Genomic DNA, 53,395 nt, shown 5'->3' on the forward strand with positions numbered 1-53,395 from the left:
ATCGGCAAACGGATGGAACTTGAAGCAGCCTAATGGGCACCGCTCGAACAGCCATGAGACGAACTGCGCCCGTCATCACAGTTTGCAACAGAGCCGGCTGGCCAGCATCATCGAGCGCGCAAAGCTCGCCATCCAGCACGCAGTCCTCGAGCATCGCGGCCGCGGCCGAGTGCAAGGGCAGCTTCTGGGTCCAGTCGTGGCCGTTGCGGGTGAACCAGGTAGCCCGTCCGGACTGGACGTTCAGCTGAAACCGGTAGCCGTCGAATTTGATCTCGTGGATCCAGCCCACGCCGCTAGGCGGCCGGGCGACAAGGGTCGGATGCGCCAGGGGGAGGAAAGTCCCGGGCATCGAGGGCGTCAGCGCTAGATCCTGATTTCTGCGAGCCATGATCCGGACTCCAACGGAGGTCGGCCGGAATCGCTCCGCACCCATATTCACCGGACTACTGGCCATCGGTGTCGGCCGACGCGGACAATCCCCACCATCCAGTCAGAGCAGGCCATCGCTCTTTGAGCGAGGGCGGCGAAAAACCAATCCGGGAGGGCAAGGTCAAGGCTGATGGAAGGGCAGGGGACCCCTGCTGCAGCCGAAGGCGAAGCTGGGGACGCCCGAGATCACCGCGCCAGCGGTCGCCTTGAGCAAGCCCGGGCGAAGCCCATCTCAGGGGATGTCTGGGCGATCAGCAAAGAACCGGGGTAGATGCGCTACAGCGTCAGCGACCATGTCGTGCACGAGGCCGCCTTCGCCGCTGAGAATCCGCGACGCGACGTCCAACTTGCCGACGACATCGGCGAACGATCTGGCTGAGGTCCTGGCCAGCGCCTGAGTGCAGCTGGCCTTGTCGGCGTCCAGGAAGACGAGGCGATCATCGATAAGCGTCATTTCATCGGCCGCGCCGGGGCTGATGTCGCCCGATTGAGGCGGCGGCCTCAACACCAAAACCTCCAGAGCCGACCATCGACCGGTGAGGTGCTCAATCTCGCGGTCGACGGAAAGCCATCGAGCGCAAAGGTCCGCGATCGAAGCGCCGGCGACGGCGACGTCTTGTGCTGGACCGTTTTGACCTGACATCTGGTGCGTCCTGACACCGCCTTGGGGAAAGGACTATCGGAACGAGATAGCGGCCGGTCCAACTATATTTGGAATATATTTGAGGCTGCCGGCCTAGAGAGGCCATCACCCTGCCCAAACGCCCACCTTTGCGCGAAGTTGGCCTCTGTGTCAGACAGAGACACTAGGGGGAATTCTAAATGCGCGACTTAGGCGGGGTTATCGCTCTTATCGGCATGGTGCTGTTCATCGTTAGCATCATAGCCCTCGTCCGGCCGATCAAAAGGATCAAGCTTGGCACCCGAAAGCGCGCCGGGCTCGCGCTGGGCGCCTCAGTGGTGCTGTTCATCGTCGGCGCCTCGATCATGCCGCCGCCAACGCCTGAAGAGAAAGCGGCCCGTGCAGTCGCCGATGCCAAACGGGCTGAGGACGAGAAAGCGCGCGAAGCCGCTGCGCCGGCCGCGACAACCCCTGGCCGCACAGAACCTACGCCCGAGGTCACGGCAGCGGTTCAATCCATGTGGACGGAGGTGACTAACCGTCTGGCATCATGCGACCAAGCCAGTGGCTATGTCGCTGAGGTCGCGGGGCGTCCGAATCCCAGCCCCTATGATCTGTGGCCGATGGTGCAACAGGCCGAACAGCTTTGCCGGGCCGCTGCATCCGAGGTCAGCCGCATCCGTGTGCCAGATGCCATCCCGCGCGCTTCCCGGCGCTCATTCGATGAGGCGTTCGACACCTGTCGCGACGCCTATTACGTCAAGAGTTCGGCCTACGGCGCTATGGGCGAGGTCCTGAATGGCGACGTGAGCCCACGGGCGGTCACAGAGGCCCGGTCCGCGTCTGAAGCAGCTCAGTCGTCGGGGCTCCGTTGCGCAGTGGGCTTCATGAAAGCCGCGACTGATCTTGGCGTTCCCGTCGAGTCCTTCATGCCCGACAACACCTCAGAGTGAGAGCACAGATGAAACGATTGGCCGTAGCGTTCACCGCCCTGACCCTCTTCGCCGGAGGGGGCGGATGCGTCTCCATGGGGACCAATTATGATCCGGTAGCTGTGTCGCAGATCGCGCCAGGCACCCCCATGGCGGAGGTCATCGCCCTGCTGGGCGAACCGAACAGCCGGACCACCTTACCGGATGGCGCCACCCATCTGATGTGGTTGCACTCAACTGGCACCGCATGGGGGACGGCGGAATCCCGCGCGGCCGTCCTGTCCTTCGATCGCCAAGGGAAATTCATTCAGGTGGTTACAACGAACCAGACGCGGATCAACTGATCCTCGCCGAACAGGCAACCGTGAGAAAACCCATGCGTCGATTTGCAGTACTCAGCGCCGTAGCCCTGCTGGGCGCCTGTGGGGACTCGGGACCGTCAAACGACGTGCCGGCCGACGTGGAGATCGTCGAACCGGACGCGGCACCCAAGTTCGGCGAGTCGGGCCCGGAGATGGCACGGCGCGAAGCAGCAGACCGCGCCGCCGGTGTGGGCTCTTATTGGGTGTCTGGCGATGTGGCTACGGAGCATTCCTCTCCCGGAGGAGCGGTAGTGAACAGGGTCTACTATCGCCAGAAACTGACTGCATATGAGCGTCGCGACGGGTGGGTCAGGACCACCCAGGACGGTTTCACGCCCCGATGGACCCGCCTGTCGCAGCTAACCGATACCCAACCACCTGAGAAGCCGGCCTACGCCGGTCCCGCCGACTATGCCGATGACCGGATCATGCCCGACGCGATCCCTAACCCCGGCGAGGACGGCCTGACCCGCGCCGACATCGACATCATCCGCAAGGGCGCAAAGATGGTACTGCAGACCCGGCCCGACTGCGCCCAAATCGAACTTGGTGACAAGAGCGTCAGCCGGGCGAACACCTATTATGTTATGTGTTCGGTCAATGGCTCGGTCGAGAACGTGTTCTTCACGCGGGCTGAGGTCGAGGCCGCAACGGTGAGACGGTAGGTTCAGATGCGCACCTCGACGCTCGCCCTAGTGGCCTCCGCCCTCGTAGTCGCCTCGTGTGGTCAGCAGTCCATGTCGGGCGTTGACGCCTTCCGAACTGTGGCCGAAGCCCTTCAAGCAGGGCGATCCGCCGAGGCTGCGGTGATCCCCGCGAAGGCCCCACTGATCGAGATCAAGTATGTGGACTACAACGGTCCGGATTACTGTTCGGAAAATGGCATTAAGGCCAGGTTGAACCAGCTGGGATGGGAGGCCTCCCGACGTCTCATCGACATCTACGGCAGTGAGGCCACTGCCGTTGGACGCTACGCCGCTGCGCAATCTGATTTTGACGCCCGCCTGGACGATAGCGACGGCTTCGTGAGCACCATTTGTGAATTCGATACGAACGCGGCCCTTGCCCAGGAGCGGGAGCGCGCTCCGATCGCCTTGGCCCTGAAAACGGCGCTCACACCCATGGAAGCAGCGGCGCGCGCGGAGGTCGGAACCGGTGACTTCGACGCTGCTTTGGAGAGCGCCCGAAAAGCCTCTACCGAACGCGGTCAGGAGGAATCGGCGGCGCGGTGCGCCCAGATCAAGGCCGAGGCGGCGAAACCGTCGTATGACACCTCACCTTTGGTCAAGCGGGCGCAAGACCTGTTGCTCCAGAACTGTCGGAACGCAGGCTACTAACCCGTCCGCAGCCCTAGCCGCCGATCGCCGCGGGCCGCCGTATGGAAGTCCGGGAGCAAACCCACCTCGATCACGCCGGGGCGGTCACCGAGTAGGCCAGCAAGGCGAGCCTGGCGCTGGTCGTTGAAGTCCCAACCGGCGCTGCAGGGCGCGATCGGCGAGACCCATCTGGCCCCAGCCTCGATCCAGGCCGCGCTGGCCAGCACTGCGCAGAGCATTGCCCGCATGTCCGCATCGAGGACCTCTTCGACGGCCTCATCGTCCTGACCATTGGTGCGGATCTTGATTGGCGTCATGTCGCGATCCAGACAGATCATAGGACTGCCCCACGGGGCCTCGGCGGGCTCGGGCCATGTGAAAGCCGGGAGGAGGGGGTTTCGCTGCAAATTCCGCAGATCATGGCGGCCCCGGCTGTCTGGCTGCAGGCCACCCTGCAGAGCATCGAGATCGAGAGCGGCGACGGCCCGGACAGGAATACCGATCTCACACGCGGCGGAGAGCGTGGTCTCGATTCCTTCGCCGCAGACGAGGGGCCCCTTGGACGTGGGCGGCGTGAGCCAGACGCCACCGGGATGAACAACGCCGTGGTCGTCCATCCGCCCGGGCGGCCCCCATTTGCGACGCTGGGGGTCCAGGTGAGTTTTGGTTTTGCCGTCTGCAGACAGGTAGGTCGCGTGGACGCCGCCCGTGGGGCCGAACGGCGTCATAAGCAGTCCGATCATCGCTGGGGCGGTCACCGGGTTGGCGATCGGGCCGGAATGATAGGCGGCTGGATGATATCGGACTTGCTTCAGCGCCTCGGCAAGAGGCCGGCCGGATATGCCGCGACCCCGGAGGTAGGTCTCGACAGGTGTGCCGGCGGCGGGGAGGGCGTCTCGCCACAACGAAAGGGCCATCGCGGCCTTCCAGAGGCGGGTCCGTTCGTTATCCGCATCGGCCTGGCGCGCCAGCGCCTCGCGTTCGGCCCGCGCCTTCTTGACGTCGATGCTGGCTGGATCTTCACCGACGATCCGGATCGCGGCGTCCCTGAGAGTTTGGTCAAGCCGGGAATGCAGACGGTGTTCAAGGTCGACGGCGTCGCCGCCACGAACATCGCAGCCCCAGCATTTCCATGTCTTCTTGACGGGGTCGACGGAGAACGCGCCGCCATCCTTACGCTTAGGCGACGCCTTGCAGAGCGGACAGGACCCCCGCAGCCGATGGCCGGAGCGGTATAGCTTCACGCCAGCGATCGCCTCCATGTCTGCGACAAGGAGGGCGAGCTCGAATAGGTCCTGTCCGCCGTTGCTGGCCACGGGCGGCCGCTAGGCCAGCACGTCTTTGCGCGCGAGATCCCATCCCGCCGGCAGGTCGAAGATGATCTTGCCGCCGCCGGGTTCGGAGTGAGCGAGGGACTGCTTCTTGTCGATCTTGGCTTTGGGGGTCAGCTCAGGCGCCTGCAGGAGGGAAACGGCCTTGCGGGGGCTGAGGCGGAACTTTCCTTCTGGGTCCGATACAAGCTGGATGCAGCGGCGCCGGCCTTCCTCGCCGTAGAGGATGCGAACGGGCGTGGCGTCGGCGAAACCAGCCTCCTTCAGGAGGGCAAGGGGGATGCTGAGGGCGGCGCCCTGTTTGTTGACGGCGATCGTGGCGCCGTTTGCGCCCGGCCGGGCCTTCTGAACTTCACGAAACTGCATGGTTGGCTCCTTGATTAGGGGGTGGTGGTGGATGAGGGAGTGGGAGCGCCGCCAGCGATGACGCTGGCCAGCTCTGCATCGGCCCAGGCGTCCATGACCTGGGACAGGCGTTCGGCCGCCAACAGATAGACGGCCGCCGGGAAGCGGCGGGTCCAATCCTGCTGAAGACGGATGACGGCGTGCCGCACAGGCGGCGCCATTGAGACGTTGGCCCCGTCGCGCCGAAGGCGCTGCCAAAGCAGACGGGCGTCCAGCGCAGCATCCACCGGGTCGCGTTGCCACCAGGTGCGAACGACGCCGGCGGCAGGATCGTCCGATTTCGACCTCGCCAAGAACCGGGAGAGGACCGCGTGCATCTCGTCGTTGGCCGCGCGAGGAAGGTCAGAATTGCTAAAGATCGAAAAACCTGCTAACATATTGATTTCCCTCGCATAATAAGCATTATGTGAAGCGACACAGTAGCGGTTACTAATAGATATTGGTTTTCCGCAATCGCTGGATTCGCCCGCTGTCATGGCGTCGGTTCCCAAATGTCTGGACTCCGGTGCCTGAATCCCTGGACTCGAACGCCGGGGCGCTGTCGTTTTCGGAGTGGTCCGGTTCCACATCACCGGCCGGGGCCTCCGGCGATCAGCGCAAGGACGATCATCGCCACGAGAAGAGCGGGCGTTCCGACCAGGAGCCAGCGGGCGGTTTCGTTGCGGTGGAAGAAGGGAATGGCCTTGGACAGCCACATCACGACGGGTGCGATCAACCACGGGACTGCAGTGGTCGCCGCGTCGGTAACGCGGGCCGCCAAGGTCGCACCCGCCGAGAACCAAAGCAGCACCGTCAGGAAGATCCCGGCGGCGAAGAGCAAGGCGTATGCGACGTCGAAACGCGATACGTCGAGGCGGTCTCGGAGATCCGGCACGGCCCGGAGGTTGCTGCGGGGTAGCCTGGTCCTACTGGCTTGCCATTCGATCATTTGAACTTCTTCCTTGTGAATGAAGGGGTTTCGCAGTGGAGCGGCTACGGGAAGGCGGTAGCCGGTGAGCCGCCGAGGCGGCTAGGAGGCGTGGGCAGAACGGGGCCGCCATCACAGCCCCATCGCCGGGCTGTTGATCTCGACGGCCTTATCGAAGGACTTGTCCTTCTCGGCCTCCTTGGCGGGCTCGGACTCCTTGGGCTTGTCGGCCTCCAACGTGCCCGGCAGGGGCTTGTCGGCCCCATCGTCCTTTTCAGGACCGTCAGCGCCGGCAGACCGGGCGAGGTCGGTCTGATCCTTGGAAGAGCCGTCAAGTCCGTCGGCGGCCAGCGTAGCCAAGGGCTCGTTCGAGCGATCGGCATGATCCGGGAGACTGGATGCGAGCGCAGCCAGCTCGGCGCCCGCAAGCTTGGCCTCGTGCATGGCGATGAGGTTCTGGCCGTCCTGTTTGTTGAGGCGCATGGCCAGCAAAGCGGTGTCGTTCGTCACCAAGGTCAGGGTTTCCGCTGTGCGGGAAACCTGAACATAGGCGCGAGCCTGGTTGGCGCCTTCGCCGTGGGTGCTCGCTAACACGGCGACCACGTTCTGATAGGTCGAGCCCTGCGAGCGGTCGGCCGTTTCAGCGTAGGCGTAGCCTGTGAACCGCAGCGCCGGGTCGCTGGTCTTCAAGGTGTGTTGTTTGCCGTCAGCGCCGCGAATGTCCCAGCTATCCCGGCCAAGCCGCTCAACGGTGAACCCCTCCCCGGTCTTGAAGCCCCGATCAGCGTCCCGTCGCTCCCACACCAGACGGTCACCCTGCTGAACGTCGAGATCTTTGGAACGGTACGCCTCAAACTTGGACTTCCGCTGATCGCGGAGCGTCGTGAGGTCGATTGTGGTGCGGCGATCGCGGTCTGAAGCGACAATGAGCCGATCATTGCGCTCATCTCGGCCGACAACCGTCACCGTGGCGCCCTTGGTCAGGCCGGCTTCCTTGATGCCGCTGTGGAGCACGAGGATCTGGCCCTCGCGGTAGCTGGCCGCCTGATATGATTCCGCGCGGGTCATGCGGACGTGCGACAGGGTAGGTACGGACGTTGTGGGGCCGGTTAGAACGCCTCGGGCGGCCAAGTCGCCGCGGATGAGCTGAGAGACCTTTTCTCGAAGCGAGTGGGTAGGCACGATGACGGGAGCATCACCGCCACGTTCTTTCACCTGGGCCCACGCGGTATGAGCCGCCTCTGCCAGTTTGTCGTCGTTGGCGTCACGGCCGACTTGGACGACGCGAGAGCCTAGGGCCCGGAGCGCCTGGGCAGGCGCTCCCTGAGCCAGTTGTTCGACGGCGGCGCGAACCTCCGGATCTTTCTGGCGACGGATCTCGGTCATGCGGGCATGATCAAGCCCTTCCTCGAGAACGAGACGCCATGGCGCCCCAGCCTCGGGAGAGCCGAGCTGCTTTTCGTCCCCGACGAAGATGATCCGGGGAATCTGCAGGGTTTCGCTGACACGCATCAGACGGTCAGCTTGCGAGTTCGACAGCATCGACGACTCGTCGACCAGGAGCGTCTTCTTGGCCCAGCTTTCGCGGGCTTGGTCGAGCCCGGCTCCCGCGCCTCCAGTCTCGGCCCGAGTCATCAGGCCCTCATATCGCTGGAGGAAGCTTTCGACTGTGCCAGACTCGATCCCGGCGCCTTTTGACAGGGCTTCAGCGGCTTGGTGGGTCGGTGCCAGTCCCGCGATTTCGACGCCCCGTTCCGCAGCTACCTCGCGGACGACTTCGAACATCTTCGTCTTGCCCACGCCGGCAAGACCCTGAACCCCAACATACCGGTCGTGACTGGTGAGGAGCTTCTCCGCCCCTGCCCGCTGGCCGTCGCTGAGGACGATTCCGCCCTCCCGGCCAGCCGCGTGGGTCAAGGCGGCCCCAGCCTCCGCCAACGTCATAAGCGCGGGTGCAGTGTTCTTGCCCTGCTCAATACGGGAGACGATGCCGCGCTCCAGGTCGAGCGCCGGTTTGGTAGTGACGCCACCATTTAGGCGCGCATCGGCGTTGATCACTCGCCCGTCCTTCTCGAGGGCGGACAGTTGCCCCTCGATGCGAGAGGCGGTCATCCCTGCGCCCGCAAACTCCAGCGCCCGGCCCATTACCTCGTGGCGGGTGAAGACAGCCCTCCCCTGCTCAGCAACGCGCAACCCGAAGGAGACAGCGGCGCGGGCCGCATCGTCACGCACCAGGTCAGGTCTGCGATATCCGTAAGGATCATTCGCCGTCGCCGGATCGGACCGCCCGGTGATGCGCCGCAGGGCGGCCACGAAACGAGACGCCGCATCGGAAGCGGCGCCAGACACCAATGAGGACACGTCGCGGCCGTTCGCGCTGCGCTCCATTGCAGCGCCGGCCAGCGCGCGAGCGTCCAGGCCTGCGGCCTTCGACTCCACCGCCCAACGCGCGATGAGTTCAGCGCGAGGGGTGTCTAGCTTCTTCGGCCGGTCCCGTAGTGCCAGCGCATCCTTCTGGGCGCCGGTAAGGGGGGAACCCTTGCGCTTCTCCTCGATGGCAATGGCCGCCTCGATCTGCTCTCGGCGCTTGCTGAACTGACGCAGCTGCTGCTCGCCGAACGAGGCCAATTCGAAGGTGCCGGCCTTGGCATCACGACGGACGTCGTAGCCGAGCGCCAAGGCCTCCTTGGCCAACTCGGCGCGGTAGATCCGGCCGACCAGCTGGATGTGTTTGAAGAGCTGATAGCTCTCCAGGGCGCGGACCTTGCCCGTGGAGGGTTCTACAGTCGCGTTGGCGACGACGACATGGGTGTGACGCTGGGGGTCGCCCTGACGGGAAGTGCCGTGAACGGTCTTGGCGTAGACGAGGTTGCCGGTGTTCACCTCACGGATCTTGCCCTGATCGCGCACACGGGTGATCGCGAAGTGCTTCTCCGCATAGACCATCGCCCGATCGACGGCCTTGTTGTGAGCGACGTCGAGGCGGCGATCACCGCCAACCAGGATGGCCAGACTGACGCTCTTGGGCGCGGAGAAGGTGAGATCCCATCCCGCCCGGTGCTTTGTGTCCGCGCCAGCGGGTGTTTTGTCGCCGTCCTTAAAGGCTGGGTGGGTGCCCTGGAGGACCTTCTTGAAGTCCGTTCCTTCAGCCTTGCCCTCCAAGCCGATCTTGGCGGCACCCTTGCCGCCCCATTCCAGGCCGGGGGTGTCGGCCTCGCCAGTGACGTAATAGTCGTCCTTGCCGTAGTACTCGGCGGCCCCGGAGGAGCTTCCAATGCTGCTGACGGAAAGCATGGTCAGAGCCCCCGGCCATAGTCGCCGGTCAATTCACCGAGTGAGCCGAGGCTATGCTCCTCGCCGGCAGGACGCGGCTCTGGGGTAGGCCGGTCCCCGTCGAACAGCTCGCGCTGTTGCTTCTGTTCGTTCTCGCGGGCGGCCTCCTCCCGGGCGGCCTCGGCGCGAGCGAGGGAGATTGCCCTGCCCTTCTCTGTCGGCAACGCGCCGGGATCCGCGACCAGGTCGTTCTCGTTGACTGCCTCGTCCGCCTCGCCGTCGACGACGAGGTCGCCATCGACCGCCACGAGGACCGGGCCGCCGGCGGCGGCTGCGGGCGCAGCTGCAGTGCCTTCAGCCGGATCGTCCGGCCGCTCGCCCCGCGCGCGCGCAATGAACTCGCGGATGGGGTCAGGTCCAGTGCGCGGAACATAGGGGTCCGCGATCCGGGGACTGGCGTCGAAGCTGAAGGCGACCGGAGCGATAGGGAATGGCCGTCCGGCGCGCTTGTTGCTCATCCGAATGACGCCCTGCAGCGACGGCAGGTTCATCAGGTCCGTGGGGAGGTAAACCGGCTCCTTCTCTTCGCGCGGCGCGATGCCGACGCCGTCGCGAATGCTGTTCGCGCCATAGGAGGTGTTCTCCGAGACGCGGTGCATGACGCGCTCGCCGATCGTTTCGCTCATGATCTGTGCGGTCTGAAAATCGCTGCACCGCAGGATCAGCTTATTGAGGCACTGACCCATGATGGTGCTGGCCTTCTCCTTCCCGTAGATCTCCTGGATCTGCGAGACCTGCTGCATCCCGAAGACCATGGCGCCGCCATACTTGCGAAGGCGCTGGGGGCCGTCGGCCAGCTTGTCGATACGGCCAAGCGAGGGGAACTCGTCCAGGAACAGCCACGTCGGATGCGGCGCGATACCCTCCGCGTTCCGCGACAACAGGGCGCTGATGACGATCTCGGACCAGAAACCGAGAAGCGGCCGAAGGGTGTCGGCATGGGTCTCAGGTGCGGACAGGAAGAGAAGCCCGGGGGTCCGACGTTCCTGATTGACCCAGCGGCGGATGGAGAAGGGCTCGCCCTTTCCGAGGAGGTAGACGAGTGGCGTCACGCCCTCGACCAGCACGGACTCAATCGACGATACCCGGGGTCCCGCGCCGCCGCTGATGTGCTTGTGGGCTGGGGTGCCGACGAGGAGACGTTCCAGCCGCTTCGTCGAACCGAACAGCATGTTCAGCGCCGTATCGAGGCTGACGTTGGGGTCGCGCTCTTTCAGAGTGAAACAGGTCCAAGAGAACAGCGACCGGGCGACGTTGCTCCAATAGGGGTCGCCGCTCTTGGGGTCCTTGAACAGGCCGTGGGCGAGACGATCCCATTCGACGTGATCTGTGGCGTCGTGGAACGGCGACCAGGCGGGCGACCGTTCGTCAAAGGGGTTGAGGATGAGGTCGGTCTCGGGGTTGTAGTGCTGGGCGATGTATTCCAGCTCCGGGTCGTAGACGACGCCGCGATCTCCGCGCGCGCGGACGGACCGAATAAGACGGTGCATGGCGACCGACTTACCCGCGCCCGGACTGCCGGTGATGAGGGTGTGTTCCTGCTCGGCGTCCATCGGGTACGGGATGCCAACGAGGTTCGCCGGGAGGTGGTCGGGCCGGTTCTTCGCCTTGGCCTGCTCCTGATTGAATAGGGTGATCTCGTGCGCAAGCTGGGGTGCGCGAACAACCTGCTGTCCTCGGATTTGCCGGGTCTTCAGCTTCTCCTTGCCCGCTCGCGTGTACCAATAGGCCGTGGCGATCCCGGTCAGCGCCGCGCCCATAATCCAAAGAGCGAAGCCCAGCTTGGCATGATGGAAGTAGCCGTAGGCGTGGGGCGCGACCCAGCTGAGCTGCTCGACTTCGCCAACAGGGTACGGGCGGGGTCCACGTCCGGGTGTGGGCACGCTGATGAGTTGGGGTGCTGGCGGACCAACCCATTCGAGGACGTTCGCCATAAGGGCGAGGGTCCCATAGCTCTGCTCATCATCCGAAGCGCGGAGGTTCACGCAGATGACGCAGACGGCTCCCCACAGAATGAGGACGATCACGATGCGCGCGAGAACCTCGCGGATCATGTCGAAGGTATGCCCGATGGTCTGTCCACCACGAAGCCAGGCGGAGAGGTTGCCCTTGGAGGGTCGGCTCATTGTCACTTCCCGATTGGGTTAGGCGACAAGAGCGGGGCGGCGTCGGAAGGGGTGGCGCTTGATACTACTCTGACAGCGCCGCGAAAAGGGCCACGAGGCGATCATCTTCCGGCGGCGGCGCATCGACGTCGAATGGACGCTTCCCAAGGGGACCAAAAAGGAGCGCCCCAGCCTGGCCTCCCATCTGTCTCACCTTCGCCAGCTCCTCCTCGTTGAGGGTGCGCTTGGCCAAGGCTGTCAGGAGCGCGAGGGTCAGCATCGTCTGGTGACCAGCCTGCTGGGCGATCCAGTCGCGCCGATCCTGGTGCGCGGTGTTGATTAGCTCCTCGATCACTTGGCTTTGCGACAGACCACGGGTTTTCGCCAGCGTGCGAAGCCGTTGCTGGGCCTCTTTTGAGACATAGGCTGTGATGCGAGGGAGGTTGGTTGGCATTGGCGATCTGGGATTATGGCGGCACTAGTACCCCTCCCGTAGCACGTTGTTTCAGCGAGGGAAACCGGCAAATCCCCGAAGTGGGGGCACTAGTGACACCCGGTTGCGCCCGCCGTTTCGCCTGCAAAAACCGATACTTAGAAGAACCGCAGGTGTGCGTAAGGTGTGCACCTCCCACAGGGAGGTTTCTTCAACAGGCCCCCCCAGGGGCCACTCCTCACTCACGTGACTGGTTTGGGACTCCGAGAAAGGCCTCCCGACCCTCTAGGCACAGACCCAATTCGGCATCACCGACCAGATCGAGAACACCTCGACCGAGGCCGCCTTCGGCCGAGCAAAGACCCGCGAACAGCGGCTCGCCAGATCCGCCAGAGGCGGTTCGCCTCCCGTCGCCCGTCAGGGCCAGGGCAAAGGCGAACCGTCAGCGGATCAAAAACGGAGTCGAAGACGCACGTGCGTATCCGAGAGGGTCCTCCCGGCGGCCGCGCAGCGACCCCGGGCCGGAAGAAAGGCGCCCCGCGCCTCTAGGCATCGACCTCATGGCCCCCGCCATGGCCACCGTCCCCCGCGCCGCAGGCGCAACAAATCCACGCCGACCCGCGCACCGAGCACAGAAAAGGGCCCGCCCTGGACAAGCCAAAGCGGGCGCAGCCCGACGCGAAAAAACAGCGCTGGCGATCAGGGCCGAATGGGCAACAGCTCGCGCGCAGCGCAGCCGCCCAAAGGCCCGCGAGGCGTCGCAGAACGCCTCGGCGTTTTCGGTTCAATCCCGCGCCGAAGGCGCAACCGAAAACACGCCGCGCGCCCCCTGCCGGAACAGACGCCTATGGCGTCCATCCGCTCTCGAAAGTCGCCTGCGACAGGTCCGCTATTTCATCGGCGCAGCCGACCCAGACCACGCGGCGCGAAAGGTCACTGTTCCACGGGGCGACCGCGTCGCCATCGTCCTGGTGGCTCAGATAGAAGACCTCGAACCGGAAGGGCGTGCCCAGCGCCGAGAACACCCCGCACCGGCGCTCGCCGGATGGATCGATGTTGTGAGTGAAGCCGACGAAGTCGGCAACGCCATCCCAGAGCAAACACCAGCGACCCCGGCTGACATGTAGATAGACCTGCGGCCGTTCGTATTCCTCATCGGGCACGAAGCCCGGCGCAAGGAAGGCCATCGCCCCGGGGGAATAGGCCCGCCGGCAGCGGGTGTTGGTGTCCCCCGCGCGTGCGCGATCATTGAGAGCGGCCACGGCGGAGAGACGTTCCGCCGCAGGCATCGGGACAAGGGTGGATGCGGGCACCGCGACACCCTTCAGCGTGTCCCAGATCAGAGAGGCCAGAAGCCCCGGATTGCGGGGAAACCATCGGCTCGAATTGTACCGGGCCAGCACCGCCGCGCGGGCATGGTCCGGCAGGGCGAATAGCCGTGTCCGGACCTCCCGCCACTTGGCGGCATGAGCATCCCGCGCGCTCTGCTCCCAGACGATATCGCCCGCCTGACGACGGGCCATCTCCTCCTCGGCCGGAAGCTGAGCCTCCGCGATGAGCGGAGCCAGCAAGGGCAGCTTTTCGCGCTTCGCGCGACAGCTGCGCTCATAGGCCGACAACTGGCGGGGGGTGATGACGCGGGGGCCGTGGCGCTGTTTGCGAACGAACTGCATGACGGCGCTCCTAGGCCAGACCGTGCGCGGCGCGGGCTTCCGATTCACGCTCCCACAGTCGGCGGCAGGTCAGCGGAAGCCCGCCGTCCGACCGGTCGCCGTCGTAGCTGGGCCACGCCCGCGACCGCGCCCACTCCGCGCCGGAACGGCGCCAGACATAGTCAGCCAGCACCCCCCAATGCGGGTCGTCGTAGATGACATAGGCCCACTCATGCCGCCCGATCGTCATGACCGGGGAGACGTAAAGGACGGGCGCAAGGAAGAGATAGCGGACCTCGGGCGACGCCGAAGGCGGCGCATCCGAAGCCGTGAACAGGGCGAGCTGCGACACCGTCAATGCTCCGTCGGTTCGCCAGCCAGCCGCAAGGCCTGGGCGGCGGCGCAACGCGCCTCGCCCAACGCCGCGACCAAAGCCGGATCCACGGCGAGCCTGCGCGAGCTGATATCCTCGGCGACCGCGCCGGCGGATTGCTCCAGGGCGACCAGAGCGGCGAACAGCCGCTGGGCGCCAGCGAGCATCACGCCATCGGCCGTGGTCCCGTTGACAGTGGCCACGACCCCACGGCTCGGATCGACCACGACGCGGCGCTGTTCGAGGTAAAGCCAGCCCGCTGGCAAATCGGAAACCGGGCTCACATCGCCCCCCGCATCTGGTCCGCCTCGGCGGGCGAGGACAGTAGCAGCCGAAGCGCGAGATGGGGCCGGGTCGCCCGCTCGATCCGCCGCTGCTCCCGGCGCGCCTGCCGCAGGACCGCAAGCGGCCGAGGGATCACCCCGCGAGCCAGGGCGGTGACCGCAATGCGGGCCGCCGTCGTATCGTGCAGGCCGTGACAGGCCAGCGCATATCGCACAGCATCCCCGGCGAGGCGGTGACGGTCAGCAGCGCCGAGGCCCGTCTTGGCCGACGCGGCCAGCGCTTCCGCCAGGGCGAAGTCGGCGGACGTTTCATCCAGCGCCACGGCATAGATGCGCGCGCGCTGGCGGCGGGGCAGGTCCCGCAATGTGATCGGGGTCATGACTACTCCTTTCGGCCACAGACACGGCGGGCGAAGGGTTCGCACTGGGCCAGAAATCGTGATGGAAGGCGCCCGCGCTTTTCCGAAGCGTGGGCGGCAAAGCCGCACCGCGGACGGGGGAGGAAGGAGATCAAGGTCGTGGCGGCGGAGGGGGATCACCCGCCCTGCAGGCGGAGCCGAAGGGCGGGGACACCGCCGCCTAAGCCGCCTTGGCGGTCGCCTTGAGGGACGACCGGGGGCGGAGCCCCCCAAGGGGGAAAGAGGTAATCCGACGCGACCAGGCGCAAGCGACCGCGAGGCCGAAGGCCAGCTGGTCGCCAAGCCCGGGAGCGCACCCTGCCCTATCCGTCGCCGGGTCACCGCGCGCGAAGCGCTGCGGTCGGCGCCCCGCTGAGACGCTGACGCGACAGGCGGTAATGATCGCGAGGCCGAAGGCCAGCGATCGGCCCGCCCAGAGCGCCCGCAACCTGACCATCCGGCAGGCCGTCGTCGCGACCCGTAGGGAGCGGCGCGCGCAGCGAGGCCGTCGCCGGCAGCACTTGTCGAACGTGACCAGGCGCAAGCGACCGCGAGGCCGAAGGCCAGCTGGTCGCCAAGCCCGGGAGCGCCCCCTGCCCTGTCCGTCGCCGGGTCACCGCGCCGTCAGGCAGCGGTCGGCGCCACACCAACGGAGCGCGCACAAAAAGGGGGCCGAAGCCCCCGGGGATCAGTAGGGACAGCGAGCCAAGGCCGTCTGCGGGGTCAGGTCCGGGTCGCGTTGCCAGAGCTTCCGGGTCTCGGCCTCGACGGTGTCGTAGATCGACACCGCCGTGACATAGGGGTGCTGCGCCTGGCAGCGGTCAAACTCGGCGGCGGCGACCGCGAGATCCGAGGTGCGGTAGGCTTCTTCCTCGCCCACGATCTCATCGACGACCAGGACGAGGTAGCGCCCGTTCGCATCGCCGGGGCCGTAGTACCGTTCGGTGCTCGTGAGCCCGGCCGGGGCCGATTGGGTCGTGGCGGATTCGGACATGATGGATCTCCATGGGGCCGGTCCCAGCGACCGGCTATGGAGCCTCGGGGCACGGGTGGGCGCCCGGCAGTCACCGGAGCGGCGGCCTCGGCCGACGCGCAGGGGAACGGCGCAGCCGTTGACTTTCGGGCTCCCGTGACACGATGCGGAGGAGACGTGCGCGCTCTCTCTCAGTCCGGCAGGCCGTCGTCGCGACCCATAGGGAGCGGCGCGCGCAGCGAGGCCGTCGCCGGCGCACTTGTCGGACGTGACCAGGCGCAAGCGACCGCGAGGCCGAAGGCCAGCTGGTCGCCAAGCCCGGGAGCGCCCCCGCCCTATCCGTCGCCGGGTTACCGCGCGCGAAGCGCTGCGGTCGGCGCCGCACCCGTTGTGCGCGCGAAAAAGGGGGCCGAGGCCCCCTAGACGATCATCTCGTCGGCGATCGTGAAGGCGCTGTCGAAGCTGCTGGCGAGGCGCATTGAATGGTTCCCCCGGCGGACTTGGCTAATGGTCCAGGTCCGATGCGCGGGATCCCAATAAATTCGAACGCTGGCGGTGACATCGACGGTGTGCCGGAACGACGCCGGGGTAGCGTAGCGAGCCCGTGCCCACATCTCGTCCACGAGGGCCGGTCGGTTCAACCAGAGCCGGAAGCGGAACCGGCGATCCGTGGCGACCTTGTCTTCGGCGTAAGCGGTCAATCCCGCATCAGCCGTCCGCCATGTCTGGCAGACAGTTTCTGCATCGACCCAACGGGGACCGAGGATGGTCCAGACGCGAACCTGCCGAATGACGGCATGAGCGGGATAGATGCTGTCCCACGCACGCCCGAAATGCTCACGCGCCTCGGCGAGGAAGGCGGTGCTGAACTGGTAGGTCTCACGGACGATGTGACGTTGGGTCATGGCGTTCTCCTTTAGTCGGCCCCGGGGCGAGGCGCGATGAACCAGACGGGCACAGGTGGGTGCCCGGCAGTCACCGGAGAGCGCGGCCTTGGTCGCGATCGAAGGGAAACGGCGAAGCCGTTGACGGCTGGGCTCCTGTGACAGGATGGGAAGACGCGCGCGCTCTCTCTCAGTCCGGCAGGCCGTCGTCGCGACCCATAGGGAGCGGCGCGCGTAGCGAGGCCGTCGCCGGCGCACCTGTCGGACGTGACCAGGCGCAAGCGACCGCGAGGCCGAAGGCCAGCCGGTCGCCAAGCCCGGGAACGCCCCCGCCCTCGCCTTCGCCGGGTCACCGCGCGCGCAGCGCTGCGGTCGGCGCCCCGCTTGTGGGTCGCGCACAAAAAGGGGGCCGAAGCCCCCTCGATTAGAAGGGGCAGCCCATCATGGCGTCCGCCGCCGCCGGATCGAAGCGATCCCAGAAGGCGTTGTCGCTGGGATCGTTGGCCAGGATCATGGCATCGAACCACTCGTCCGCTGCGCTGGTGTGCTGCAGCTCCTCGATCGAGTCCCGGATATACTCGTCCTCAAAGGGGAAGGTGCCCGCATCCCACATGGGCTGCAGGACCAGGTAGAACGGATCATGACCTTGATCTCCGTAGTCGATCGAGCGGGTGAAGGCGTCCCAGGCCTCGATTTGAGCCTGACGGTCCAGAGCGGCCCAGGCGGCTTGAACTTGTTCGATCGTTTGCATGACTGTTCTCCATGAAGCCGATCCCAGCGACCGGCGATGAAGCTTCGGGGCACGGGTGGCGCTCGGCAGTCACCGGAGGCGCGGCCTCGGCCGCGGCGGAGGGGAACGGCGAAGCCGTTGACTTCCGGGCTCCCGTGACACGATGCGAAAACGACGTGCGCGGGAAAGTGCCCGCGACTAGCGGGCACACGATCAGCAAGCCCGTCAGGGCGCAGCGTGTGCTGACGATGATCCGGACGCGGACAGCCGAAGTCGCGGCGACGGCCACAGGCCGCCGCCGTCGTGCCCCGGTAGCCCGACCCATCGCCCGCTCAGGCAACAGGTCGGATCGGTGTCGGTGTCAGAAGGCGAAGGCCCCCTGCCCCGACGATTGTTCGATGAAGGTGGCGGACGGTCCGGCTTGGTGTCGGTCCCGGCCGAGGCGCGTCCACTGCAGGTGGCCGCTGCGGTCCTTGGCGAACCATCCGGTCTCAAGTCCGATGACGATGGCCCACGCGGTATCGCCCGGCGCGTCGCAGCCCGTGTTCACGGGCCAGCGCTCCACCTTGTCGTCTGCCGTAACGGAGCCCGGCCGGGGGAAGCTGCAGAGGATGGCGTTCGGATCGGCGGGACAGGCAACGCCCAGCACATCGAAGATGTGGCGGGCATCGGCGGGGGTGAGGGCGTCACCGTCCTCCCGACCACAGCTCAGCGAGAAGGTCACGGCCTGCAGGAGATGGGCGTCAGTCGTGAACTGGCGGGTGTCGAGGGCATCTTGCCAGCGACCCGCCGAGATCAGATCGACGGCGTGCCACCACATGCCGAGGCCGGTTTTGGTGTAGCCGTAGGGGTTCGGAGCGCCACCGGCGGGGATGGCCATGCCCATGACCTGGCAGACATGTTTGACGAAGGGATGATCGACCAGGGCCGGGTGCATGAGGCCCAGCCGCCGCCCGCCCTCCTGATACTCGCTGACCTCGATTGGGAAGCGGAACAGACGAGAAGGGAGATTCCACGGCGCCGGGAGGGTCCAGTCGTGGGGGACGGTGAGGGCGTGGTTCAGATCCAGCAGGAAGCTGTTGTGAGCCAGTCCTTCGGCGATCAGGCGGTCGCCAATTTCGTCGCGCGGCAACTCGGCCGCGGGAGCCTCGGCGATGATGACGGGAGGGGCGGTGACTTCGGGAAGGGCTTCGATCGCTTGCATCGTGGTCTCCATCGTTGGCCGGTCCCAGCGACCGGCTATGGAGCTTCGGGGCACAGGTGGGCGCCCGGCAGTCACCGGAGCGGCGGCCCACTCGGCCGACGCGAAGGGCGAACGGCGCAGCCGTTGACTTCCGGGCTCCTGTGAAACGATGCGAACAAGACGTGCGCGTTTCTTTTTCATTCCGGCAGGCCGTCGTCGCGACCCATAGGGAGCGGCGCGCGAAGCGAGGCCGTCGCCGGCACACCTGTCCGACGTGACCAGGCGCAAGCGACCGCGAGGCCGAAGGCCAGCTGGTCGCCAAGCCCGGGAACGCCCCCTGTTCTATCCGTCGCGGGTCACCGCGCCGTCAGGCAGCGGTCGGCGCCTGAGATCAGGCCGCGCGTGGATGAGGGGTTTCGGCAAACAGCCGAGATGACGGAGAGACGTCGAAGACGCCGGCGTCACGCTTGTCGAACAGGGTTAGCCATTGGCCGAGGTCGGCGCGCTCTGTGACAGGCACGCCGGATTCTGCGTCCTGGAAGCGGACGAGGGCTTGCGGCGCCATCGCGGTGATCTCGTCGATCGCTTCCGACGATAGAAGCCCCTGTTCGCGGATATAGTCTGTGATGCGGCCCGGCTTTTTCTCGCCGCCGCGAGTCCCCTTGACGCCGTTGCGCCATAGCCCCTCGATCTTCTGAAGCCGGGGCGCGGCGTGGGCTTCCATCAACACGATCCTGCGCAGCTGTTCGACAGGCAGGGTGTGGACCTCCCACGTCTTCATGGCGCCGCACATGAAGCAGGCGCTCTTCGGGGGAACGGGAAGGCCTGCACGACGGATCCGCTCTTCGCAATCGCAGCGATGCCAGCCCAGCACGCGAAGCGGGTAGCCGTAGACGTAGCGGGGATCGACATAGCCTTCGCGGTGCGCGTAGCGCTTGGCGTCGGCTGGGGAGCAGTCGTAGCCAATCAGCTTGATGACCTTGCCCCCGTTCGCCCAGGCAGTGACGGCAGGCTCCCACTGTTCGGTCCATTTGTTCTGAGGCTCGATCTTCCACTTCTGGGAGCAGCTGGAGAACCCGAAAGAGATCGACGGCAAAGTGCCGTTGGTCAGGCAGTTCTCATCGAGAGAGCGGTAGGGAGGGAAGTTTTTGTAGTTCTTGGGCTGATAGCGGACGGTGATTAGCGTCACGCCGCGATCAGCGAGCCATTTGGCGAAGAGTTCGATGAAGGCATAGGTGGTGGGCTTCTCGCTGCCTGTGTCAGCAAACAGGACAATGTCGATGCGGATGCCGGTCTCGATCAGCTCTATCAGCATCGCGGTGCTGTCGACGCCGCCGCCGTATGCCACCATCACCGGGGTATCGGCCTCGAAGAAGGAATGCTGATTGCCTGCGGCCTCGGCCTTCCACGCCTCCATGGCCTCGATGAGTGGACTGGTCATGATGATCTCCTCGAATCCCGATCCCAACGATCGGCTTCCGAGGCTCGGGCCACGGGTGGCGCTCGGCAGTCACCGGAGCGGCGGCCCACTCGGCCGACGCGGAGGGCGAACGGCGTAGCCGTTGACTTCCGGGCTCCCGTGTCACGATGCCAAGATGACGGTCGCCCCCCTTTCATTCCGGCAGGCCGTCGTCGCGACCCATAGGGAGCGGCGCGCGCAGCGAGGCCGTCGCCGGCGCACCTGTCGGACGTGACCAGGCGCAAGCGACCGCGAGGCCGAAGGCCAGCTGGTCGCCAAGCCCGGGAACGGTCCCTGCCCTGTCCGTCGCCGGGTCACCGCGCGCGAAGCGCCGCGGTCGGCGTCGCACCGACCGATCGCGCACAAAAAGGGGGCCGAAGCCCCCTCGATCAGATGAGGCCTTTGGACCGGAAACTGACGCAGCTCTCGCTCGCTACGATGACGTGGTCATGGACGGCGATGCCCATGAGCTTGCCGATCTCGATGAGGGACTTGGTGATGTCGATGTCAGCCCGCGACGGGGTGGGATCGCCCGAGGGATGGTTGTGGACCAGAATCAGCGCGGCGCAGCCAAGCTCCAAGGCGCGCCGTATAACCTCCCGTGGGTAGACCGGCGCGTGATTGATCGTGCCCGCCCCCAGCAGCTCGTCGCGGATCAGGCGGTTCTTGTTGTCGAGGAACAGAACCCGGAACTGCTCGATCTTGGCATGGGCCAGCCGCGCGCGCAGGTATTCGTTCAGGACGGACCAGGAGCTTAGGACGCAACGGTCCTCGATCCCGGCCCGCGCCATTCGGGCGCCCAACTCCGAGGCAAGCTGCAGATCCTGATGAACCGCCGCGTCGAGGCCGGTTCGATGGGTGAAGTCGCCTACGGTGGCGGACGTTGCCGCCGCCGCTGAGCCGAACTCGTCGATGATGATGTAGGCGGCCCCGAGGCCGCCGTTGTGGCGAAGAAGCCGACCCAGCAAGTCGGTATCGCTGAGTGATCCGCAGTGGTCGTGGTTCGGCGAGACGGTCTCGCGGGGCAAGAACCCGGTGAAGGGCAACGCCAACTCCGAGACGCCGGGCGGGGTTGAGGAACGGCGGGCCATCTTAGAACGCCGCCACTTGCTGAGCGGTGACCCAATGCAGCGGAACCTCTTGCCAGGCCGCGACCTGTTGGCGGGCGGCCAACTCCGTGGCGGCCCAGGTGATGACCGAGAACTGAGTGACGCTGCCGACCAGGCATTGCCATTTGGGGAAACCGTTGATCGTGACGGTGTTCATGTCGATGCTCCTTTTTTGGCCGATCCCAGCGATCGGCGATGGAGCTTCGGGACACGGGTGGCGCTCGGCAGTCACCGGAGCGGCGGCCTCTTGGCCGCCGGCGGAGGGGAACGGCGCAGCCGTTGACTTCCGGGCTCCCGTGACACGATGCGAAAACGACGTGCGCAGTAAACTTTCCGGTACGGGCAGGCCGTCGTCGCGCCCCATAGGGAGCGACGCGCGAAGCGAGGCCGTCGCCCGCCGCACTCGTCAGACGTGACCAGGCGCAAGCGACCGCGAGGCCGAAGGCCAGCTGGTCGCCAAGCCCGGGAGCGCCCCCGGTCTATCTGTAGGCAGGCCGAGGCGGCGAGCGGAGCGAACCGCCCGCCGCATGGCGCGGCCGTCGCCGGCGCAACAGGCCGGAGATGTCACCAGGGCAGGATCTTCCAGGTGGCGTGAGCCTCGGCCTCAAGCCGATCGGCCAGCTGGATGTCCATCAGGTGATCGCCCTTGGCGAGGCACCAGGCCTCGTTCCAGAACCACATGTTCGCGTCGGCCCGGGCCTCTTCGGCCGGGTCGTCCGCGACATGGTAGCCCTTGGCGGGATCGTAGTGGGTCTCGTAGGACCCGCTCGGCTCGTGACCGACGACGTCGAGGAAGGCCGCCGCCATGACCATGTTCGAGTCGCAGAAATCGTGCGACGCACAGGTGTCGAATGGGCTGTCCCACGCCTCGGCATTGCGCCGGAGCATTTCGGCCCACTGTTCGGTCGTCAGCGTCTCCTTCAGACGCTCGACGAACCGGGCGGAGAGCGAGGCGACCAGACCGGTCAACAGCTCAAGGGCACGCCCCAACGCGGCGCACGCGGTGGCGTCCTCGTCGATGTTCGGGGTGTGGCCGCCGGAAAGGTCAACCAGGCCATCCGGACCGGGCTGCAGCGCGCGCCATTCGTCGACGCTGTCGGACTCGCCGTCGAGCCAGATGGCGACTTCGGTCTGAACGGCGGGCGTGATGCTGATGTCGGCCCAACCGTTCCAGGTTGTGCCGTGGGCGAAGCCGTCCCAGATCGGGGAATCGTCAAAGTGCCATTTGACGGGACGCAGCGAAGCGCCGGTCATTGGACCGGGCCCCGCGCGCCGTCGAAGCACAGGTGGAAGGGGTGGAAGACCGCCTCGCCAGCGGCCTCGGCTGCGGCGTAGCTGTTGGCCTGCGCCATGCGCTCGGTGCCCGACAGGCTCTGGAATGCGGCGATGATGGAGGCGCGCTGCATCTGCAGCTGTTGTGCGATGATTGACATATCGGGACGGGGCATCTTGTTTCTCCAGCTCCCAGCCAGGTGATCCGGCTGGCTCGCGGGTGTCCCGCGATCACGCCCCTTGCCAGGCGGGGTTTGAGCCGGAAGCGCACCCGAAGGGCCGGAACGGAGTGGAGGACGGCGTAGCCGTTGAGCGACCGGCGACCCCGCCCCTCTTGGGCGTGATTGATCGCGGAACCCGCAGGCCGGAAACCACGGGAGCGACCGAGAAGCGCTCCGTCGTCCTGTTTGACCGACGACAGCCAATGCCCGCCGCCCTGCCCCCTAAGCCGCACCGGGAGCCCACGAGCGGGCGGCATGGCCGGGGAAGTTCGTTGACCGCCTTGCGCCCCCAGCGCGGTCCCACGCCCACCAGCGGCCATTCTCACGGCTCACACAGCCAGCGCCGGAGCTTGGCGCGCATGTAGCCGATCTGGTCGTTGATGATGGTCAAGGGCGCGGTGGCCGCGATGAACCCGTGATCGGTCATCTCAGCGACATAGGACTGCCCGACCCGGACGTACTCCTTGCCGCCGCAGATGGCGACGTCCTCAAAGGCGCGACCCGCTTCGCGGACGAGACGAGCGATGACGCCGCCGGCGGTCCGCAGCCGCTCGCGGCTGGCAAGGTGCCGATCGCGCGCGCCCTGGGTGCGGAACGTGAGGTCATAGTTGGGATAGTACCCTGCCAGCCCGCGCTGGATCATCGTCTCGGCGGTCTTGGCCGTGAGCAGGGTGTTGTAGTGGGGCAGAGGATCCCGGGAGTGCCCGAAGCCGTAGCGGGCTGAAAGGAACGCGACGTGCGCTAGGGACCCATCGGGGTCGGCCGCTTTGAGGGTTTGCCAGAGCGGCCCGGTGTAGCGGTCCCGCGCCGAGAGGTCTTCGCCTTCAGCCTTGGACGAGGAACAGGCGAGGATCAGCAGCCGCGGCCGCGCTAGCGGGCGCGCTGCAGGAGCGCGGTCGGCCGGAGCGGTGAAGTCCAATTCGTGCTGGCGCATAAGCTCGCACAGTGTTGCGTGGGTCATCGGGTTCTCCTCGGTGAGCCGCCCGGAACGGGCGGGGCGCGCCCTATCCGTTGCGAGGTGCCGGCCCGTCACCGAGGACTCGGCCGTCCGGCCGGTCAGAGGGGAACGGCGAAGCCGTTGACGGGATAACCGGCGGTGCCCTTGCATCAGGATCGGCCGACCCCGCCGCCCCTCTCTCAGTCCGGCAGGCCGTCGTCGCGACCCATGGGGAGCGGCGCGCGCAGCGAGGCCGTCGCCGGCGCACTTGTCTGACGTGACCAGGCGCAAGCGACCGCGAGGCCGAAGGCCAGCTGGTCGCCAAGCCCGGGAACGCCCCCTGCCCTCACAGTAGGCAGGCCGAGGCGGCGAGCGGAGCGAACCGCCCGCCGCAAGGCGCGGCCGTCGCCGTCACCCGGATGGGTGAAGGTCCAGGATCGCGTCAGCCTCATCCCGGGCGAGGACGTAGCCACAGTCCGCCGGGATCTCGCTCTCGTCCTGGTAGATGTGCGTCAACAGGGCTTCATCGACGAGGTCGCGCAGGGTGCGAAGCACCGTGAGACCGTCGGCGCTGAGCTCCGCGGCGGAGGCCGAGGCGCGCAGCGCCCGGGCCTCGATGATGAGATAGGACAGCGTGTCCACGGCGTCGGCGCCGGACATATGGCCGTCAAGCTCCTCGCCGGTCTTCATGCCGGCGATGCGATCGAGGAAGGTGATGAGGCTCATTGGGTGATCTCCTGGGTCAGGGCGCAATGCAGTTCGACAGACAGACCGGACAGGCCCGAAAGGGTGTCCGCGACAGCCTTGGCCTGGTCGAGGTCGGCATTGGGAAGGTCGGTGATGGCGAGCGCTTCACCGTCAGGGTTGATGCCGTACACGGTGTAGAATTCGGTGCTGGCGCGGTCCTGGCCGCCGTCGACGACACCGTCGTCGTCGGGGTCCATGCGACAGCCGCCGATCTGCAGCACAGTGAACTCCCGCCAGTCCGGCTCGGCGCCGTCGGTGCAGCAGTTGAACAAGACAGCCGGATCGACCGGGACGGGGTCGGCGACGGCCGAGGGTTCCTCGGGAAGCAGGCCGTTTTCGATCGCCATGCGCGCGAGCGCGCCGGCGATCACGCGCGCGCCGTCCTCGAGGGCCGCGCTTTGGCAGGGCAGGAAATCGCCGGACGTCCAGCTCATGGCGTCAGCCAGGACGGAGGCCATGGCTTCAACGCCGGCGGATGCAGCCTTATCGAGGAGATCAGACGAGACGGAGGCCAAGGCGGCCTGGTCGTGCAAGTCAGCGAGATTCATGAAGGTCTCCAGCTTCCAGCCGGGGGATCCAGCTGGCCCGCGGGCTTGCCGCGATCACGCCCCTTGCCTGTCGGGGGTAAGGAGGACCTGCACCCGGAGGGCCGCAACGAAGTGGAGGACGGCGGAGCCGTTGCGGGGACGATGTCCCCGACCTCTTTGGGCGTGATTGATCGCGGCGGCCGCGCCTGGACCCGTGCGATGCTGGAATGAGCGGTTTCGCTATTCGCGAACGGGCCATTCAGCCCGGAGAGGAAAGGCGGTGTAGACCTCGGGCGGTTGGGCCCAGAAGGTCACCCGGCCCTCGCAACCGACCCGCCGGCAGTGCGGGTGTCGGTTCCACAGGACGCCCTCCCCGCCGAGGAGGAAGGCCATGACGCGAAGATCGACGCCCATGTTGAGGTGGCAGCGGTTGCACACGACGGTGACCCGCCAGCGTTTGGTCCGCATCGAGTCGACTGTGCCGCAGACAGCGCGCCAGTCCTCACGGGTGTAGCGGTCTGGGTTCTTGCGTCCCACGGTCCTGACGTCGCTGGCCTAAGCGCCCCTGCCAGCGGACGGTCTAGAGGACTCGACAGCGCGAACGCAAGCGTTTGTTCACGTCCCGTTCTCATTCCGGCCAAGGCGACGGTAGACGGTGGCCCGGCCAACGCCGAGCCGATCGGCGGCTTGTTCGACGGTGATGGTTCCCGTCGCGAGCAAGGGTGACACCTCTGCCCATGCCGCGTCGGTGATTGCCTGCTTGGGACCGGGCGGACGCGGAGCGTCGAGGATCTCGCGCTCTGCGCGGCGATCCTCTGCAGCCCGGGCCTCGTGGGCGAGCATCATGGCGGCGAAACGGAAGAACGCCCCGCCGTCATGCCGGGTGTCGATACCGTCATCGAGCGCGACCAGGTGCAGGCTCGTTTCCTGCAGCCTGACGGCCAGATCGAAGATCTGCCGATGGTCCCGCCCGAAGCGGTCCAGTGCGGTGACGTAGAGAACGCCGCCGGGCGAAAGCGCCGCTATCGCGCGGTCCAGCGCTGGCCGAAGGACCGTGGCCCCGCCGCGAAGGTCCTCATGGACCTCGCGGACGCCGGCGGCGACCAGCCGCTCGCGCTGGGCGATAAGAGCGGGGCCGCGGCGAAGCGCGCGGGCATAGCCGATCATGGGTGACTCCGTCTCAAGTCTCAGATTGGACATGGCGCAACCTGAGACAAGACAGACCCGCGCGACTAGCGCCGGTCCGCAGGATGCGGAACAGCGCCCGCCTAGTGAAGGCGACGACCGGGCTGCGCCCGGTTGAGGATGCCGAGCTGGTGGCGGGCGCGGGCGACGGCGACATCTTGCTGGTGGATGATCGCATGAAGCACGATCGCCTCATCCAGGAGCGCGAGGGCCTCGGTCATGTCGGTCGTCTCTTCGACCGCCTGCGCTGCGCGGCCGAGAAGATAGGCGGCGCGGGCAAGTTTGCCCGCAATGCCGCCGGCGCCGCGATCGCGCAGATGCTTGGTGAGGAAGGCGCAACGGTCGCTGGCTAGCTTCCGGGCCCGATCATCGAGGGCGAGCGACAGGCCTACGGCCTGGCTCATGGCCGAGCGGAAGCGAATGTCGTTCTGCAGCTTGCGATCGACGGTGTTCGCGACAGGATCGCAACCGCAGGCCTGGGCGACCGACATGATGGAACAGGCGACGAAGCCAATGGCCTCGTCAGGGGACATCGAGGCCACAAGGGCGCTTTGCGCCGAGGTGGCGAACAACCCGGGCAGGGTAGCCTGTGCTGCAGACATGGGAGGCTCCTTTTGAAGCCGCCTCGCTGGCGGCCGGAGCCTGGCGGTAGTGGGCTCACGAAGGCGGCAAGGGCTTCAGAGCGAAGCGTCCCTTGCCGCCGAGTGTGGGCGCCCACGAACGATGGGCCGGGCCGACAGATGCCGAATCCGATCAGTCTGCTGCGGAACCTGCCGTGCGTGCGGCCAGCGCCGTCCGTCCCGTCTCGGTCAGGGCGAAGACCGGGAAGTCCGGACGATGCGGCACGGGGACCTCCGCAAGATAACCCTCATCTGCTAGGCGATGGAGGTGACGCAGGGCCGCCTTGGTGGCCTCGCGCCCTTCAGGGCTGGCCGAAGGGCTGATGCGACAGCGGCCGTCGGCCGCCGCATCCGCGTTGGCCAGCACGCCGTAGTCGTCTGCGGTGAGGGTATGGGTCTGGGACATGAAGGGGCTCGCGATGTATGGCCCCCTCAGATCGCAACAGGGCTGCAGCTGGACAAGGGGACGACGAAGCGGGTCGCGCCTCACGCGACCCGCCCGGGCTAGAAGCTGAAGGCGAACTGCCCGGTCGGCTCCTGGTATTGGGCCGGAGAGGCCGCTTCGCCGGCCTCGGCCCAGGGGAACGCCGCGAGGAAGTCGCGATTACGGTATTGGGGGCCGATGAACTCCCGGCCCTTCTTCTCGGTCAGGATCTGGCTGATCCAGATTCTGGCGGCCTCATCCATGGTCGTCTCGTAAATCGGCCGGCAGCCGCACAGGGACCGATAACCCGTGTTGGAGATGAATGGGCCGGTGGCGGACACGGCGCGGAATTCGACCTGCAGGGACGAAGGCCCGCCCCGGGCGATGACGATCGCCCTGATGCCGGCATGATCGACCAGGAACTCTCCGGACTGGCCCCACAGGGGGACAGCACCCGGAGCGGCGGCAAGGCGTGCCCGCAGGCGGGGTGAAACCGCCTCGTTGCCTGCCTCGCAGGCGAAGAAGGCGCCGCCGTTGAGTTTCCAGACAACCGCATCATAGCGAATGCTGGCGGCCATCATGGCGGCCTCGTCGCCTATGACGACGGCCGCGTGGAAGGCCTCGAACGCTTCGCGCGCCACAGTGTCCAGTCCGGCCTGGTCGGCCGGGAGATCGGGCGCCATGCGCAACACGGCGGCATCGCGGAGATCGATGTACGAAGGCTCCCGCGAGCGACCCCGCTGCGCGGGGACGTCGTCGATGTCGTCATCGTCCCCTGTGAAATCGGTATCGTCGTCGAAATCCTCATCGAGCGCAGCGGTCGCGTCATCGAAGATGACGGCGGGGTCAGGCTGAATGGTTTCGATGGAAACGGCAGTCATGGGATCCTCCAGTGAAGACCGCCCGGGCTGGGCGGTGATGGAGCAATCCGAACGTGAGGTGCCGGCCCGTCACCGAAGCGCCGCCTTCGGCGGCGCGAGGGGAACGGCTTTAGCCGTTGACGGGATAACCGGCGGAGCCCTCACGGTGGGATGGGACAGAACCGCGCGCCCCCTCCCCTTACAGAGACCCCAACGGCGGAAAGCAGGAGAACGCCGTCAGGATCTCTGGAGCGGTCGACGTCGGGGGGGAGTGAGACGACCGCTCTATGCCCGCGAGCGGGCATAGAGCGACCTTAGACGGCACGGACGGCGTCCAGCTAGGCCAAGCGCACAGAAAGCGACCGCGCTTCGCGCGGACGGCCTTCGCAGGCGGCGAGAGCCAGCGCTGAGCGGATAAAACGAAAAAGGCCCCGCCGGGGAACGGCGGGGCCTCGAATGGCGGTGCGAGAAATCTACTCGGCCGGGATGGTCGGCTGCGTGGCCGAGGCCTGAAGACCGGCGACAAAGCCAGCAACAAGCGGCTTCACGAACCAGGCGATGACCGCGCCAGCGGCGAGGCCGACACCGAAGAGACCAACTTCAATCATGGACGATCCTCCTTCTGGGGCGTCTGTGGATTGGGAATATAGCCCAAAAGAGCGTGGGCCGCCACGATCAGCAACATAACGCCGATGCCGCTTGAGATGATCCACGCTGGCGTGACCACGAAGGCCGCGTTCAGCTGGGGCGTGACGAACACCGCCACGGCCAGCGTGAGAGCCGCCGTCTGGCAACCGTTGGCGCCGAGTTTCAGGCGCTCCTCGGTGACCTTGGGATGGTCCGGACGGAAGACGCCGGACGCCAAGGCCAGCCCGCGGCCGATCAGTCGGCCTCCTCGCTGTCCGAAGGTGAACAGGTGGTCCCGCAGTCGGGACAGTCGTCGTCGCAGGCGCATGACCATTCGTCGCTCCATTCCGTGCCGCACGGGCACTCATACGTGTTTCTGAACCAGGGACCAGTGTCCCCCTCGGGCCGCCGGCTGCTCACGGCAGACGCTCCAGCGGCACGATCCACTTCACGCCCGGCAGCTCGACGGCGAAGCCGAGAGCGGGGATCGAGTCCATCGCGTCATAGGCCTCGTCGAAGCTGTCGAACGGACCGTAGAAGCGGGTCTCGATGTTGAGCCGGCCGTGGGGCCGGTGCATCACCGCGAAGGGTCCCGGATGGTCCGGCCGGGGCTGGACCTCGTCCCAGGGTGGGGTGCTTTGGATGCTATCGAACATGTGAGCCTCCAGGCTGCTGTGGTTTCGCAAACCAAAAGGCCCCCCGGTTTCCCGGGGGGCCGCTGCTGGCGGATCAGCCTTCCGAGCCGGGCTCGTCGTCGGCTTGTTCGGTCGGCTTCTTGTCCAGGAAGATGACTTGGTGCTTCGGGCCGCTCAGGTTGATCTTGGCGCGGACCTGCTTGACGCCGTCCTTCTCGTACTCGTCGTAGCGCAGCTGGCCGATGATGTGGACCAGCGAACCCTTGCGCAGGCACTTCTCGATCGCGTTGACCTTGCCTTTGCCGAAGACCTCGACGGTGTGCCAGGTGGTGCGCTCCTTGCGCTCGCCGGCATCGTTCTTCCAGGTTTCGGTCGTGGCCAGCCGGATGTTGCACACGCGGTCGCCGCTGTTCAGGGTGCGGAACTCCGGGTCGTTGCCCAGGCGGCCGATCAGTTCAACTTGGTTCAGCATCGTCGTTTTCCTTCTTTCTCACCGGTCGGGATTTCCCGTCCGGCTCGCGGGCACTGCCGCGATCACGAGACCGTCAGCGACGGGGACAAGGGGACGTCCGAAGGCCGAGACTGGTGGAAACCGGCCTGCACAAGCGCAGCGCGGAAGGCCGAGGCGCGCAGCGCCGTGAGGGTCCGCCAGGCTCGCCCCGCGCAGCGGGGTTGCCTTCGGTAAGAACCCGACCCGTCGTAGGTTAAGAGTGATCCATTGCGGCTACCCGCCCAGCCGGGGGAACCCATCCTTCAGGTGAGCGGAAAACGCGCTGAAGCCTGTTGGACAGGCCGCCCTTGGTCCATCAACGTCCCGATGCTTCCACAATGACGCGCCCCCGAACGCGCCCAACTCCGACGCCCCCAAGACGCCCGGGGACGGGCCCAGAGCCAGACGCCCACCCCCTCCCCGCCTCGGCCTTCAGCAAAGGCATTCGAAGCGACGAAGCCGTCGAAGAGGACAGCGATCCATCGTCGTCACCATGAGCCTATGCCCTGTACGAAGGGCGTCCGACGGGGTCTGTGCTGGTCAATGAGTGGCTGGCCCAGAGATCGGTGATGGGCATCCGCCCCTGAACGGCGAGGATGCGGCCCCGCCGGTTCCCGGTCCGTTCGCTGCGCTCTCTACCCGGATCGAGTGGCCGCTAGTCGCGGCCACAGGCCCCACGCGCGTCGATTACGCATCGTTTCACGGCACCCTGCCCGTCAACGGCTTCGCCGTTCCCCTCCGCGCCGGCAAGAGCCGTCGCTCCGGTGACTGGCCGGGGCCCACCGTGCCCCGAAGGCTTCATCGCCGCCCGTTGGGGGCGGCTTCAATGGAGGCTTCGCCATGCAAACCGTTTCGATCCAAACCGCCAACCGTCACCAGGTCATCGTCGAACAGATGATCGACCAGGCGCAGCAACTGGCCGCAGGCTGGGAGAAGCTGAGCCGGAAACAGAAGCTGCAGGCTTGGGCGGACTGGACCGCTACTCGTCCGAGCGAGCGGGTGTTCCACCAGTTCCACCGGGTGCTGTCGGCCATCGAGAGCGTCCACTAAGGGAGGGGGGTTCGCCCCCCTTTTGCGCAGGGGCCGTCAGTCCGAAGCCCGGGCGGTTTCTGCAGAAGGGCCGGGGCGGAGGGAGTGGGTTCGTCGATCTGCGCCCTCCCCCGTGACAGTGAACCTGTGAGCGAATATGCCAGTGGGGGTTGTGGTAATCCGTTGGAGATTGAGATGAGCGGCAAGGTGGAAGACGAAGGTCCGGACCCCGTGGATGTGCATGTCGGGCTGGCGGTGAAGGCGTATCGGCTCCGCGCCGGGATGAACCAGCAGTCCCTGGGCAAGGCGGTGAAGGTGACCTTCCAGCAGATTCAGAAATACGAGAAAGGCGCGAACAGGATTTCGGCCTCGATGCTGCACCGGATCGCGGGCGTCCTGGACTTCCATCCGGGGGATGTCTTCCCGGTGCACGGTGTAGAGGCGGCAAGCCCCCAGGCGGGCTTCGGCGCCATCAAGGGAAGCCACGAGCTGGCGGAGAGCTTCTCGCGTATGCCGGCGCCGAACCGGGCGTTGCTGCTGAAGGTCGCGAGAGAATTCGAGCGGCCGGACGCGGCCTAGCCGCCATAGGTCTCGCAGATCGTCCGTAGGCGATCGCGTTGCGCCGGGTCGAGGTCGCGCCGGACTGCGCGGCAGGCCCGGCGGAGTCGTCTCCGGCGGCGAGCGAGGCCTTCGCCGCCGCATGTGGTGCCGAGATAGTGGCGGACCTCCTCCCATCCCGTGACGAAGTCATGCGGGAAGCCTTCGGGGATGATCCAGGCCCCGTCGACCGTGCGCCCGTGCGTCACCGTGGGCGACGCCCGCAAGGCGGGCTTTGCCGCGGCGAGCATGAGGCGGCATAGTTCCTCGTGAACAGGCGCTTCTGCAGCACGGCGGGCGCGCCAGCGCAGCGCCGCCCAGCCAGAGGCGGCGATCCCGATACCTGAAGCGGCTATCACGACAAACACGCGGCTCTCCCCCGCCACTGTGAGTTGAACATAAGCCGAGCGGTGTTACTGGAATCGCAACGTGCGCGAGAAGGGCGAAACAAGCGTGGGTAATGAGATGCCGGAATGGTGGATGCCGATGGATCCGGACAAGATCGAACACGTGCGTTCGCTGCTGAGCCCAGCCGCGTTCGTGGAGCGACCGTTCACCTTCGGGATCATCATCCGGCCGACCAATGAGAAGGAGCGGATCGTGCTCGAGATGATGGGCGAGGACCTGGTGCGGGTGTCAGCGGACGTAAGGGGGCGATAGACGATGCGGCAGCGATCGGCGGACGCCCACCTGGTGCCGGTGTTTCTGGAAAATGCGCAGGGCTTCCTGCGCGCCGGCTCCGAAGGGCCTGAGCCGGAGGCGTGGGCCCCGCGCGCGCAGATGCTGTGCTGCGCCATCGAGCTGGCGCTGAAGGCCGCCCTGATTGCAAACGGCTGGACGGACGATCAGAACCGGCGCGAGATCAGGCATGACCTGATGCGTGGTCTGAAGGCGGCGACCGGCGCGGGGCTGAAGGTGCGAAACGACCGGACGCAGGCCGTCGTCGCGGCCCTAAGTCCCCGCTATGCGAGGCACGAACTGGACGACATGGCGAAGGATGCCGGTAGGCCGTCGCTCGTTGACTGCGCGGCCGTCGCCCGCGATCTGCTGGACGACTGCAGGGCGTTCGCGGACGTGGTCGAGGCCTAAGACCTGGTCCGGACCAGAACGGCGGCGGGCATAGCCCGGCGCCGGTCGATGGCGATCCCGGCGGTCATCAGCGCCAGCATGAGGCCGCCGGCGACGATCGCCAGCGGAAGGCCGGAATGAATGACCGGCGTAAAGGCGATCAGGAGGGAGGCGATAAGGCCGATCGCCATGGCGGCGAAGGTCATCGGAAAGAGGGGCGAGGTCATGCGCGTCATGAAGGGCTCCGTTTCAGGATGGTCACACGCGGCCACCGGTCGTGTCCAGCGGCCGCGCGCGTGGTCACCAGTCAAAGACCGGTAGAGCGGCGCCTTCGGGGAGGTGCGGAGCGTCTCGGTCGAACATGACGTAGTCGAAGCCCCAAGCGCGGGCGAACTCGATGACGGCCCAGAGGTCGTTGTGGGTCTCGTCGTCGCGTTCCTGGTGAACGTAGACGATGAAACCGAACTCGGTCGGGCCGGTGTTCGCCCAGCTGATTGCCTTGGCGGTGGCGGCGTCACAGGTCTCCTGGGAGATGTGAGCCGTTGAGACGTCGAGCATCCGGCGGGTGTTGTTGTCGAGGGATTTGGGGTCGAAGTCGGACATGGGGCCTCCAGACAGCACCGGGATCAGTGCGTGACCGAACGCGTAGCGGGTAGGGTCTGAGCCGCACCCGGAGGGCCGGAACGGAGTGGAGGACTGCGCAGCGGTTGGCGGCGACCGGGCCCGGGCCGCTAGCGATCTGGGGTCCGCACCTTCCGGTCTCGAGGAGCAGGGCCGAGGGACAGGCGGTGTCCTGTTCACGACATAGGAACGGAACGAACCGTGAAAGTGGCCCGGTTTACAAACCGAGCCGTGGTTGACAGATCGCAGTTTGGTTGACGAACTCGGCGAAATGCCCAGACGGACGGCGGAGTCCTAGCGCTTGGTATCGTACCGCACGAAGGGCTTTCTGCGTTCCTGGGCGCGTACCAGAAAGCCGTAGGTCGAAGGTCCGACAAGCAAGAGCAAGAGCGCGGCCACCGATACGGGCATAAGGCCGAAGAGCTTCACCGCGAAAACGGCGATGGCGCACATCGCGAATGCGAAAAGCGGCACGGCCAAAGCGACCGTTACGATCTTCAGAGGGGTCGGAAGTCGTTCCAATGTGCTCTCCTTTGGTCTCGGGGAGACTGCACACGGGGTGTAACGCTGTCCAGCATCCCGCGTCAGGGATCGTCACCCGGACGGGACGAAACTCGCCCCTTGGCGAGGTTCGGTGAGGAGCGCAGCGACGAGTAGAGCCCGCCCCCGCCTCGGCGGGGAGACGCCCGAATTTAACCCTCGCCGTTAAAGACTTCGCCGGAAAATCGTGGCAAAACAGTCGGGCTGTCAGTCCGATCCCTGCATCCCCAACCCCAGGATGCAGGACATGAGTGAAAACGCGGCTCTCGAAGCCACTAAAAACATCGACATCGCCGGTGCCCTTTGGACCGCGATGCAACCCGCCCTGCCCTATCTGGCGGGGTTTTTCCTGTTCGCGATCTTCATCGGTTTCTTGCAACGACCGAAACAGACGAAGGCGCAAAAACAGCACGCCTACAACGAGCGCCGTTCCTGGGACGACCTGAAGCTCATCCGCTCGATGGCGCCGCTGGAAAACCCGGGGCGCGTCTTCGGCTACCTGCGCAAGGTGTGCCCCTACCGGTTCGAGGACATGATCCTCTCGGAGTTGGCCCGGCGCGGCATCAACATCATCCGGGGAACCTCCTACTCCGGGGACGGCGGAATCGACGGCCAGTTCACGCTGAACGGCGAACGCTGGCTCATCCAGGCCAAGCGTTACAAGGCCTACATCAAGGAAGATCACGTCTGGGCCTTCGACGCCGTCTGCCAAAGGCGCAAGGCGCGAGGGCTGTTCGTCCATACGGGACGGACGCCCGAGCGACTGCGCCAGATGCAACGCCAGTGCGGCGACGTCCGGATCATCAGCGGCGAGGAGCTGCTGAAGTTCTTCGCCGGGCATAGCGTCAGTCTGACCCTCGCGCCGGCGTCGCCGGTCTCGCCCGTCGAAGCCGGAAAACCTCAAATCGCGCGCGCCTCTGTCCCCCCTCCCTCCAAGGGGCGCGCAGCGATCGAAGGGGCGGTGCTGTGAGCGCCGCCCCGAGATCGCCCGCGCAGCTGGCCGCCGAGCGCGGCCATGACTGTCGCGGAGACTTCTTCTCGACGGGTGTGGATCTAGATCTCGCCCATGCTGCAGACGCCGATCTGGACGGGACGTTCGAGGCGACGTGCATGGACACCGGCGAGGTCCTGCAGGTGAACGGCTGGCTCTTCGTGAGAGAGGAGCAAGTCAGTGGGCGTTGAGGACAGAGAGTGGTTCCGGGAGGCCCGGGCCGAGCGTTTGCGGAAGGCGTTCGGCGATGCGACCCCGCGTCAGATGCGTCATAAAGGGCGACGCCGGGTGATCGATAGGCAAATCCTCGCGGGCGTTGCCATTCTGCTCTCGGCTGGAGCAACTCTCGCGCTCGGCGCCAAGAATTGGTGGCGCACGATCGACTTCGGGTTGGCCGATGTGCCGGCGGTCGTCGAGCTAGGGCCACAGGAGGCCTTCCCGACGAGTGGTACGGTCAATCTTCACGAGCCGAACGACTATTCCGCGGGCCACGAGCCCTTCGTGGTGCGAGGCGCCGGCGGCGAGACCCGCGCAGTCGTTAGGGTTCGGCGATGGGAAGACGGAAGTCCTGTCGCGACCGGTTTTGTCGCTGGAGATGGGCATACCGAAATACTGTTAAGGCCAGGTCGATACCGCGTGAGCGTCGCCTATGGCCGCAACTGGCGCGGCCTGGCGGAACTGTTCGGCCGAGAGACACTGGTGGAGGAGATCGTCGAGCCCATCGATGTCGTGTCGGGTATGGGGCAGACGCTCTCCTTGCGGAAAACGCCGACAGGAAACACGCCGACGGAGGGCCGCCGGCGTGCCGCCTTTTGAACACGAAGAGGGTAGGGAAAGGCCGTCACGCGGCCTCTGCGAGATCCTCCGTGACAGGGGCGACCGCGCGTCCAGCGATGGCCAGAAGGTAATCGGTTGCGGCCTGGGCCTGGGACGCGGCGCGAAGAATGGCGCGGCTGTCGGTGCGCAGGACCTTCAGCCAGTGGTCGAGGTAGGCCGCATGGTCCTCGATGTGGTCGGGCCGCAAGCCGAGGTGGGCGCCGAGGAAGGCGCTTCCAAGCTCAGCCACCAGCTCCTCGCGGGCGTAAGCGGGATCGCCGAATTTGGAGCCGAACGTGCGGTCTTGCCGGTGCTTGGCGCCGGTCCAGTGGATCAGCTCATGCGCGGCCGTGGCGTAGGCCTGCTCGATGTCGCGGAACAGGTGGCGTTCGGGGAGGCGGATGTGGTCCGGGCCCGGGGCGTAGTAGGCCTGATCGCCGGACCAGCTGATCTGGGCGCCGGTTGCGGCGAGGAACTCTTCGACCGAGGCGATGCGGGCCTGTTCGGCGGCCGCATCGGGTTCCTGGGCGGGGACCGGTGTGGGGTAGAACTCGGCGTCAAGGCCGTCGATCTGTTCGACGTTGAAGACGGGATAGCCCTTCAGGAAACGGAAGCTGCGGGCGTCTGCGTCGCCGGCGGACGGATCGGGTTCTCCCTTGGCCTGGGACTGGCCGTAATAGACGACGAGGGTGGACTTCTCGCCCGCGCGGACCTGCCCGCCGAGGGCGGCGGCCTGGCGGTAGGTCATCCATCGGGAGCCGGAGTAGCCCTCCGTGGCTCCGCGAAGCCAGAGCATGACGACATTGATGCCCTGATAGGGCTCGCCGTTGGCGCGCAACGGCAGTGCGACGGATCCGCCGGCCTTGGACGCCCACGGCTTGGTCCAGGGCCGAACGCCCTGTTCCAGCTGCTCGATGATGCTGGCGGTGATCCGGTCGGCGGGACTCTTGCGATCCTTCATTTGGAAGCCTCCTCGCGCGCGGGGCCGATCCCCGGGCGACCCGAAACCAATCGGGCGGGCTCCGAGCGGGGGACGCATCCGCAGGACCGCAGCGCAGCGGAGGACGGCGAAGCCGTTGCGGCCGCCGCGGCCCGCCCTTCGATTTTCGGGGAGCGCTGCCCGGGGCCGGCTCGCGGCCGGGGCGAAACAGATCTGATCACACAGGAGAGACCGACTTGGAGAACCCAATGATCTTCGATGATGAGGAGCTGGGGCTCTGCCAGCCCTGGTATGACAAGCTTTCGGGGCTAATCGTCGAGCCGACGCACGTCGTGACGGGAGACGACATCGCCAAGGCCATCCGGCTGGGCCATGCGTTCATCATGGAGTTTGTCCGGAGGGCGTCGTTCCACGGGATGACCCCGGAACATCTGCTGCGCTTGCCGTCGGCGCTGGGTGCGTCGGACGGCGGTCTTGTGTTCGCCTGGCGTGAAGGGACTACGGTTCTGGGGTTCCTGCAGGCGGGCGTCATCGCGCGCGGGCCCCTGGGTCACAGGGTGGTGCATCTGCTCGAGGCGGATGGCTCGATCCGCGAGATCCTCGGCCGCGCGAAACAAGAAGCGCTCGATGCGTTCGACCTGGAACGGGAAGCGGTTCACCGGAGCGTGGCCGCATGACCGGCTATCTGATCGATGCGGCCTATGTCTGGCTGGAGAATGAACGGCCCCACTGCAGGACGATGCGGGACCTGCGTCTGCCGTGTGGGGGCAAGGTAGACCTCGCGGTGATCGAGGATGGCCGGATCTGCGGGATCTTCTTCTGGAACGCGGCCTCCGATCGGAGCGCCCTGGTCCATCTGGTGACGGCCGCCAAGGCGTATCTGGCGGAAATCTGGGTTCTCTCGACGCCGGCGGCCGTGGGTGAGCTGCGAGGCTGCCTGCCCCTTCATGTGGGCTTCCGGGTGGCGAAGCCCGGTATTGTGCCGGCGCTGGCGATGCCGGCGACGATCGGCAAGCCGGGCGTGTCCGATCTGCTCAGCCTTCTGCACATCTACGAACTGCGGCAACTGGCGGCGACCCTCGACGTCTCGCCGTCGACGACAGCGGTCGGCGCGGCCGGCCAGCTGGCGTTCGGCAAGCTCAGGTTCATGGAGATGATCTGCGAGGTTCTCCTCGAGCGCGGACCCATGCCGCTTCCGACGAAGCTCGAGATACTCCGCGCCTCGCGCCCGAGATCCGTCGCTTTGCCCCCGGTGTGGGGCGGCTGATGTTCGGAAAGAGACAGCTGCAGGCCGAAGGCGATGCCGGGCCCTGGGGAAGCCGCTCAGGGCGCGATCACCTGGGTTGGCGGCGGATCATTCCGCCGAGGGTCAGGGCGGGCCTGGTGGGCCAGTCAGGGGCCATTCAGCGCCTTTCCCGATTCCTGTTGCGGGTGGCGCTGATCTCTGGCGCAGCGGTGATCGTCCCCCCGCTCCTGGGCGCCTCCACGGTCCTGACGCTGGCGTGCCTGTCGTTTTTTTCCGCCGGCGTGTTGGGCTACCTCAGCTGGATCCACGACGCCATTGAAGGGCGCCAGCGCAGCGCGGCGTCCAAGCGCCGCAAGCGCATCGTCTGGTTCGCGGCCGCGACATGGATGGTGGGGGTCCTGCTGACCGCCCTCGTCGTCCTTCCAACGCCTGAAGCCCGCTCCCCTGCCCTGCCTGAAATCACCGAGACCCGATAATGCGCAATCTCCCCGTCGTCTTCTGGGCCGCCACGATCGCGGTCGGCTTCTCCATCGCCCTGGCCAGCGCCGCGGCCGCTACGGAAAGGCGCGCGACCTATGTCGGCCGGGCCCGCGTCGTCGACGGCGACACCTTGGCGATCGGCAATGATCGGCTACGGCTGTGGGGCGTGGACGCGCCCGAGATCCGGCAACAGTGCCTGCGCAATGGCCAGGCGTTCCTGTGCGGAGAGCATGTCGCCGAGGCGCTCCGGACCTACATCGGGCGCGACCAGGTGCGTTGCGACTACCGCGACTGGAACCCGGCCCGGGCGCTGAACCATGAGGACCGGGCCGTCGTGCGCTGCACGGTGCGGGGCGTGGATCTGGCGGACTGGCTGACGTCCAGAGGGCTGGCCGTTCCCTTCTTCGTGGGAAACTACCGCAGCAGCGCCATGCGGGCCTGTGAGGCGCGTCTGGGCCTCTGGGCGGGCTCCTTCGCCCGCCCGAGCGCCTATCGCCGGCAGGGCGACTTCACGAGCGACGTCATGGGCGTGGAAACGCGGCGGCCCTGCGGCCGGTCTCTCAACCGACTTTAGGGCTATCCGGCATGTGGGGTTGATGCGCGGGTCATTAGCAGCGCCGTGCCCTTGGACGTGAGCTTCCAACCAGCGCCTCCACGGGGGCCAGGACAGTTCTCAACAAGCCCACTGGCTTCGTAATCCCACATCCGCGCAAATGCGGCTTCCGTCGCGGAGGCGCGATTTACGAGAGGGCTACGGGCGCAAAGATTGTTCGCGACCTTGGCCGCCGATAACCGGCTGTCCAGGTCGTCGCCAAAGAGATTGTGCAGTTCGGCAGCGATGCGCCGCTTGTCCATCACTACCTCCGACCGGGACAGCCGGTTATGCCGGCCGAGACTGGACCGGTTCACCCTCGCGGTTGAGCCGGTCGATGATGGCCTGAAGGCCGCGCGTGTCCATTCGGGCGTAGCGTCCGCCGTCAGTAGCGATTTCCTGAAGCTGTTCGTCGGTGAAACCGCCCGGAAACTGCCAGGCCGCGAGGGCGGCCAGAACCTCAGACAGTTCGTGGTCGTTGAGCTGGTGAAGGCGGTCCCTCACTGCTCAGGCCCTTCGAGCGCGTCCAAGGCGGCCTTCAGCACTTCCCACGCCCTGACGCCCCGTTCGTGCTCGATCTTCTTGAACCGCACGATAAGGCTCGCCGGGGCCATCATGTTCAGCTGGGCGCGAGGTTCGTCGGGGACATCGGGCCGGCCTATCAGATCGCTGATCTTGACCTTTCCGGGAGGGTTGGCCCTCCCCTGCCCCGCGCGGCGCGGCGATGCAGGTTTGCCGCGCGACTGAAACCCGGCCGCGTCGGCGACTTCCCGGGCGGCCTCGGCCGCAGGCCTGTCGATCGGCGCCCCTGGCGAGCGCGTGAAATCCGACAGATCGAGGCCCTTGCGCTCCTCGCCGATCGCCTCGAATCCGAATGCGTCGCTGGACTTGGTCATCATGCGGCTTTCTGTGCGGCGGGCTGGCGGAGGATTTCGATGATTTCTTCCGCGAAGGCGGCGGCATTGCTGCGCGCCTGCGGCAGACCGCCCACCTGGTCGGGGGTCAACTCGCTCAGCAGGGCATCGTGTTTGAACATGCCCCGGAAAGCAGGCCGGTCGGCCAGGGAGACGTCCATCAACGGCAAGGCGTTCTCCAGGAGCGACTTGCGGATGTCCCGTTCGTCGCGGGTCATGACGGCGCCGGGGTTCGCCCGGGTGATGACGATCCGGTGCGGGATGGCTTTGCTGGAGATCCGTTCCGTCTGATTGATCTGCCGGATGGTGCGAGCGACCTGATTGGCGTCCAACGTCGTGGGCGCGAACGGCACAAGAACCAGATGGGCTTGGGAGATGACCTGGGCGAGCCATTGGTTCGGGCTCCCCTCCGGATCGGCAATGACGAAGGTTCCCCAGCCCTGCGCGGCCTGAAGCCAGTCAAGGACGGCCTCGTCATCATTGTCCGTGGTGATGACCAGCAGCTTGCTGTCGCCGGCTGCTTCGCGGATCGCGACGGCGGCGTCGGCCGCGCTGCCCACTCGAGTCTTTGGTCCGTCGATAACCGGCGCGCCCCGGCGTTCGGCCCAGCGCGCCAGCGGACGGTTCGGATCGCCTTCCAGGAGCGCCACGTGGGCTCCTGCGGCGAGAAGCTCCGAGGTCAGGGTCAAAGCGGCCGTGGTCTTTCCACTGCCGCCCTTGGTGTTGGCGAAGATGATGTTCGGCATGAGGCTCCCTCCCGAGCGTCCGGTGAGCACGGACGCGCCGTGGCATCCGGAGACCCTACACCACACGGCCCCCACGGACAAGACGGACACCACGGACGCGACGGAAGTCACGGAGGTGACGGATAACCCGGAGGGCACGGACGGCCCGGAGGGCACGGCAAACAACGGAGAACACGGACCACACGGCGGGCGACGGATGGCACGGACAACCCCGGAGGCCACGGACCAGTCTAGACAGGTCTAGAGTGGTCTAGAGTGGTCTAGGCTAGGCAGAAGCCCTGACGCGAATCCCGTCGCCCTCATCGTCAACCAAGACCACGTCAGTGCCAAGGGGATCGTGAACCTCGTTGGCGCCGAGGTCCGAGATAGGCGGGACGATCGAGGAAGGGGTTGCCGATGCGGCCGGAACGGTCGTCTTGCCCGGGCGAGCGGACTTGGAGACGGGCGGAGCCGGCGTAAAACGGATGTCGAACGTCCAGCGCTCGTCGAGCGGCCTGATCCGGATGACGCCAGCGGCAAGCGCGGCGGCGTTGGAGCGCCGAAGCGCCGCCAGGGAGCGATACAGGCGACCGGAGGGACCAAAGGTCTCGCCAGCGGCTGTACGGGCGTCCGGTGGCCCTTCCGGACCGGTAGGAGGGCAGGAGAGGGCGGCCAGGGCCTGTTTAGGCGTCATAGCGCGGGGCAGGGCAGGGCGCGGCCGCCAAAAGGACACTGAGACCACCCAACCCCCCATGACAGGAACGCGGCGGGCGAATTCGGCTACGCCGAGGCGCGCGGCGTCTTGATCGAAGCCTTCAAGCGTCGGCCACGGGCCCGAGAGGTATTCGCTGGCGAACTCGACGGGCCGCCCGCCAAGAACCCGACTGGCGTCCTGCGCGGTCGCAGCTCGCCGCGCATGGCTGTCGAAGTCGGCAAAGGTCTCTACGACGGGGAAGGTCATGGTCACGCCCTCGAATACTTGGACGCCAGTGTGACGTCCGGAGGTTGAATCTTAGTGAAGTCAGTCCGGTGTGGATACGCGGACGAGACGTTTCCAGCTGGCCCAGAGATTGACGGTCACAAGAGGATCGTTGAGGCGCGCGACCAGGCCGAGCAGGTAGGCCCGCCGGTTGCGGACGTCCGCCGTAAACTCGGCCAAAAGCGCCGCCACAGCGAAGGCAACTCCGGCGTCGCCGGCGGAATGGCGGCGGATCTCTTCCTTCGTCAGCCCAACACGGCTCGCGGCGGACTGCCCGTAGGCCACCACAAGGGCCTCGTCGGTCGGGAACATGGGATGGCGCGTGAAGGGGAAGTCCTTCTGGGCGAGGATATCGGGCAGGGCGATGATGATGTCGCCTATGGCCGGGGCGTTGACCCGGGGACGTCGGCGGGTCGTTGAGACGGGTGTGATTTCGATGACGGTCACGCTATCCTGGTCATCCTCAGCAGGATCATCGTCGTAGGTAGCGGATGACTGCCACAAGACCTCGCCATCCTCGTCCAGGGCGTCGGTTTCGGCCGGTGTTGGCTCCGTCGAGGCCGCGTACTCCTCTCGGAGAGCCCCTCTACCTAGAGAAGATTCACTAATTAGAATTTTTCCAGGCTGAGTAGGGAGTAATTGGGCGCCGTTTCTGTCAGGCGCGCCGGACTCTTCTGTCACCCCTGAAGAACTCCAGACCTGGTGGTCCAGCAGGGCTTCAAGGCGTCCCACGGCTGCGTCGGCCTGGGCGACGGCCATCCGGGCCATGTCGAGATCCTTGCCGCGGCGAACCGCCTCGATGGCGCGCAAAGCAGTCTGGGCGAAGCCGTGTTCCTCGCTGGCGAGGAGGACGGCAAGCAGGCTGCGAATGCGTGTTGAACGGCAGCTGAGGGTGCGTCGCAGGGTGCGCAGCTCGTGGCGATCGACGCGGTCCTGGTCGCGAAGGGCTTCCAGTTCGCGGTATCGGACGATCAGGGGCCGGAGATCGACGCCGTAGGCCTCCTCGGGCGCGTCCGCCGCGCCGATCCGGTAGCGGGTGCGATCGGGGCTGTCCCGGAAGCTGATCCAGCCCAGGCGGCTCGTTTTCTCGCGCCAGCGAGCCAAGGTGCGGCAAGTGACGTCGAGATCCGCCATCAGATAGGCGTCGGCGTAGGTCGAGATGAGGGCGAGCCCAGCCGCATCCAGATCGAGCCCCGCCAAGGCCGCCGAGGGTTTGAAGCACTCCGCCGGCTGAAGCTTCACCAGGTGATGCAGGAACGCCCGTTCCCGGGGTTTGAGGCCCATAGCGCGGGCAGGGACGTCCTCCAGGAGGCGGAGGAGACTGGATTTGGTCGCTCCATCCGGCAAACCGGACCACTGGCGCGCGTAATCCTCCGCCCGCCGATGGGCAGGCGTGACTGGTCGTAGGCCCCGCGCACCCGCGCTGGCCTGATGATGCGTGAGCATCGGTCGCTCCCTTATTCAGGGAGGGATTTCGGGCAAAGCTTCGCCGTCGCCCTCAAAGGGCGTTTTTGTCTTGACGATGGGGGGAGCGAGCGCGCATAAGGGTTCTGCACAATTTAGACCCTTGCTTTTTTTGAAGCACGCCCGCCGTTCCCTCTGGGGACGGCGGTTTTTCTTTGTCTGGACCCCTCCGACTCGCTTGGTGGTGCGGTCATGGGACGGCGCCCCACGATTCGCGTCAAGTTTTCCCAACAGCAATTGGGAAACAGGGGCAATGAGCGGCCGAATGGGTTAACGCCAAGTTACAATTCGGCGGTATGTTTGAGTCCTGGAAAGGCCCCGGCGAGGGGTATGCGGCCGCTAGGCGGCGCGCGCTCCGCTCAGGTCGGCGGAGAGATGTGACCGCGTGGACACGCCTTCGAGGCGCGAAGGCGCCCGAAGATCTGCGGTGGCCGAATAGATCAACGAGCCCAGGTCGGCCTGCTGGTCTTTGGCGATTTCTTTGAGGGCATCGACGAAATGCCGCTTGAAGGCGAGGTCAACGCGGCTTCCCGACAGAGGTTGGCGCGAGATGCCGGCGGCAAAACCGTTGGCGACACAACGCTGTAGGCGGCGCTCGACAACGGCCGACACTGATCGCAGGCCGAGGGCTTCCCGTTCAGCCTTCAGCCCAGCGATGACGCTTTGGGGAAGGCGGGCGGCAACATTGGCGTGGGTTTTGTCGGACACGAACAGCACCTCTCGCCCACACTATGCGGTGAGTTACGCCCCGAAACAAGGGCCGGGGCGGTGTCTGGACATGTGAAAATGAGGACTGCGAACAGCCCCGTGCGGATCACCATTAGCGCCGCGCGGAGCCCGACGCAATATAGAGGCATTCCGCGAATCCAACGACATACGTCCGAGCTTGCGACTCCGCTGAAAACTGCGGTTAGGCGGCCTCTCCTTTGGAGATGAGGAGCATCCTGAGGCTGGCGACGCTGCGGGGACGGCCGCCGGCATAGAACAGGCTCGGGTTTGCGGAGGCGGCGCGAGGGAAGAGCCCCGCCGCTGATCTGGCCGGATCATGCGCGTTGGCGCGCAGGAGGCTTACAGCTCCGCCGGAGCCGAGGAAGTGGGCCATATACAGCTCGCCGTCGCGCGGCGGCCGACGCAGGTAGGAGCGCAGGGCGCTCGCGTTCTCGCGCGTGAACTCGCCGGCGAGATATGCGGAAAGCTGGGCGTCATAGCGCAGCGCGAGGATCTGGCGGCGCACGACGCGGTCGTTCACGAAGGGCTCGCCGTTTCGGTCAAGGTGGATTTGAGAGGCGAGGTGACCGAGGCCATAGGATGCGCCGTGGCGACGCACGGTGAGCAACCAGGTCGTTTCGATGAACTGATAGAGGCCCGCCGCCGTGGACGTCGCCGCCCTGGCCGAGGGGTCAAATGACGATTCCCGCTTGGCCGCCCGCCACAGATAGCCGTGCGATACGCCCGACCGCTCGGCCGCGGCCTGGATGGCGAACTGGACGTGAGCCGCCGGCGTCGACGATCGCGACGAAGCGCGGCGGGTCCGGGGCGCGCGAGCTGCTCGAGACAGGTAGCGCTGGAAACTGAACGCCTGGACCGGCGCGGCGGGCCGCGTCGCGCCGGGTTCCGAGAATGCGGCGAAGGTCGAGGCGACCTTGGCGGCAATCAGGGGATCGAGCGGAGCGGCGGCGTCCGGAGCGGTCGGCACATGGGGCAGGGCCCGGCCGACGAGCCGGCTGGCGTCGGCCTCTGCGCGGATCGCGCGCGCCACTGGATCCGCAGCGAGCATATCGAGTGTGGGCGTGGGGTCGGTGAGGAGGTCCAGCCCGGGGCCGTCGCGCACGGCCGCGAACGCCGCCGCCTCGATCTCCGAATGAGAACGAAGCCCGTGAGCGCTGGCGGACAAGGCGAGCGCCGATACGGCGCAGGCGACAATGGCGAAGGCCGAAGGTCGGCCGAGAAGGTTCTGTTTCATCTCTGCATCCATGGGGTGGGGGATGCAGGGATCGGACTGACAGCGCGGGCCTTTTCGCACACCGGCCCCGTCGCGCGCAACCCAGGGCCCACAAGGGCAAAAAAAGGGGCCAGCCGAAGCTGACCCCCAAGGTGGCCTGTCCAGAGTGGTCCAGGCTCGATGCGACGGATGCGGGCTAGTCGAGGCCAGCCGGCGAATGGAAGACGTGGAACCCGGCTTCGGCCAAGTGTTCCAACGGTTGAGCGCGAGGCACAGTCTGCCCGATCAACTGACCAACCTGGGCGGCGGCGTCGGCGAGCGTCTGCGCCTCGCTGAGGCCGAGGACGGCGTAACCGGCTGCAAGGCGGTCAGCGCCGTCCATCGGAACGAGCCGAAAACGTCGGCTCGGAACGTCCGCCCGAACGGCGGCAATGAAGGCAGTGGAAGGCTGTTCCGCGAGGGCGGCCGACGAGGCGCGCTCGATCAGGGTACGCAGGGCGGCGGCCTTGGCGGGATGCTGGGCGATCTCGGCCGACACGCTCAGACGGCGAAGGGCGATGGACACCAAGGTCGCCTGGTGCGCGTCGTCGATAGGGATGCAACGGGACATGGGGGATTCCGACAAGAGTAGGGGAGGGGGCCGAAGCCCCCTCCGCAAAGGTTCAGTCCTCGGCGCCCGCTTCGGCGTCCTCGTCCTGGATGAACTCGTCGTCCGCGAAATCATCGTCATCAACGGCCCCGGCCGGTCCAGCCCCGATATCAGCCTTGTTGTTGCTGGGTGACAGGGTCGGTTCCGCCAGGGTCGCCAGCATCGGCGGGGTCCAGCGGTGTTTGGCGGCGTTCCGGGCCACGATCTCGACCAGTCCCGTGCGCTTCTCCTTGGCGAACGGTTCGGCGTCCATGCCCATATCGGTGATCGCCTGCGTCAGAGCCTTCTTGCCCGCGCCCTTGAGGAACTCCGCATCCGGCGTCCAGCGCTCGGCCATATCGACCTTGGCGTGAGCGGCGATGAGCCCCAGCTGGGCCCACGCGCGAGGCCGCCGATAGTCGGCCCGGCTCTCGACGGCGTTCAACTGGCAGGCCACGCAGAGCGCCAGAAGCTCGGCCTTTTCCCCCGCGCTCAGGGCGACGACGTAGGGGAAGAACTCCAGATAGGTCGAAGGCAGACGCTCATCCCAAGCGGCATAGAGGTCCTCGTATTCGCGATCCCCCTTGACCGTGATCCCCTCGGCCGGTTCGGCCCCCGCCTTCGCGAAGGACAGGGCATAGCCGTGGTCAGAACGGTTCCGCAGAACCATCCAGCCTTGGTGGGCGACCATCGTGTCATAGGCGACGGCCGGGTTGACGGCGACGGCGTTGCGAACGGCGGTCGTAGCGATACGGGTCATCCGTTGGTGGCCTTCGTGGCCGAACGCGGGCTTCTCCTTCGCCTCGCCGGTCCCGCCCCCGCTCTGCGCGGTGGCCCGGAAGTAGGCGCGCTCGATCGTCAGCTTCCCGCCGTGTTGCAGGATCAGGAACACAGTCCCCGCCGCCTTTTGCTCGTCGGTCCAGACCTCAAGCGTTTCCGTGAGCTTGCGCAGTTCTTCACCGGCTACGGCCCGATCCCACGCGCCGATATCGTGGTCGTTGCTGATCGCCCGAAGTTCGGCCATCCGCGCCGCTTCGGCCTCGGTGGCGTCACGCCGCGCCGGATACTGCCGGCGCTGACCGCCCTCGTAGCCATAGGACTTCTGCGCCACCTCGACATTGGCCCATCCCTCGGCCCGAACCGCCTCAACGGCTTCGTTCAGCTTGTCCTGGGCGAGTTGGTGGGCGAGAGCGCTGTCAGCCCACGCCGCCGTGGTGTCGTCCCCGTCCTGAAACAGGTCGATGACGAACGTGCCGCCCGCCGCCGCATAGGCGTCCCGCCCGACAAAGAGGGCGATCCGATCCGACGCGTCGAGAGTGCTGTCCAGCAGCATCGAGCGCACATTCCAGTCGTTGATGTGACGCTGACCCTCGAAGCGACCCCAGACCTGCAGCTGCCGCTCATGATCGTCCGTCAGGGTGAAAGCCTGCAGGGTGTCGATGTCGAACCGACCGGCGAAGAACGCGTCCAGGACGGCGGGGGCCACATGGGACAGGCTCAGAAGCTGCGCGACACGTTTGCGGGTCGAACCCGTCACCGCTGCGATCTCGCTTGCGTCCAGCCCCTTGGCCGAAAGGGCGCTGTAGGCCGACAGTTCTTCCTGAACCGTCATCGCCTCGCGCTGCGCGTTCTCGGCCAGACTGATTTCGAGGGCCACGGCCTTGGGCTTCAGGACGAAACTGACCCCGAGCGCCTGAATGTCGGCCGGGAGACGCTTCTCCTTCTTCAGCCGTTCGAGCGACCGCAGACGCCGCCGCCCGGCGGTGACGTAGTGGACGCCGTCCTCCTCATAGCCGACCAGAGGATTCAGCAGCCCCACGGGGGAGGCGATGGAGTCGCACAGTCCGCTGATGTCGTCTTGGGCGGGCTTGCTGTTGGCCCGCACGTTCTCAGGCGCAACCTTCAACTTCGCACCCAGGCGCACCCGGATGGTGCCGGAAACTTCGGTCGCCGAAGCGGTATCAATAGGGGTCATTTGCATCGTCATCGTCCTTGTTTTTGATTGGACGCAGACGGTTCCCAAGCCTCGCGATGCCCACGCCAGAGACAATCTCCGGCCTTTCCAAATCAGCACCGCAGGAACGACTTAATCGAAACACGCCCGCGCGAGTTTCCGGAGCGCGGGCGGCAAAGCCGCGCGCTTAGGGGGGTGAAACACGTCACAGACCGAGAGGCCCGGAGGGGGATCACCCGGCCTGCAGGCGCGAAGCGGCGAAGGCTGGGGATACCGGGCCTTCTCGCCCCCGCCCGTCAGGGCGAGGGGTCGTCTTGACGTGTGAGGGGGCGGCCCCCCTCCAATGCCGACTGCAACGCCGAGGAATGCGCGAGCGCAGCGAGCCCCTCTCCCGCCGGCCGCGCCAGCGGAGATAGGCGGGATATCTAGCCGTGGCGGGGACGATGGGGCAGGAGGAACGACGAACAATCGGAGGTCAAATGGAGTCGATGGATGCTGGTGCACGCCAGCTGCGGGCGCAGGAAGTCCTGGCCGAGGGGCTGGTAAGCGGCCGAGCGCTGGAGGAGATCCTCGGCGTCGAGGCGGCGCTGCAGATCGATCCCCGATGTCCCGATGCGCTGATTGTCCTCGCGGATCAGGAAGAGGTCCGCCGGCTGGCCAGCGCGCCCTATGTGCGTCTGGCGCTGGCGCATCTTGCGCATGACGAGGCCTGGAATCGCGTCAGGGCCCGGCAGAAGGTGATGGCGCCGCCGAAACGCGATGTTTTCGACATGGTGGAGGCGCGCCCGTACCTCCGGGCCGCGACCCTGCTGGCGGGCTGTCTGGTGGAGACCGGCCACGCCGATCTGGCGCGCGGGATTTATCGCAGGGTGATGCGACAGCAGCCTCGCGACAGCATGGGCGCGAGGTATCTGCTTGCGATCCTGGACGTGCGCACCGGTGATGACGCGTCCTTCGAGCGCCGCCGACCTCATTTCGAGGGCGACGAGCATCCGGCGTGGGTTTTGACGGATTTGCTGGCGGCCCATCGACGCGGGGACGCGGAGAGGATGGGCAAGGCGTTGGAAATCGCGCGGCGTCGCTATCCGGAGATCGTCGCGATGGTCGCCGATACTTCCGGCACTGATCGGAGTGCAGCGCTCGAATGGCGAAGCAGCGAGTTGCACGCGCTATGGCGGGCGAATCCACCCGCGCAGAGGTGGTTGAGAGAATCGGTGGGCGTAGCCGGTTAGGCCGCGAGCTGCATTACGGGGATGCCACGCGCACGGGCCTTGTCGACCATGTTCATGGTCACGCCGTTGCCGGGCCCGGCGACGACGCCGGCAGGCAGTTGATCGAGCATCACATCGTTTCGCTTGAACGGGGCCGCCTTGTCGTGGCGGTTCCAGTCAGGCTTGAACGGAATCTGAGTGACGCCCCGGTTATTGGCCCAGCACGCTGCGATGCGCTCGCCGCCCTTGGGTGTTGCGCCGTGGATCAGGATCATATCGGGGTGTTTTTCCCGGACGCGATCGAGAGCGGCGAAGATCTTGTCGTGGTCGTTGAAGTCTGGGCCTGCAGTGAAGGCAATGAGGGTGCCCTGTGGGACCAGGACCGCGTTGTCAGCCCGGGCCTTGGCGTTCATGTAATCGCGGCTGTCGATCATGGCCGACGTAACCGTCTTGCGGTTGACCATCGAGCCGGCCGCCGGCCGCCACGCGGACCCGGTGTGCTGGGCGAACAGCTGAGCGGCGGTGTCGCGGACAAATTCGAAGGCGTTCCGCTGCTCGACAAGGCTGATCCCCTCCGCCGTAAGGCGCTCCAGCTCGACTGAGCGGACCTCCGAGCCATTCTGCTCCATCATGGAGCGGCGCTGCGCTTGTTCGTTGTCATCGAGCACCCGGCCGACCCGATCGACCTTGCGGTGGAAGATGTTGGTGAACTGCCAGAGGATGTCGGACGTCTCCTCCTCGAGGCGCGTGTCGTTGAGCATCCATCCGATTGCGTCGAAGGCGTCAGCGAGCGCCTGTCGGCAAACGTCCGCTTCCGGAAGTGGACGCGGATCCTGTTCATCGCCGATGGGCCGATAGCCCGTCAGGGCGAGCTCGTCGAGCAACGCGGCCGTAGGACTGATGTCCTGGGCGGGATGGGGATCGGGGTTCAACATGGCGAGTCCTCCTTGTGGCCGGGCCGCACCCTGCGACCTTCACGGGGACCGAACAGGCGATGGGCGACGGGCATGCACCCGAAGGGCCGAAACGGAGTGGAGGACCGCGCCAGCGGTTGCCTGGACCGTCGAGGGCGCTCTAGCCCGACCCTTCGCCGGTCCCCCTCTCGTGAAGGCGCGGATGCGGCTCTCTCAGGCCCCAAAGGACTGGCGCCGTGATCAGCCGACCCTGCAGGACGGCCGCCGACAGGCGGCGGGGTGTTGAACGTCGAGGCCCTGGTTCAGGTGGACCTCATGGAAGGCCTCAAGCGGCCCGCGGGCGGGCGATCGTCGAGACCAGCGGATAGCGAGCGACCAGTCGCGCCAGGATGTCGGCGCCGGCGTCGGTCGAAGGAATGAAGAGACGGGTCCGATAGCTGATGATCTCGGTCATCATACCCATCGCCTTCATGGCGGGCAGGGACGAGGGCAGGATGCCGGTCACCTCGATGCGCTGAGCGCCCATGACCAGGCTGCGGCGGACCGAAACGTCTTCGGCCAGTTGCAGGGTCACGCCCTGATCGCGAACCATGGCCCATCCGGCGACTGGCGATACAGCCGGCGCGTCCAGACCGAACTGGCGGCAGACGCCGCCAAGGTCTGCTTCGGCGACCATACGGCCGATGATACGCTCCCCGTCGTCCGTCTGCAGGCGATAGACCCGCGTCGTGTCCTGGGGCAGTCGTGACCAGATCGGGAGCAGGAGACCGGTGACGACGCTGATGGTCGACTCCATGGTTTCGGGAAGGCTGTCGATCTCGGTCTGCCAGGCCAGAGCGAAGGCGGGCTCTTCGACAGGTTGCCATTGCGACGCCGCCTGTTCGCCGACGCTGACCGTATCGCGAGACATTGGACGATACAGGCGGACGCGGTCTTCAACGCGGCCGTCATCGAACATCCTTGCGGGGGCCTGAACAGCCAGCGCCGCCCGGCCGGACTGACGGTTGATGAGGAAGACCCCCTCGCGATCGGCGCGGATCCCCATAACGTCGGCAAGGCGCAGCGGCTGGACGCGCTGGACCTGGGTCACGGTGAGGAGGCGGGTTTCCGCCCCGCTCTCGGCGTGGGTGAAGATCGTCTTGCGGGCGGTGACGGTGAACCGTTCCGCCGTCAGGGTCTCTACGCCGACTTCGAAGACGCCGGCGGCGACAGCGGCTTCCACTTCGGCCTCAATGCGTTCCTCGAGATAGCCGAAGATGCTGTTCTGCATGTCGATACGAAGGGCGAGGACGCGGTTCAGGAACTGCGTGATCGGGGGCAGGTCCTCCTTCAGCGTGCCATCCGTGTCGCAAAGGGACAGACCGGTCGCGGCCTCGAAGGCGCCAAGGGTCAGTCCGTCGACGCGACCGGCATAGAGCATGTGATACAGCCGACGAAGGCCCGTCTTGGCGTAGTCAGACTCGAGGTTGTCTTCCGGCCGGAAAAGACCCTGGCCGCCGGTCTGGCGCTGGCCCTTGGTCAACGCGCCGAGGCTGTCGAGGCGGCGGGCAATCGTGCTGAGGAAGCGCTTCTCGCCCTTCACATTGGTGGCGACCGGCCGGAAGATCGGCGGGTGCTTCTGATTGGTGCGGTTGGTGCGGCCGAGGCCCTGAACGGCTGCGTCAGCCCTCCAGCCTGGCTCCAGGAGGTAGTGTGCGCGTGTGGCCTGATTCACCGCACCGAGATCCGAGTGGTAGCTGCGGCCGGTCCCACCCGCGTCCGAAAAGACCAGAATGGGCTTCTTGCCGTCCATGAACGCGGCGGTCTCGCCCTGGTTGGCGGAGCCCGGGCGAGTCTCGACACAGAGTCGGCTCTGGCCTTGGGTGGTCTTGCGGACGATCCGGCGAGACCGGCCGGTGACCTCAGCGACGCGATCCGTGCCGAAGTGATGAACGATCTGGTCCAGCGCGGCCTGAACGGGGGGCAGGGCGCCGAGATACTCGATCAGCTCGTCGCGTTGGGCGAGCGCCTCCTGGCAAAGGACGGGCTGGCCGCCGGCGTCGACGGCGGGTCGCGAGCGCATGTTGCCGTCCTCGTCCGAGTACGGTTCGAACAAGGCCACGGGGAAGGAGTGCATCAGATAGTCCATCACGTACTCGCGGGGCGTGACGTCGATCTGCAGGTCGTGCCATTCGGACACGGGTACCTCCGCCAGGCGACGATCGGTCATGGCCTCGCCGGTGCTGACGAGCTGGATGACGGGCGCCAAACCCTCGGCAAGATCCTTCTCGATCCAACGGATGAGCGTGGGGACCTTCATGGCGGTGACAAGGTGGTTGAAGAAACGGACTTTCGCGCCCTCGAACGCCGACCTGGCCGCGCCCTTGGCGTTCCCGTTGAGGGCGCCGCCGTCCTCGCTGCTGATGCCGGTCGCTTTCAGGGCGTCTTCAAGGTTGTTGTGAATGATCGAGAACGCATCGGCGTAGGCGTCGTAGATCTCGATCTGAGCACTGGTCAGCGCGTGCTCGACGATCTCATATTCGACGCCGGCGTAGGACAGGGCGCGCGAGGTGTAGAGACCCAGCGCCTTCATGTCGCGAGCGAGAACCTCCATGGCGGCGACGCCGCCGGCTTCCATCGCGGTGACGAAGCTGGCGCGCGTGGGGAAGGGGAAGTCCGCGCCGCCCCAGAGGCCGAGGCGGGAGGCGTAGCCCAGGTTGGCCACCGTCGTTGCGCCGGTCGCTGAGACGTACAGGACCCGGGCGCGGGGCAGGGCGTTCTGCAGCCGGAGGCCGGCCTTGCCTTGTTCGGAGGGTCCGCGGTCGCCACGAGCCCCCTTTTCGCCTGCGGCGTTGGCCAGAGCGTGAGCCTCGTCGATCGCGACGACGCCGTCGAAGTCCGGTCCCAGCCAGTCGAGGATCTGCTGCAGGCGCGAAGCTTTCTCCTGGCGAGCGCCGGAACGCAGCGTGCCGAAGGTAACGAACAGGATGCCCCCAGACAGGGTGATCGGGGCGCCCTGCTTGAAGCGGGAGAGCGGAACGATCTGCTCGCGGCGGCCGCCGAGGGCGGTCCAGTCGCGTTGAGCGTCCTCGAGGAGCGGGTCGTTCTTCGAAATCCAGACGGCCTTGCGGCGGCCCTTCAGCCAGTTGTCGAGGATGGCTCCGGCGAGCTGACGCCCCTTGCCGGCCCCTGTTCCATCGCCGAGGAAGAAGCCCTTGCGGAAGGTGACTGCGCGTTCATCGCCGTCTGGCGCGGCGCTGACGTTGTCGAAGGTTTCGTCGACGACCCACGATCCGGCCAGATCCGCGCTATGCGCCTCGCCGGCATAGATGATGGTCTCCAACTGGGCCTCAGAAAGGATGCCGTCGTCGACCAGACGGCGGGGGAGGTGGGGACGGTAGGTCGGGCGCGGCAAGCGGACCGCAGCCATGGCGGTGGATTGCACCAGAGGCGTGGGGTGGGGTTTCGCGCCAGCGATGGAGATGCTTTCGACGGCGTAGGTCTCGTAGATCCCGTCGGCGTCGTTGCCGGGGCGGTGATCTCCGGCGTTGGCCAAGGCGTAGTCAAGCTCGATGACGTCGGCGAACGTCGGCGAAGGCGGGGTCACCAGTCCGGATGCAGGGCGAGCCGCGACGCGGGGGGCGGTTGGGCGCAGAACGGGCGCACGGGGTATTGCGATTGGCGCGGGAGCGCCGAGACGACGAGGCGCGTCCAAGACCGCCTGCAGCAGCGCGGCTGAATCGCTGGCGGTCGGGCCCGATTGCGTCAGTTGCTCCGCATCGGCCGGGGCGACCTTGTCGAAGATGGTCAGGCGAGTGTCGATCGTCGTGCCGTGGCGGGCATAGGCCCGACCGTCCACCGGCATTGTGAAAGCGAGTGTGGCGCCCCGGCGCTGAAGGGCGGCGAACCTTTGGGGATGAGCTTCAGGGGAAAGACCGGCGCCGGTGATGGTGACAAGGCGGCCGCCGGGGGCCAGCCGGGCGAGGGCGGAGGCGATGTG

66 protein-coding genes and 1 pseudogene (1 of these 67 cut by a window edge) are annotated in these 53,395 nt (G+C 66.5%); 16 read left to right on the top strand and 51 right to left on the bottom strand.

Annotated elements, in window-relative coordinates; translation table 11 throughout:
* Positions 1-388, bottom strand: a pseudogene (locus ACOZBP_RS12830) (hypothetical protein); the annotation flags it as partial.
* Between the two features lie 273 nt (positions 389-661).
* On the bottom strand, positions 662-1,072 hold the full coding sequence (locus tag ACOZBP_RS12835) for a hypothetical protein (protein ID WP_153923400.1): 411 nt from the start codon (positions 1,070-1,072) through the stop codon (positions 662-664).
* 179 nt (positions 1,073-1,251) lie between these two features.
* On the opposite strand from ACOZBP_RS12835, the gene ACOZBP_RS12840 reads away from it, so the two are divergent.
* From ACOZBP_RS12840 to ACOZBP_RS12855, 4 genes are all read left to right on the top strand, one after another.
* Positions 1,252-2,004: a hypothetical protein gene (locus ACOZBP_RS12840; protein ID WP_191559117.1), complete on the top strand. Its 753-nt coding sequence runs from the start codon at positions 1,252-1,254 to the stop codon at positions 2,002-2,004.
* A gap of 8 nt (positions 2,005-2,012) precedes the next feature.
* Positions 2,013-2,327 (top strand): hypothetical protein, encoded by a 315-nt coding sequence (locus tag ACOZBP_RS12845; RefSeq protein ID WP_191559116.1) that lies wholly within the window; start codon positions 2,013-2,015, stop codon positions 2,325-2,327.
* A 32-nt stretch (positions 2,328-2,359) separates the two neighbouring features.
* Entirely contained in the window at positions 2,360-3,010 is a 651-nt protein-coding gene (locus ACOZBP_RS12850) for a hypothetical protein (RefSeq protein ID WP_422676829.1), read from the top strand.
* Positions 3,011-3,082: 72 nt separating this feature from the next.
* Positions 3,083-3,682, top strand: coding sequence for a hypothetical protein (locus tag ACOZBP_RS12855; protein ID WP_316629647.1), 600 nt, complete (start codon positions 3,083-3,085; stop codon positions 3,680-3,682).
* Here the strand turns inward: ACOZBP_RS12855 and ACOZBP_RS12860 are convergent.
* The 32 genes from ACOZBP_RS12860 to ACOZBP_RS13015 all read right to left on the bottom strand — a co-directional run bounded on the left by ACOZBP_RS12860 (position 3,679) and on the right by ACOZBP_RS13015 (position 29,747).
* The gene (locus ACOZBP_RS12860) at positions 3,679-4,977 is read right to left on the bottom strand and encodes a DUF7146 domain-containing protein (RefSeq protein ID WP_191559113.1); all 1,299 of its coding nucleotides are present in this window, start codon (positions 4,975-4,977) and stop codon (positions 3,679-3,681) included. The two genes, ACOZBP_RS12855 and ACOZBP_RS12860, sit on opposite strands and share 4 nt — an antisense overlap.
* Before the next feature lie 9 nt (positions 4,978-4,986).
* Positions 4,987-5,358: a hypothetical protein gene (locus ACOZBP_RS12865; protein WP_153923479.1), complete on the bottom strand. Its 372-nt coding sequence runs from the start codon at positions 5,356-5,358 to the stop codon at positions 4,987-4,989.
* A gap of 14 nt (positions 5,359-5,372) precedes the next feature.
* On the bottom strand, positions 5,373-5,690 hold the full coding sequence (locus tag ACOZBP_RS12870; RefSeq protein WP_191559112.1) for a hypothetical protein: 318 nt from the start codon (positions 5,688-5,690) through the stop codon (positions 5,373-5,375).
* A gap of 275 nt (positions 5,691-5,965) precedes the next feature.
* On the bottom strand, positions 5,966-6,325 hold the full coding sequence (locus tag ACOZBP_RS12875; protein WP_153923477.1) for a hypothetical protein: 360 nt from the start codon (positions 6,323-6,325) through the stop codon (positions 5,966-5,968).
* A gap of 111 nt (positions 6,326-6,436) precedes the next feature.
* Positions 6,437-9,598, bottom strand: coding sequence for a MobF family relaxase (gene mobF, locus ACOZBP_RS12880; RefSeq protein ID WP_153923476.1), 3,162 nt, complete (start codon positions 9,596-9,598; stop codon positions 6,437-6,439).
* Between the two features lie 2 nt (positions 9,599-9,600).
* Entirely contained in the window at positions 9,601-11,763 is a 2,163-nt protein-coding gene (locus ACOZBP_RS12885; protein WP_153923475.1) for a type IV secretion system DNA-binding domain-containing protein, read from the bottom strand.
* Positions 11,764-11,827: 64 nt separating this feature from the next.
* The gene (locus ACOZBP_RS12890; protein ID WP_153923474.1) at positions 11,828-12,196 is read right to left on the bottom strand and encodes a ribbon-helix-helix protein, CopG family; all 369 of its coding nucleotides are present in this window, start codon (positions 12,194-12,196) and stop codon (positions 11,828-11,830) included.
* An 824-nt stretch (positions 12,197-13,020) separates the two neighbouring features.
* Complete coding sequence (locus ACOZBP_RS12895) at positions 13,021-13,848, bottom strand: hypothetical protein (protein WP_153923473.1); 828 nt, start codon at positions 13,846-13,848, stop codon at positions 13,021-13,023.
* A gap of 10 nt (positions 13,849-13,858) precedes the next feature.
* Positions 13,859-14,179, bottom strand: coding sequence for a hypothetical protein (locus tag ACOZBP_RS12900; RefSeq protein WP_153923472.1), 321 nt, complete (start codon positions 14,177-14,179; stop codon positions 13,859-13,861).
* Positions 14,180-14,181: 2 nt separating this feature from the next.
* Positions 14,182-14,484: a hypothetical protein gene (locus ACOZBP_RS12905; RefSeq protein WP_153923471.1), complete on the bottom strand. Its 303-nt coding sequence runs from the start codon at positions 14,482-14,484 to the stop codon at positions 14,182-14,184.
* A complete protein-coding gene (locus tag ACOZBP_RS12910) occupies positions 14,481-14,864 on the bottom strand; it encodes a hypothetical protein (protein ID WP_422676830.1) in 384 nt (127 codons plus the stop codon). The genes ACOZBP_RS12905 and ACOZBP_RS12910 overlap by 4 nt, the downstream gene beginning before the upstream one ends.
* Before the next feature lie 706 nt (positions 14,865-15,570).
* On the bottom strand, positions 15,571-15,876 hold the full coding sequence (locus ACOZBP_RS12915; protein WP_153923469.1) for a hypothetical protein: 306 nt from the start codon (positions 15,874-15,876) through the stop codon (positions 15,571-15,573).
* A 398-nt stretch (positions 15,877-16,274) separates the two neighbouring features.
* Positions 16,275-16,760, bottom strand: coding sequence for a hypothetical protein (locus tag ACOZBP_RS12920; RefSeq protein ID WP_153923468.1), 486 nt, complete (start codon positions 16,758-16,760; stop codon positions 16,275-16,277).
* A 403-nt stretch (positions 16,761-17,163) separates the two neighbouring features.
* Positions 17,164-17,490, bottom strand: a complete 327-nt coding sequence (locus ACOZBP_RS12925) for a hypothetical protein (protein WP_404419828.1) — start codon at positions 17,488-17,490, stop codon at positions 17,164-17,166.
* Between the two features lie 340 nt (positions 17,491-17,830).
* The gene (locus tag ACOZBP_RS12930; RefSeq protein WP_404419826.1) at positions 17,831-18,673 is read right to left on the bottom strand and encodes a hypothetical protein; all 843 of its coding nucleotides are present in this window, start codon (positions 18,671-18,673) and stop codon (positions 17,831-17,833) included.
* A gap of 370 nt (positions 18,674-19,043) precedes the next feature.
* Positions 19,044-20,093 (bottom strand): hypothetical protein, encoded by a 1,050-nt coding sequence (locus ACOZBP_RS12935; protein WP_422676831.1) that lies wholly within the window; start codon positions 20,091-20,093, stop codon positions 19,044-19,046.
* 407 nt (positions 20,094-20,500) lie between these two features.
* Positions 20,501-21,202 (bottom strand): RadC family protein, encoded by a 702-nt coding sequence (radC, locus tag ACOZBP_RS12940; protein WP_153923466.1) that lies wholly within the window; start codon positions 21,200-21,202, stop codon positions 20,501-20,503.
* Between the two features lies 1 nt (position 21,203).
* Entirely contained in the window at positions 21,204-21,377 is a 174-nt protein-coding gene (locus ACOZBP_RS12945) for a hypothetical protein (RefSeq protein ID WP_153923465.1), read from the bottom strand.
* 407 nt (positions 21,378-21,784) lie between these two features.
* Complete coding sequence (locus ACOZBP_RS12950; RefSeq protein WP_404419822.1) at positions 21,785-22,474, bottom strand: hypothetical protein; 690 nt, start codon at positions 22,472-22,474, stop codon at positions 21,785-21,787.
* Positions 22,471-22,668: a hypothetical protein gene (locus ACOZBP_RS12955; protein WP_316629624.1), complete on the bottom strand. Its 198-nt coding sequence runs from the start codon at positions 22,666-22,668 to the stop codon at positions 22,471-22,473. Before ACOZBP_RS12955 ends, ACOZBP_RS12950 begins: the two co-directional genes overlap by 4 nt.
* A gap of 367 nt (positions 22,669-23,035) precedes the next feature.
* A complete protein-coding gene (locus ACOZBP_RS12960) occupies positions 23,036-23,674 on the bottom strand; it encodes a hypothetical protein (protein ID WP_404419820.1) in 639 nt (212 codons plus the stop codon).
* A gap of 387 nt (positions 23,675-24,061) precedes the next feature.
* Positions 24,062-24,376 carry a hypothetical protein gene (locus ACOZBP_RS12965; RefSeq protein ID WP_153923462.1) on the bottom strand — a complete coding sequence of 105 codons (315 nt, stop codon included), beginning with the start codon at positions 24,374-24,376 and terminating at the stop codon, positions 24,062-24,064.
* Positions 24,373-24,945: a hypothetical protein gene (locus tag ACOZBP_RS12970; protein ID WP_404419818.1), complete on the bottom strand. Its 573-nt coding sequence runs from the start codon at positions 24,943-24,945 to the stop codon at positions 24,373-24,375. The genes ACOZBP_RS12965 and ACOZBP_RS12970 overlap by 4 nt, the downstream gene beginning before the upstream one ends.
* Positions 24,946-25,164: 219 nt before the next feature.
* Positions 25,165-25,461, bottom strand: a complete 297-nt coding sequence (locus ACOZBP_RS12975) for a hypothetical protein (RefSeq protein ID WP_153923460.1) — start codon at positions 25,459-25,461, stop codon at positions 25,165-25,167.
* A 78-nt stretch (positions 25,462-25,539) separates the two neighbouring features.
* Positions 25,540-26,091: a recombinase family protein gene (locus ACOZBP_RS12980; RefSeq protein WP_404419816.1), complete on the bottom strand. Its 552-nt coding sequence runs from the start codon at positions 26,089-26,091 to the stop codon at positions 25,540-25,542.
* A 101-nt stretch (positions 26,092-26,192) separates the two neighbouring features.
* Positions 26,193-26,681 carry a hypothetical protein gene (locus ACOZBP_RS12985; RefSeq protein ID WP_422676832.1) on the bottom strand — a complete coding sequence of 163 codons (489 nt, stop codon included), beginning with the start codon at positions 26,679-26,681 and terminating at the stop codon, positions 26,193-26,195.
* A 181-nt stretch (positions 26,682-26,862) separates the two neighbouring features.
* Positions 26,863-27,135, bottom strand: a complete 273-nt coding sequence (locus ACOZBP_RS12990; protein WP_219352631.1) for a PadR family transcriptional regulator — start codon at positions 27,133-27,135, stop codon at positions 26,863-26,865.
* 98 nt (positions 27,136-27,233) lie between these two features.
* Positions 27,234-28,034 carry a hypothetical protein gene (locus ACOZBP_RS12995; protein WP_219352630.1) on the bottom strand — a complete coding sequence of 267 codons (801 nt, stop codon included), beginning with the start codon at positions 28,032-28,034 and terminating at the stop codon, positions 27,234-27,236.
* Positions 28,035-28,486: 452 nt separating this feature from the next.
* Positions 28,487-28,621, bottom strand: a complete 135-nt coding sequence (locus ACOZBP_RS13000; RefSeq protein ID WP_255488867.1) for a hypothetical protein — start codon at positions 28,619-28,621, stop codon at positions 28,487-28,489.
* Positions 28,618-28,974, bottom strand: a complete 357-nt coding sequence (locus ACOZBP_RS13005; RefSeq protein ID WP_153923455.1) for a hypothetical protein — start codon at positions 28,972-28,974, stop codon at positions 28,618-28,620. The genes ACOZBP_RS13000 and ACOZBP_RS13005 overlap by 4 nt, the downstream gene beginning before the upstream one ends.
* 82 nt (positions 28,975-29,056) lie before the next feature.
* Positions 29,057-29,296, bottom strand: coding sequence for a hypothetical protein (locus tag ACOZBP_RS13010; protein WP_153923454.1), 240 nt, complete (start codon positions 29,294-29,296; stop codon positions 29,057-29,059).
* Positions 29,297-29,369: 73 nt separating this feature from the next.
* Positions 29,370-29,747, bottom strand: a complete 378-nt coding sequence (locus ACOZBP_RS13015; protein ID WP_219352629.1) for a single-stranded DNA-binding protein — start codon at positions 29,745-29,747, stop codon at positions 29,370-29,372.
* Between the two features lie 858 nt (positions 29,748-30,605).
* Between ACOZBP_RS13015 and ACOZBP_RS13020 the strand changes: the two genes are divergently transcribed.
* Both ACOZBP_RS13020 and ACOZBP_RS13025 read left to right on the top strand, forming a co-directional pair.
* A complete protein-coding gene (locus ACOZBP_RS13020; protein WP_219352628.1) occupies positions 30,606-30,815 on the top strand; it encodes a hypothetical protein in 210 nt (69 codons plus the stop codon).
* Positions 30,816-30,989: 174 nt separating this feature from the next.
* Complete coding sequence (locus tag ACOZBP_RS13025) at positions 30,990-31,373, top strand: helix-turn-helix transcriptional regulator (RefSeq protein ID WP_153923451.1); 384 nt, start codon at positions 30,990-30,992, stop codon at positions 31,371-31,373.
* On the opposite strand, the gene ACOZBP_RS13030 is transcribed toward ACOZBP_RS13025, so the two are convergent.
* Positions 31,370-31,759 carry a hypothetical protein gene (locus ACOZBP_RS13030; RefSeq protein WP_153923450.1) on the bottom strand — a complete coding sequence of 130 codons (390 nt, stop codon included), beginning with the start codon at positions 31,757-31,759 and terminating at the stop codon, positions 31,370-31,372. The two genes, ACOZBP_RS13025 and ACOZBP_RS13030, sit on opposite strands and share 4 nt — an antisense overlap.
* Before the next feature lie 61 nt (positions 31,760-31,820).
* Between ACOZBP_RS13030 and ACOZBP_RS13035 the strand changes: the two genes are divergently transcribed.
* Together ACOZBP_RS13035 and ACOZBP_RS13040 are read left to right on the top strand one after the other, a co-directional pair.
* Positions 31,821-32,051: a hypothetical protein gene (locus tag ACOZBP_RS13035; RefSeq protein ID WP_153923449.1), complete on the top strand. Its 231-nt coding sequence runs from the start codon at positions 31,821-31,823 to the stop codon at positions 32,049-32,051.
* 3 nt (positions 32,052-32,054) lie between these two features.
* Positions 32,055-32,480, top strand: a complete 426-nt coding sequence (locus ACOZBP_RS13040; RefSeq protein ID WP_153923448.1) for a hypothetical protein — start codon at positions 32,055-32,057, stop codon at positions 32,478-32,480.
* Here ACOZBP_RS13040 and ACOZBP_RS13045 read toward each other — a convergent pair.
* The 3 genes from ACOZBP_RS13045 to ACOZBP_RS13055 form a co-directional block, all read right to left on the bottom strand.
* The gene (locus ACOZBP_RS13045) at positions 32,477-32,695 is read right to left on the bottom strand and encodes a hypothetical protein (RefSeq protein WP_153923447.1); all 219 of its coding nucleotides are present in this window, start codon (positions 32,693-32,695) and stop codon (positions 32,477-32,479) included. The genes ACOZBP_RS13040 and ACOZBP_RS13045 overlap by 4 nt on opposite strands.
* A 64-nt stretch (positions 32,696-32,759) precedes the next feature.
* Positions 32,760-33,062: a hypothetical protein gene (locus tag ACOZBP_RS13050; protein WP_153923446.1), complete on the bottom strand. Its 303-nt coding sequence runs from the start codon at positions 33,060-33,062 to the stop codon at positions 32,760-32,762.
* Between the two features lie 312 nt (positions 33,063-33,374).
* A complete protein-coding gene (locus ACOZBP_RS13055) occupies positions 33,375-33,602 on the bottom strand; it encodes a hypothetical protein (protein WP_153923445.1) in 228 nt (75 codons plus the stop codon).
* 265 nt (positions 33,603-33,867) lie between these two features.
* Here ACOZBP_RS13055 and ACOZBP_RS13060 point away from each other — a divergent pair, with 265 nt between their 5' ends.
* Genes ACOZBP_RS13060 through ACOZBP_RS13070 form a run of 3 tightly spaced genes read left to right on the top strand, consistent with a single transcriptional unit; the run spans position 33,868 to position 35,427 of the window.
* Positions 33,868-34,590 (top strand): restriction endonuclease, encoded by a 723-nt coding sequence (locus ACOZBP_RS13060; protein WP_219352627.1) that lies wholly within the window; start codon positions 33,868-33,870, stop codon positions 34,588-34,590.
* Complete coding sequence (locus ACOZBP_RS13065; RefSeq protein WP_153923443.1) at positions 34,587-34,802, top strand: hypothetical protein; 216 nt, start codon at positions 34,587-34,589, stop codon at positions 34,800-34,802. The genes ACOZBP_RS13060 and ACOZBP_RS13065 overlap by 4 nt, the downstream gene beginning before the upstream one ends.
* On the top strand, positions 34,792-35,427 hold the full coding sequence (locus tag ACOZBP_RS13070; RefSeq protein ID WP_153923442.1) for a hypothetical protein: 636 nt from the start codon (positions 34,792-34,794) through the stop codon (positions 35,425-35,427). Before ACOZBP_RS13065 ends, ACOZBP_RS13070 begins: the two co-directional genes overlap by 11 nt.
* A gap of 25 nt (positions 35,428-35,452) precedes the next feature.
* Here the strand turns inward: ACOZBP_RS13070 and ACOZBP_RS13075 are convergent, their stop codons facing one another.
* Entirely contained in the window at positions 35,453-36,388 is a 936-nt protein-coding gene (locus ACOZBP_RS13075) for an ArdC family protein (protein ID WP_404419809.1), read from the bottom strand.
* Between the two features lie 227 nt (positions 36,389-36,615).
* Here ACOZBP_RS13075 and ACOZBP_RS13080 point away from each other — a divergent pair, with 227 nt between their 5' ends.
* From ACOZBP_RS13080 to ACOZBP_RS13095, 4 genes are read left to right on the top strand one after another with little or no spacing between them, the layout of a single operon-like run.
* Positions 36,616-37,044, top strand: a complete 429-nt coding sequence (locus ACOZBP_RS13080) for a hypothetical protein (RefSeq protein ID WP_153923440.1) — start codon at positions 36,616-36,618, stop codon at positions 37,042-37,044.
* On the top strand, positions 37,041-37,634 hold the full coding sequence (locus ACOZBP_RS13085; RefSeq protein WP_153923439.1) for a hypothetical protein: 594 nt from the start codon (positions 37,041-37,043) through the stop codon (positions 37,632-37,634). Before ACOZBP_RS13080 ends, ACOZBP_RS13085 begins: the two co-directional genes overlap by 4 nt.
* Positions 37,622-38,089 carry a hypothetical protein gene (locus ACOZBP_RS13090; protein ID WP_153923438.1) on the top strand — a complete coding sequence of 156 codons (468 nt, stop codon included), beginning with the start codon at positions 37,622-37,624 and terminating at the stop codon, positions 38,087-38,089. Before ACOZBP_RS13085 ends, ACOZBP_RS13090 begins: the two co-directional genes overlap by 13 nt.
* The gene (locus tag ACOZBP_RS13095) at positions 38,089-38,667 is read left to right on the top strand and encodes a thermonuclease family protein (RefSeq protein WP_153923437.1); all 579 of its coding nucleotides are present in this window, start codon (positions 38,089-38,091) and stop codon (positions 38,665-38,667) included. Before ACOZBP_RS13090 ends, ACOZBP_RS13095 begins: the two co-directional genes overlap by 1 nt.
* A gap of 2 nt (positions 38,668-38,669) precedes the next feature.
* Here the strand turns inward: ACOZBP_RS13095 and ACOZBP_RS13100 are convergent, their stop codons facing one another.
* The 10 genes from ACOZBP_RS13100 to ACOZBP_RS13145 form a co-directional block, all read right to left on the bottom strand.
* Positions 38,670-38,948 (bottom strand): hypothetical protein, encoded by a 279-nt coding sequence (locus ACOZBP_RS13100; protein WP_153923436.1) that lies wholly within the window; start codon positions 38,946-38,948, stop codon positions 38,670-38,672.
* A 25-nt stretch (positions 38,949-38,973) separates the two neighbouring features.
* A complete protein-coding gene (locus ACOZBP_RS13105; protein WP_153923435.1) occupies positions 38,974-39,189 on the bottom strand; it encodes a hypothetical protein in 216 nt (71 codons plus the stop codon).
* Complete coding sequence (locus ACOZBP_RS13110) at positions 39,186-39,584, bottom strand: hypothetical protein (RefSeq protein WP_153923434.1); 399 nt, start codon at positions 39,582-39,584, stop codon at positions 39,186-39,188. Before ACOZBP_RS13110 ends, ACOZBP_RS13105 begins: the two co-directional genes overlap by 4 nt.
* Positions 39,581-40,345 (bottom strand): division plane positioning ATPase MipZ, encoded by a 765-nt coding sequence (locus tag ACOZBP_RS13115; protein ID WP_153923433.1) that lies wholly within the window; start codon positions 40,343-40,345, stop codon positions 39,581-39,583. The genes ACOZBP_RS13110 and ACOZBP_RS13115 overlap by 4 nt, the downstream gene beginning before the upstream one ends.
* A gap of 265 nt (positions 40,346-40,610) precedes the next feature.
* On the bottom strand, positions 40,611-41,285 hold the full coding sequence (locus tag ACOZBP_RS13120) for a hypothetical protein (protein ID WP_153923432.1): 675 nt from the start codon (positions 41,283-41,285) through the stop codon (positions 40,611-40,613).
* 60 nt (positions 41,286-41,345) lie between these two features.
* Entirely contained in the window at positions 41,346-42,749 is a 1,404-nt protein-coding gene (locus tag ACOZBP_RS13125) for a helix-turn-helix domain-containing protein (RefSeq protein WP_153923431.1), read from the bottom strand.
* A 357-nt stretch (positions 42,750-43,106) separates the two neighbouring features.
* Positions 43,107-43,475: a hypothetical protein gene (locus ACOZBP_RS13130; protein WP_153923430.1), complete on the bottom strand. Its 369-nt coding sequence runs from the start codon at positions 43,473-43,475 to the stop codon at positions 43,107-43,109.
* A gap of 202 nt (positions 43,476-43,677) precedes the next feature.
* On the bottom strand, positions 43,678-44,742 hold the full coding sequence (locus ACOZBP_RS13135; protein WP_153923429.1) for a transglycosylase SLT domain-containing protein: 1,065 nt from the start codon (positions 44,740-44,742) through the stop codon (positions 43,678-43,680).
* 163 nt (positions 44,743-44,905) lie between these two features.
* Positions 44,906-45,319 (bottom strand): hypothetical protein, encoded by a 414-nt coding sequence (locus tag ACOZBP_RS13140; protein WP_040350236.1) that lies wholly within the window; start codon positions 45,317-45,319, stop codon positions 44,906-44,908.
* Positions 45,320-45,371: 52 nt separating this feature from the next.
* Positions 45,372-47,318 carry a ParB/RepB/Spo0J family partition protein gene (locus tag ACOZBP_RS13145; protein ID WP_194943556.1) on the bottom strand — a complete coding sequence of 649 codons (1,947 nt, stop codon included), beginning with the start codon at positions 47,316-47,318 and terminating at the stop codon, positions 45,372-45,374.
* Between the two features lie 452 nt (positions 47,319-47,770).
* Between ACOZBP_RS13145 and ACOZBP_RS13150 the strand changes: the two genes are divergently transcribed.
* On the top strand, positions 47,771-48,523 hold the full coding sequence (locus ACOZBP_RS13150; RefSeq protein ID WP_422676833.1) for a hypothetical protein: 753 nt from the start codon (positions 47,771-47,773) through the stop codon (positions 48,521-48,523).
* Here ACOZBP_RS13150 and ACOZBP_RS13155 read toward each other — a convergent pair.
* Together ACOZBP_RS13155 and ACOZBP_RS13160 are read right to left on the bottom strand one after the other, a co-directional pair.
* Positions 48,520-49,437: a DUF2493 domain-containing protein gene (locus tag ACOZBP_RS13155; RefSeq protein ID WP_153923426.1), complete on the bottom strand. Its 918-nt coding sequence runs from the start codon at positions 49,435-49,437 to the stop codon at positions 48,520-48,522. The two genes, ACOZBP_RS13150 and ACOZBP_RS13155, sit on opposite strands and share 4 nt — an antisense overlap.
* A gap of 304 nt (positions 49,438-49,741) precedes the next feature.
* On the bottom strand, positions 49,742-53,395 hold the 3' portion of the coding sequence (locus ACOZBP_RS13160; protein ID WP_422676834.1) for a strawberry notch-like NTP hydrolase domain-containing protein. The gene runs 693 nt beyond the window's last position; 3,654 of the gene's 4,347 nt are visible here — the last part of the coding sequence; its start codon lies off the right edge, out of view; the stop codon is at positions 49,742-49,744.

The sequence above is a fragment of the Brevundimonas sp. NPDC058933 genome, assembly GCF_049315965.1.
GTDB lineage: Bacteria > Pseudomonadota > Alphaproteobacteria > Caulobacterales > Caulobacteraceae > Brevundimonas.

Coding starts and splice junctions, on each gene's coding strand:
- ACOZBP_RS12835 (WP_153923400.1), bottom strand. CDS start 1,072: ATGTCAGGTCAAAACGGTCCAGCACAAGACGTCGCCGTCGCCGGCGCT.
- ACOZBP_RS12840 (WP_191559117.1), top strand. CDS start 1,252: ATGCGCGACTTAGGCGGGGTTATCGCTCTTATCGGCATGGTGCTGTTC.
- ACOZBP_RS12845 (WP_191559116.1), top strand. CDS start 2,013: ATGAAACGATTGGCCGTAGCGTTCACCGCCCTGACCCTCTTCGCCGGA.
- ACOZBP_RS12850 (WP_422676829.1), top strand. CDS start 2,360: ATGCGTCGATTTGCAGTACTCAGCGCCGTAGCCCTGCTGGGCGCCTGT.
- ACOZBP_RS12855 (WP_316629647.1), top strand. CDS start 3,083: ATGTCGGGCGTTGACGCCTTCCGAACTGTGGCCGAAGCCCTTCAAGCA.
- ACOZBP_RS12865 (WP_153923479.1), bottom strand. CDS start 5,358: ATGCAGTTTCGTGAAGTTCAGAAGGCCCGGCCGGGCGCAAACGGCGCC.
- ACOZBP_RS12875 (WP_153923477.1), bottom strand. CDS start 6,325: ATGATCGAATGGCAAGCCAGTAGGACCAGGCTACCCCGCAGCAACCTC.
- mobF (WP_153923476.1), bottom strand. CDS start 9,598: ATGCTTTCCGTCAGCAGCATTGGAAGCTCCTCCGGGGCCGCCGAGTAC.
- ACOZBP_RS12885 (WP_153923475.1), bottom strand. CDS start 11,763: ATGAGCCGACCCTCCAAGGGCAACCTCTCCGCCTGGCTTCGTGGTGGA.
- ACOZBP_RS12890 (WP_153923474.1), bottom strand. CDS start 12,196: ATGCCAACCAACCTCCCTCGCATCACAGCCTATGTCTCAAAAGAGGCC.
- ACOZBP_RS12895 (WP_153923473.1), bottom strand. CDS start 13,848: ATGCAGTTCGTTCGCAAACAGCGCCACGGCCCCCGCGTCATCACCCCC.
- ACOZBP_RS12910 (WP_422676830.1), bottom strand. CDS start 14,864: ATGACCCCGATCACATTGCGGGACCTGCCCCGCCGCCAGCGCGCGCGC.
- ACOZBP_RS12915 (WP_153923469.1), bottom strand. CDS start 15,876: ATGTCCGAATCCGCCACGACCCAATCGGCCCCGGCCGGGCTCACGAGC.
- ACOZBP_RS12920 (WP_153923468.1), bottom strand. CDS start 16,760: ATGACCCAACGTCACATCGTCCGTGAGACCTACCAGTTCAGCACCGCC.
- ACOZBP_RS12925 (WP_404419828.1), bottom strand. CDS start 17,490: ATGCAAACGATCGAACAAGTTCAAGCCGCCTGGGCCGCTCTGGACCGT.
- ACOZBP_RS12930 (WP_404419826.1), bottom strand. CDS start 18,673: ATGCAAGCGATCGAAGCCCTTCCCGAAGTCACCGCCCCTCCCGTCATC.
- ACOZBP_RS12935 (WP_422676831.1), bottom strand. CDS start 20,093: ATGACCAGTCCACTCATCGAGGCCATGGAGGCGTGGAAGGCCGAGGCC.
- radC (WP_153923466.1), bottom strand. CDS start 21,202: ATGGCCCGCCGTTCCTCAACCCCGCCCGGCGTCTCGGAGTTGGCGTTG.
- ACOZBP_RS12945 (WP_153923465.1), bottom strand. CDS start 21,377: ATGAACACCGTCACGATCAACGGTTTCCCCAAATGGCAATGCCTGGTC.
- ACOZBP_RS12950 (WP_404419822.1), bottom strand. CDS start 22,474: ATGACCGGCGCTTCGCTGCGTCCCGTCAAATGGCACTTTGACGATTCC.
- ACOZBP_RS12955 (WP_316629624.1), bottom strand. CDS start 22,668: ATGCCCCGTCCCGATATGTCAATCATCGCACAACAGCTGCAGATGCAG.
- ACOZBP_RS12960 (WP_404419820.1), bottom strand. CDS start 23,674: ATGACCCACGCAACACTGTGCGAGCTTATGCGCCAGCACGAATTGGAC.
- ACOZBP_RS12965 (WP_153923462.1), bottom strand. CDS start 24,376: ATGAGCCTCATCACCTTCCTCGATCGCATCGCCGGCATGAAGACCGGC.
- ACOZBP_RS12970 (WP_404419818.1), bottom strand. CDS start 24,945: ATGAATCTCGCTGACTTGCACGACCAGGCCGCCTTGGCCTCCGTCTCG.
- ACOZBP_RS12980 (WP_404419816.1), bottom strand. CDS start 26,091: ATGATCGGCTATGCCCGCGCGCTTCGCCGCGGCCCCGCTCTTATCGCC.
- ACOZBP_RS12990 (WP_219352631.1), bottom strand. CDS start 27,135: ATGTCCCAGACCCATACCCTCACCGCAGACGACTACGGCGTGCTGGCC.
- ACOZBP_RS12995 (WP_219352630.1), bottom strand. CDS start 28,034: ATGACTGCCGTTTCCATCGAAACCATTCAGCCTGACCCCGCCGTCATC.
- ACOZBP_RS13000 (WP_255488867.1), bottom strand. CDS start 28,621: ATGATTGAAGTTGGTCTCTTCGGTGTCGGCCTCGCCGCTGGCGCGGTC.
- ACOZBP_RS13005 (WP_153923455.1), bottom strand. CDS start 28,974: ATGGTCATGCGCCTGCGACGACGACTGTCCCGACTGCGGGACCACCTG.
- ACOZBP_RS13010 (WP_153923454.1), bottom strand. CDS start 29,296: ATGTTCGATAGCATCCAAAGCACCCCACCCTGGGACGAGGTCCAGCCC.
- ACOZBP_RS13015 (WP_219352629.1), bottom strand. CDS start 29,747: ATGCTGAACCAAGTTGAACTGATCGGCCGCCTGGGCAACGACCCGGAG.
- ACOZBP_RS13020 (WP_219352628.1), top strand. CDS start 30,606: ATGCAAACCGTTTCGATCCAAACCGCCAACCGTCACCAGGTCATCGTC.
- ACOZBP_RS13025 (WP_153923451.1), top strand. CDS start 30,990: ATGAGCGGCAAGGTGGAAGACGAAGGTCCGGACCCCGTGGATGTGCAT.
- ACOZBP_RS13040 (WP_153923448.1), top strand. CDS start 32,055: ATGCGGCAGCGATCGGCGGACGCCCACCTGGTGCCGGTGTTTCTGGAA.
- ACOZBP_RS13045 (WP_153923447.1), bottom strand. CDS start 32,695: ATGACGCGCATGACCTCGCCCCTCTTTCCGATGACCTTCGCCGCCATG.
- ACOZBP_RS13050 (WP_153923446.1), bottom strand. CDS start 33,062: ATGTCCGACTTCGACCCCAAATCCCTCGACAACAACACCCGCCGGATG.
- ACOZBP_RS13060 (WP_219352627.1), top strand. CDS start 33,868: ATGAGTGAAAACGCGGCTCTCGAAGCCACTAAAAACATCGACATCGCC.
- ACOZBP_RS13075 (WP_404419809.1), bottom strand. CDS start 36,388: ATGAAGGATCGCAAGAGTCCCGCCGACCGGATCACCGCCAGCATCATC.
- ACOZBP_RS13080 (WP_153923440.1), top strand. CDS start 36,616: ATGATCTTCGATGATGAGGAGCTGGGGCTCTGCCAGCCCTGGTATGAC.
- ACOZBP_RS13085 (WP_153923439.1), top strand. CDS start 37,041: ATGACCGGCTATCTGATCGATGCGGCCTATGTCTGGCTGGAGAATGAA.
- ACOZBP_RS13095 (WP_153923437.1), top strand. CDS start 38,089: ATGCGCAATCTCCCCGTCGTCTTCTGGGCCGCCACGATCGCGGTCGGC.
- ACOZBP_RS13100 (WP_153923436.1), bottom strand. CDS start 38,948: ATGGACAAGCGGCGCATCGCTGCCGAACTGCACAATCTCTTTGGCGAC.
- ACOZBP_RS13110 (WP_153923434.1), bottom strand. CDS start 39,584: ATGATGACCAAGTCCAGCGACGCATTCGGATTCGAGGCGATCGGCGAG.
- ACOZBP_RS13115 (WP_153923433.1), bottom strand. CDS start 40,345: ATGCCGAACATCATCTTCGCCAACACCAAGGGCGGCAGTGGAAAGACC.
- ACOZBP_RS13120 (WP_153923432.1), bottom strand. CDS start 41,285: ATGACCTTCCCCGTCGTAGAGACCTTTGCCGACTTCGACAGCCATGCG.
- ACOZBP_RS13125 (WP_153923431.1), bottom strand. CDS start 42,749: ATGCTCACGCATCATCAGGCCAGCGCGGGTGCGCGGGGCCTACGACCA.
- ACOZBP_RS13135 (WP_153923429.1), bottom strand. CDS start 44,742: ATGGATGCAGAGATGAAACAGAACCTTCTCGGCCGACCTTCGGCCTTC.
- ACOZBP_RS13140 (WP_040350236.1), bottom strand. CDS start 45,319: ATGTCCCGTTGCATCCCTATCGACGACGCGCACCAGGCGACCTTGGTG.
- ACOZBP_RS13145 (WP_194943556.1), bottom strand. CDS start 47,318: ATGCAAATGACCCCTATTGATACCGCTTCGGCGACCGAAGTTTCCGGC.
- ACOZBP_RS13150 (WP_422676833.1), top strand. CDS start 47,771: ATGGAGTCGATGGATGCTGGTGCACGCCAGCTGCGGGCGCAGGAAGTC.
- ACOZBP_RS13155 (WP_153923426.1), bottom strand. CDS start 49,437: ATGTTGAACCCCGATCCCCATCCCGCCCAGGACATCAGTCCTACGGCC.